Annotated in this window: 41 protein-coding genes, 1 tRNA gene and 8 pseudogenes (1 of these 50 running past the window's edge); 13 read left to right on the top strand and 37 right to left on the bottom strand. The window is 49.8% G+C overall.

Features of this window, described 5'->3' with window-relative positions; translation table 11 throughout:
• The 5 genes from ftsE to DW085_RS16250 all read right to left on the bottom strand — a co-directional run.
• A protein-coding gene (gene ftsE, locus DW085_RS16270; RefSeq protein WP_022359885.1) for a cell division ATP-binding protein FtsE crosses the window boundary here: on the bottom strand, positions 1-257 show its 5' portion. The gene continues 427 nt to the left of window position 1, outside the view; 257 of the gene's 684 nt are visible here — the first part of the coding sequence; it begins with the start codon at positions 255-257; its stop codon lies off the left edge, out of view.
• A gap of 79 nt (positions 258-336) precedes the next feature.
• Positions 337-1,425 carry a helix-turn-helix domain-containing protein gene (locus tag DW085_RS16265; protein ID WP_107001479.1) on the bottom strand — a complete coding sequence of 363 codons (1,089 nt, stop codon included), beginning with the start codon at positions 1,423-1,425 and terminating at the stop codon, positions 337-339.
• A gap of 293 nt (positions 1,426-1,718) precedes the next feature.
• Entirely contained in the window at positions 1,719-2,093 is a 375-nt protein-coding gene (locus tag DW085_RS16260; RefSeq protein WP_022359883.1) for a RidA family protein, read from the bottom strand.
• Positions 2,094-2,114: 21 nt separating this feature from the next.
• On the bottom strand, positions 2,115-2,948 hold the full coding sequence (locus DW085_RS16255; protein WP_022359882.1) for a S1-like domain-containing RNA-binding protein: 834 nt from the start codon (positions 2,946-2,948) through the stop codon (positions 2,115-2,117).
• Between the two features lie 135 nt (positions 2,949-3,083).
• Entirely contained in the window at positions 3,084-3,800 is a 717-nt protein-coding gene (locus tag DW085_RS16250; RefSeq protein ID WP_118493705.1) for an acyl-ACP thioesterase domain-containing protein, read from the bottom strand.
• Positions 3,801-4,083: 283 nt separating this feature from the next.
• Between DW085_RS16250 and DW085_RS16245 the strand changes: the two genes are divergently transcribed.
• Positions 4,084-4,156 (top strand) — tRNA-Gln (locus tag DW085_RS16245).
• 183 nt (positions 4,157-4,339) lie between these two features.
• On the opposite strand, the gene DW085_RS16240 is transcribed toward DW085_RS16245, so the two are convergent.
• Both DW085_RS16240 and DW085_RS16235 read right to left on the bottom strand, forming a co-directional pair.
• On the bottom strand, positions 4,340-4,840 hold the full coding sequence (locus tag DW085_RS16240) for a DUF1700 domain-containing protein (protein ID WP_118493694.1): 501 nt from the start codon (positions 4,838-4,840) through the stop codon (positions 4,340-4,342).
• A gap of 90 nt (positions 4,841-4,930) precedes the next feature.
• A complete protein-coding gene (locus DW085_RS16235; RefSeq protein WP_118493691.1) occupies positions 4,931-6,868 on the bottom strand; it encodes a fructose-1,6-bisphosphatase in 1,938 nt (645 codons plus the stop codon).
• A 232-nt stretch (positions 6,869-7,100) separates the two neighbouring features.
• On the opposite strand from DW085_RS16235, the gene DW085_RS16230 reads away from it, so the two are divergent.
• A complete protein-coding gene (locus DW085_RS16230) occupies positions 7,101-7,913 on the top strand; it encodes an MBL fold metallo-hydrolase (protein ID WP_118493688.1) in 813 nt (270 codons plus the stop codon).
• 15 nt (positions 7,914-7,928) lie between these two features.
• On the opposite strand, the gene DW085_RS16225 is transcribed toward DW085_RS16230, so the two are convergent.
• Positions 7,929-8,378: a PaaI family thioesterase gene (locus DW085_RS16225; protein WP_182427970.1), complete on the bottom strand. Its 450-nt coding sequence runs from the start codon at positions 8,376-8,378 to the stop codon at positions 7,929-7,931.
• 306 nt (positions 8,379-8,684) lie between these two features.
• Between DW085_RS16225 and DW085_RS20010 the strand changes: the two genes are divergently transcribed.
• Positions 8,685-9,959, top strand: a complete 1,275-nt coding sequence (locus tag DW085_RS20010) for a M23 family metallopeptidase (protein WP_347475128.1) — start codon at positions 8,685-8,687, stop codon at positions 9,957-9,959.
• A gap of 199 nt (positions 9,960-10,158) precedes the next feature.
• Here DW085_RS20010 and DW085_RS16210 read toward each other — a convergent pair whose 3' ends face one another.
• From DW085_RS16210 to scfA, 10 genes and pseudogenes are all read right to left on the bottom strand, one after another.
• Positions 10,159-11,322, bottom strand: a complete 1,164-nt coding sequence (locus DW085_RS16210) for a phosphoglycerate dehydrogenase (protein ID WP_022359875.1) — start codon at positions 11,320-11,322, stop codon at positions 10,159-10,161.
• Positions 11,323-11,462: 140 nt separating this feature from the next.
• Positions 11,463-12,547: pseudogene (gene serC / locus DW085_RS16205) on the bottom strand (3-phosphoserine/phosphohydroxythreonine transaminase).
• A 54-nt stretch (positions 12,548-12,601) separates the two neighbouring features.
• The gene (gene ilvB, locus DW085_RS16200) at positions 12,602-14,284 is read right to left on the bottom strand and encodes a biosynthetic-type acetolactate synthase large subunit (protein ID WP_118469416.1); all 1,683 of its coding nucleotides are present in this window, start codon (positions 14,282-14,284) and stop codon (positions 12,602-12,604) included.
• A 92-nt stretch (positions 14,285-14,376) separates the two neighbouring features.
• Positions 14,377-16,053: a dihydroxy-acid dehydratase gene (ilvD, locus tag DW085_RS16195; RefSeq protein WP_107001470.1), complete on the bottom strand. Its 1,677-nt coding sequence runs from the start codon at positions 16,051-16,053 to the stop codon at positions 14,377-14,379.
• 145 nt (positions 16,054-16,198) lie between these two features.
• Positions 16,199-17,284, bottom strand: a complete 1,086-nt coding sequence (gene leuB / locus DW085_RS16190; RefSeq protein WP_118493685.1) for a 3-isopropylmalate dehydrogenase — start codon at positions 17,282-17,284, stop codon at positions 16,199-16,201.
• A gap of 342 nt (positions 17,285-17,626) precedes the next feature.
• The gene (yajC, locus tag DW085_RS16185; RefSeq protein WP_022359870.1) at positions 17,627-17,902 is read right to left on the bottom strand and encodes a preprotein translocase subunit YajC; all 276 of its coding nucleotides are present in this window, start codon (positions 17,900-17,902) and stop codon (positions 17,627-17,629) included.
• A gap of 17 nt (positions 17,903-17,919) precedes the next feature.
• Positions 17,920-19,055: pseudogene (gene tgt / locus DW085_RS16180) on the bottom strand (tRNA guanosine(34) transglycosylase Tgt).
• Positions 19,056-19,072: 17 nt separating this feature from the next.
• Positions 19,073-21,233, bottom strand: a pseudogene (gene secD, locus DW085_RS16175) (protein translocase subunit SecD).
• A gap of 19 nt (positions 21,234-21,252) precedes the next feature.
• A pseudogene (gene scfB / locus DW085_RS16170) lies at positions 21,253-22,655 on the bottom strand (thioether cross-link-forming SCIFF peptide maturase).
• Positions 22,656-22,840: 185 nt separating this feature from the next.
• A complete protein-coding gene (scfA, locus tag DW085_RS16165; RefSeq protein ID WP_022359867.1) occupies positions 22,841-22,987 on the bottom strand; it encodes a six-cysteine ranthipeptide SCIFF in 147 nt (48 codons plus the stop codon).
• 148 nt (positions 22,988-23,135) lie between these two features.
• Here scfA and DW085_RS16160 point away from each other — a divergent pair, with 148 nt between their 5' ends.
• The gene (locus DW085_RS16160; protein ID WP_118493682.1) at positions 23,136-23,495 is read left to right on the top strand and encodes a TIGR04086 family membrane protein; all 360 of its coding nucleotides are present in this window, start codon (positions 23,136-23,138) and stop codon (positions 23,493-23,495) included.
• Here the strand turns inward: DW085_RS16160 and DW085_RS16155 are convergent.
• Entirely contained in the window at positions 23,430-24,758 is a 1,329-nt protein-coding gene (locus DW085_RS16155; protein WP_118472942.1) for a hemolysin family protein, read from the bottom strand. The genes DW085_RS16160 and DW085_RS16155 overlap by 66 nt on opposite strands.
• Positions 24,759-25,362: 604 nt before the next feature.
• Here DW085_RS16155 and DW085_RS16145 point away from each other — a divergent pair.
• Positions 25,363-26,205, top strand: coding sequence for a BadF/BadG/BcrA/BcrD ATPase family protein (locus tag DW085_RS16145; protein WP_118493679.1), 843 nt, complete (start codon positions 25,363-25,365; stop codon positions 26,203-26,205).
• On the opposite strand, the gene DW085_RS16140 is transcribed toward DW085_RS16145, so the two are convergent.
• Positions 26,135-26,674 (bottom strand): signal peptidase II, encoded by a 540-nt coding sequence (locus DW085_RS16140; RefSeq protein WP_107001463.1) that lies wholly within the window; start codon positions 26,672-26,674, stop codon positions 26,135-26,137. The two genes, DW085_RS16145 and DW085_RS16140, sit on opposite strands and share 71 nt — an antisense overlap.
• A 137-nt stretch (positions 26,675-26,811) precedes the next feature.
• Between DW085_RS16140 and DW085_RS16135 the strand changes: the two genes are divergently transcribed.
• Complete coding sequence (locus DW085_RS16135) at positions 26,812-28,401, top strand: S8 family peptidase (protein WP_243034070.1); 1,590 nt, start codon at positions 26,812-26,814, stop codon at positions 28,399-28,401.
• A gap of 211 nt (positions 28,402-28,612) precedes the next feature.
• Here DW085_RS16135 and clpX read toward each other — a convergent pair whose 3' ends face one another.
• The gene (gene clpX / locus DW085_RS16130) at positions 28,613-30,100 is read right to left on the bottom strand and encodes an ATP-dependent Clp protease ATP-binding subunit ClpX (RefSeq protein WP_118493676.1); all 1,488 of its coding nucleotides are present in this window, start codon (positions 30,098-30,100) and stop codon (positions 28,613-28,615) included.
• A gap of 290 nt (positions 30,101-30,390) precedes the next feature.
• Positions 30,391-31,920, bottom strand: a complete 1,530-nt coding sequence (locus DW085_RS16125; RefSeq protein WP_118493673.1) for a trypsin-like peptidase domain-containing protein — start codon at positions 31,918-31,920, stop codon at positions 30,391-30,393.
• Between the two features lie 289 nt (positions 31,921-32,209).
• On the opposite strand from DW085_RS16125, the gene DW085_RS16120 reads away from it, so the two are divergent.
• A complete protein-coding gene (locus DW085_RS16120; RefSeq protein ID WP_118469426.1) occupies positions 32,210-33,418 on the top strand; it encodes a class I SAM-dependent rRNA methyltransferase in 1,209 nt (402 codons plus the stop codon).
• Between the two features lie 537 nt (positions 33,419-33,955).
• Here the strand turns inward: DW085_RS16120 and DW085_RS16115 are convergent.
• The 12 genes and pseudogenes from DW085_RS16115 to DW085_RS16065 all read right to left on the bottom strand — a co-directional run bounded on the left by DW085_RS16115 (position 33,956) and on the right by DW085_RS16065 (position 47,366).
• Entirely contained in the window at positions 33,956-34,870 is a 915-nt protein-coding gene (locus DW085_RS16115) for an AEC family transporter (RefSeq protein ID WP_182429162.1), read from the bottom strand.
• A gap of 28 nt (positions 34,871-34,898) precedes the next feature.
• Entirely contained in the window at positions 34,899-35,720 is an 822-nt protein-coding gene (locus DW085_RS16110; RefSeq protein WP_284525763.1) for a hypothetical protein, read from the bottom strand.
• A 35-nt stretch (positions 35,721-35,755) separates the two neighbouring features.
• Entirely contained in the window at positions 35,756-36,598 is an 843-nt protein-coding gene (locus DW085_RS20255) for an LCP family protein (protein WP_284525762.1), read from the bottom strand.
• Positions 36,599-36,611: 13 nt separating this feature from the next.
• Positions 36,612-38,032, bottom strand: a pseudogene (locus DW085_RS16105) (undecaprenyl-phosphate glucose phosphotransferase).
• Between the two features lie 21 nt (positions 38,033-38,053).
• Positions 38,054-38,419, bottom strand: coding sequence for a hypothetical protein (locus DW085_RS16100; RefSeq protein WP_118493670.1), 366 nt, complete (start codon positions 38,417-38,419; stop codon positions 38,054-38,056).
• A gap of 185 nt (positions 38,420-38,604) precedes the next feature.
• Positions 38,605-39,615, bottom strand: a complete 1,011-nt coding sequence (locus tag DW085_RS16095; protein WP_243034069.1) for an LCP family protein — start codon at positions 39,613-39,615, stop codon at positions 38,605-38,607.
• 20 nt (positions 39,616-39,635) lie between these two features.
• Positions 39,636-39,917 (bottom strand): hypothetical protein, encoded by a 282-nt coding sequence (locus DW085_RS16090; RefSeq protein WP_118493665.1) that lies wholly within the window; start codon positions 39,915-39,917, stop codon positions 39,636-39,638.
• 159 nt (positions 39,918-40,076) lie between these two features.
• Positions 40,077-41,075, bottom strand: coding sequence for a glycosyltransferase family 2 protein (locus DW085_RS16085; protein WP_118493662.1), 999 nt, complete (start codon positions 41,073-41,075; stop codon positions 40,077-40,079).
• A gap of 6 nt (positions 41,076-41,081) precedes the next feature.
• A complete protein-coding gene (locus tag DW085_RS16080) occupies positions 41,082-43,268 on the bottom strand; it encodes a glycosyltransferase family 2 protein (RefSeq protein ID WP_107001456.1) in 2,187 nt (728 codons plus the stop codon).
• Positions 43,258-44,231, bottom strand: a pseudogene (locus tag DW085_RS16075) (glycosyltransferase family 2 protein). Before DW085_RS16075 ends, DW085_RS16080 begins: the two are co-directional and overlap by 11 nt.
• Positions 44,232-44,482: 251 nt before the next feature.
• Positions 44,483-45,418 (bottom strand): NAD(P)-dependent oxidoreductase, encoded by a 936-nt coding sequence (locus DW085_RS16070; protein WP_118493659.1) that lies wholly within the window; start codon positions 45,416-45,418, stop codon positions 44,483-44,485.
• A 16-nt stretch (positions 45,419-45,434) separates the two neighbouring features.
• Positions 45,435-47,366, bottom strand: coding sequence for a thiamine pyrophosphate-binding protein (locus DW085_RS16065; RefSeq protein WP_118493656.1), 1,932 nt, complete (start codon positions 47,364-47,366; stop codon positions 45,435-45,437).
• Between the two features lie 531 nt (positions 47,367-47,897).
• On the opposite strand from DW085_RS16065, the gene DW085_RS16060 reads away from it, so the two are divergent.
• The 5 genes from DW085_RS16060 (at position 47,898) to DW085_RS16035 (ending at position 53,106) form a co-directional block, all read left to right on the top strand.
• On the top strand, positions 47,898-48,704 hold the full coding sequence (locus DW085_RS16060) for a 3-deoxy-manno-octulosonate cytidylyltransferase (protein ID WP_118493653.1): 807 nt from the start codon (positions 47,898-47,900) through the stop codon (positions 48,702-48,704).
• Complete coding sequence (locus tag DW085_RS16055) at positions 48,701-49,366, top strand: HAD hydrolase-like protein (RefSeq protein WP_022359155.1); 666 nt, start codon at positions 48,701-48,703, stop codon at positions 49,364-49,366. The genes DW085_RS16060 and DW085_RS16055 overlap by 4 nt, the downstream gene beginning before the upstream one ends.
• A gap of 30 nt (positions 49,367-49,396) precedes the next feature.
• Positions 49,397-51,007 (top strand): aldolase catalytic domain-containing protein, encoded by a 1,611-nt coding sequence (locus DW085_RS16050; RefSeq protein WP_118493650.1) that lies wholly within the window; start codon positions 49,397-49,399, stop codon positions 51,005-51,007.
• 171 nt (positions 51,008-51,178) lie between these two features.
• Entirely contained in the window at positions 51,179-52,558 is a 1,380-nt protein-coding gene (locus DW085_RS16045) for a cell wall-binding protein (protein WP_107001450.1), read from the top strand.
• 224 nt (positions 52,559-52,782) lie between these two features.
• Entirely contained in the window at positions 52,783-53,106 is a 324-nt protein-coding gene (locus DW085_RS16035; RefSeq protein ID WP_118493647.1) for a hypothetical protein, read from the top strand.
• Between the two features lie 786 nt (positions 53,107-53,892).
• Here DW085_RS16035 and DW085_RS20005 read toward each other — a convergent pair.
• Positions 53,893-54,825 (bottom strand): O-antigen ligase family protein, encoded by a 933-nt coding sequence (locus DW085_RS20005; RefSeq protein ID WP_243034068.1) that lies wholly within the window; start codon positions 54,823-54,825, stop codon positions 53,893-53,895.
• A gap of 11 nt (positions 54,826-54,836) precedes the next feature.
• The gene (locus DW085_RS20000) at positions 54,837-55,547 is read right to left on the bottom strand and encodes a hypothetical protein (RefSeq protein WP_243034067.1); all 711 of its coding nucleotides are present in this window, start codon (positions 55,545-55,547) and stop codon (positions 54,837-54,839) included.
• A 465-nt stretch (positions 55,548-56,012) separates the two neighbouring features.
• On the opposite strand from DW085_RS20000, the pseudogene DW085_RS16020 reads away from it, so the two are divergent.
• Positions 56,013-56,978: pseudogene (locus DW085_RS16020) on the top strand (IS110 family transposase); the annotation flags it as partial.
• Positions 56,979-57,044: 66 nt separating this feature from the next.
• Here DW085_RS16020 and DW085_RS16015 read toward each other — a convergent pair.
• Positions 57,045-57,586 (bottom strand): annotated as a pseudogene (locus tag DW085_RS16015) (glucan-binding protein); the annotation flags it as partial.
• Positions 57,587-57,671 lie beyond the last annotated feature (85 nt).

Here is a 57,671-nt window from a genome sequence, read left to right as displayed (position 1 = left end):
TGAAACACCATTCCCAGCCGTCTGCGGTACTTCGGAATGTAGCGTCTCGGCATCTTTTCCAGATCCATATCGTTGACGATAATCTGGCCGGAAGTCGGCTCCAGCTCCTTCAAAAGAAGCTTTAAAAGCGTCGATTTGCCGGAACCGCTTCGTCCCATGATGAAAACAAACTCGCCGTCCTGAATCTGAATATTGATTCCCTTTAAGGCTTTATTCCCCGTCTTGTACGTCTTGGTGAGATTTTTAACCTCTATCATGCGTAAATCCTCTTTTTCAATTCTCCAAATGAAATTGCTGCGGCAAAGGCAATCTTCCTCCCCGCCACAGCAATTTGGCTTAATAATCCAGGTTTTCCATGTATTTCATATATTTTACAACCATCAGGGCAATCTTAAATGTGATCGCATCCTCAAATACCCGCAGATCCAATCCCGTGCTCTTCTGTAGCTTATCCAGACGGTATACCAGTGTGTTGCGGTGGATGTAAAGCTGTCGGGAAGTCTCTGATACGTTCAGGCTGTTCTCGAAGAACTTGTTGATTGTCGTAAGAGTCTCCTCATCAAACTCATCCGGCGATTTGCCATCAAAAATTTCCTTGATAAACATCCGGCACAGCGGAAGCGGCAGCTGATAGATCAGACGTCCGATTCCCAGCTTGCTGTATGCGACCACATTTTTGCTGCTGTAGAAAATCTTTCCTACATCCAGCGCCATCTTCGCCTCTTTATAAGAACGCGATACGTCCTTGATCTCGTTGACGATCGTACCGAATGCCACGCTGACACGTGTCAGGGACTCGGTATTGAGCATATCTACGATCGATGTGGCTGTCTTTTCCAGATCGTCGTAAGTCTCGCCCGGCTTCACTTCCTTGACTAGAATAATGTTCTTCTCATCCACTGCCGTGATAAAATCCTTCGTCTTGGTCGAGAACAGGCTGCGGACGGTCTCAAGTGCATTCACATCCTTCTCATGCTGCGTCTCGATGATAAATACGATCCGCTTGACGTTCGTCTCGATGTGCAGCTTCTTCGCACGGTTATAAATGTCAACCAGAAGCAGGTTATCAAGCAGCAGGTTCTTGATAAAATTGTCCTTGTCAAAGCGCTCCTTATAAGCTACCAGCAGGTTCTGAACCTGAAATGCCGCCATCTTGCCGACCATGTATACGTCGTCGCTTCCGCCCTTGGCAAGAAGTATATATTCTAACTGGTGATCGTCAAACACCTTAAAAAACTGATATCCCTGTATCACCTGGCTGTCCGCTGGAGAGTCTACGAAAGCCAGAATTGCACTCTCATATTCCTCAGCGCCAGTAAATGTGGATGCCAGCACCTTGCCTTCCGTATCACAGATACAGAGATCGACACGCGTAATTCCTTTTAACCCCTCAATGTTTGTCTGGAGTATCTGGTTCGAAATCATATTCCTCTCTCCTTTTCTTTTATCCTCCGTCCAGCTGTGTTTCCGGGTCTTTCAACCTGTCATTCCCCAAACCCGTTTGTTACCCCTCCGGCAATCTGTGCCTGTGGACCATAACCATTCCCCATCTGAATCTTGGACGGATCTTTCCCTTTATTTTAAAGCAAAGTGACGAAAAAAAAAAGAGGGCGGACGAAAAAAAGTGAATTTTTTCGTCATTTTGCCCTCACACGCCGGGATTTTCACAGACTGGAACTTGTTTTTCCGGCGAAATTTTCCAAATATGCGATTCATTCTTATTTTGCTGCGATTGCTTCCATCTCCATCAGGACGCCCTTCGGAAGTTTAGATACCTCGACGCAGGAACGTGCCGGGCATGCGCCCTCGAAATATTTCGCATAGATTTCATTTACTTTTCCAAAATCATCCATGTTCTGGATAAATACGGTGGTCTTTACAACCTGCTCCATGGAAGCACCTGCTGCCGCCAGAAGATTCTTTACATTGTTTAAAACCTGCTCTGCCTGAGCCTCGATTCCCTCCGGGATCTCGCCGGTTGCCGGATTGACCGGAATCTGACCGGATGCAAATACCATTCCATTTACCTCGATTGCCTGGGAATACGGACCGATCGCTGCCGGTGCATTGGTTGTGCTGATTACTTTCTTCATGTCAAATCTCTCCTTTGTCTTTTATTTTAAACGGATAGAATCTTCGTTTACTTCTACTTTTCCTTCTTTTAAAAGGTGTCCAACCGCACGCTTGAACGCGTTTTTGCTTAGATTAAATTCGCGGCGGATAATCTCCGGCTCCACGCGGTCATTGAACGGCAGAACGCCGTTTTTTTCTTTCAGACGTGCCAGCACCGCCTCGGCATCCGCATTCATCTGACGGTACGCCACCTCGCGCAGGCTCAAATCCATTTTTCCATCCTCGCGCACCTTCGTCACGCGTACCTTTAAAACCTCGCCCAGACGGCATTTTCCATACAGCTCACGGTTCGGAATCAGACCGAAATAGCGGTCTGCCACTGCTACGAACACGCCCAGATTTTCATTAATCTCATAGACGCGTCCCTCGGTCCACTCGTCCTTCTTGTACGGCGCATCGCTGCAAAGATACGAATATACCTTCATCGTCGCCGCCAGACGACCGCTCTTATCGATATACAGCGCTACCAGGCACTCTTCCCCGGCGCGAACCGGATATACCTGCTCTTTAAACGGGAGCAGCAGATCTTTTTCCAGCCCCATATCGAGAAAGGCGCCGATCTTCGATACATCCTTGACCTTCAAAACCGCCGTCCCGCCCAGTTCCAGCTTCGGCATCGAGGTCGTCGCAATCAGGCGATCCTCGGAATCTTTATAAATAAATACCTTGAGCTTATCGCCCACCTTTGTGCCCTCCGGCACCTGTTTCTTCGGAAGCAGGACCGCCGCCGCGTCATCTTTCTTCTGTCCCAGATACACGCCGAAGTTTTTCTCCCGCACTACCATCAGTTCCTGTACTCTTCCCAGTTCAATCATGTCATTCGTCCTCTCTTTTCTGCCGATCTCTTTTTTTATTTAACGGTTGCATTTTTCATTCACTGGCAGACAATCCACGCCGAATCTTTCTTCTGCTGCAATGATTCAGTTTCTTCACTGCTACATACAAACTCTTTACAAACCAGTCTTTGCCAGCCACAAATTCGCATACACCTGACCTTCCGCATCCTGCAGCGATACCACGTATCCTTCCGGCACCTGCGCCAGTTTCGGGTACATCACATTCTCAAGCACTGCCGCCTTCCGGTACTCCACCCGCAGTTCTCCGAGTGCAAAGTCCACAGGCAGCAATTCACGCGCAATCGCCACATACTGTGCATTGTTCACGTGCCGGTTCGTATCGAGATGATGGCGTTCCACCGTGACCGGCGCCGCCGTCTCATACGTCTCAGGCAGGCGAATTTTCTTCGGCGCTGGCGGCATTGCAAGCGGTTTATCTTCAATCTGGTAGCCCTCCAACTGGCTTTCCGGCACCCGCACCGGGCATCCTTTTTCCAGATCGTAGTAAAACCAGGTTGAATCCGCCCGCACCAGCGGGTTTCCCATCTCATCCTCGATCGTGAAATTCCGGTAGCCATAGATTCCCTTAAACCCATACGGCCAGGTCGAAATACGGATCCGCTCGCCAAAATGCGGCTGTCTGAGAATCTCTATCTGCCATCCGCTCAGCCACCACGCCCGTTTTTCCTCATTCAGATAGGAAATCCCGAGTTTCAGATCCTCCGACTGGAACGTCGAACAATCCTGAAGATAATTCATGATTCCCACTACAGAAAGATTTCCCTCTTCATCCGTCTCACTGTACCGGACCCGGCTGTCAAATGTATACATATCGCTCTCTTTTCCTTTCCGGCTTCCGGCTCCCCGCACCATCTTAGCGCATCCGCCATCTGCCGTTTCGTCCTATATTGCCTTAACATTCTGTCATGAAACTCATTATATCCGATTCGAACCACGTTGTCTACTTACAGACCCAGAATATTGCAGAATTTGCCGGACGCATGGCGCGGTTTCTGCCACAGCAGCCGCCCAAACAAAAAAAATTATCAAAAAAGCGAAAAAAGTAGTTGACGAATCTGTTTCCTTACAGTATAATATAAATCGTTCAATTCATTGGGCTATCGCCAAATGGTAAGGCAACGGACTCTGACTCCGTCATTTTCAAGGTTCGAATCCTTGTAGCCCAGCTAAAAAGCATTTGTTTGCCAAAGACGGCATGACAAGTGCTTTTTTTGTATTATGGAAACTCCCTCTGAAATGTTCCATAATACAACATTTTTCAACTCAATAAACCTCCATATGTTTGCGAGAAAACAAGAAAAGAACCCCCGCTCCGGTCATCCCTCACAGCCGGCGACAGGGGTTCTTTTCTATTTCCAAATATTCTTAATAAATGTATAGATCAGCCAAATCAGAAGAATCGGTCCCGCCAGATGAATCAGGATGGTGAAAATACCTCCGACCAGTGCAAACAGCACAAATAAGATCGCGATAACCACCACGCTGACAATTACCTTCCAGTACCATTTGTTCAAATCGATGTAATGGAAGTTCGGCGGCAGACCGCTGTCGTCCCGCTCCGAAAAACCGCCGTTGTAGGAGGACGCTGTGCGCCCGCTCCCGGCAGCGTCTCCCGAAGTGTACGAACCGCCCTGGCCGGTCTCCCCGGCGCCCTCGCTGCTGTCGATAATGGTTTTCGCAATCAGGCGTGGACTGCCGATCTCCTCGATCACTTCTTCCTCCCTGCGCCCTTTCGCCGCCTCCTGGCTGATATACTGATCGTAATAGCTTATGTTGCTCTGGATGACTGAAGCCGAAACCTCGCCGTCCAGCGCCTCCCGAAGCTCCTGTAAAAACTCTGTCTTTCTCATCTTGTCTCCTTATTCCTCAAACCGTCCCGTTTCTTCCGTTTCACCCAGCCGAAAGAAACAAGCTTCCAGTTCCCGTCCCTTTCAACTGCCTCAGCGCACGCGCTCTTTCAAAAGTCCGCTCCGGTACGCTTTCAAGAGCTCTTTCAGATCCTCGATGCGGCCCGCCAGCTCCTTGCCCTCGTCGGTATCCGCCACTGTGATGCGCTTCTGCATTTTCTCCACAATATATACCTTCGGCGTCCGCTCGCGCTCCGGGTCAAATGGCTTGTGTTCCGCAAGCGCGAGATGGTGCGAATTGAAAATCAACGTATATCCGGCGATTCCCGTCCGCTCCTGGTAGGCTTTCGACAGCCCGCCGTCAATGATGAAGAGCTTGCCGCCAGCCCGGATCGGTGTCTCTCCACTCTTAATCTTCACCGGCATATGCCCGTTGATGATATGCGAGCCCTTCGTCGGAAGTCCAAATTCCTTCAAAATCATATCGCAGGTCTCTTCTTCCTCACTGAGCTGGTAATACGGATTCATCGTCTCTCTCATCACTTCCGGATCCTCGATGAAATAATGCTCAAAGCTGCGGTTTTTGTCCTTTCCAAATACCGGCGATTTCGCACCATTCCACAGATACCACATAAAATCGCGGCACGCCTCCTTCTCCGGCGCGTCCTCTGGAAGAAAATAGGCATTTTTAACCTGTGTGTCAATAAAATCCATCAATTCCTTGCCGCGGTACATCTTGCCGCCCACCATCAGACCGTCAAATTCCCGATTCTCCGTCATCGGGATACAGCCGTGATAGAGCAGGTTGGAATTGCAGCATTTATACATGCTTCCGTTGGAATATAGGAAACGGACATGCTCATGCAGCCGCGCATTGTGGCGGAACGACAGCTCCAGCGTGTGAAGCAGCTCTTCCTCTTCGTCCGTCAGCCGCAGCGGATCCGCCGGATCCACCGTCGGGAAATTCATGTCGCGCATCGGATACTCTTTTCCATCGATCGTGACCGTGCCGCGGTCATAACGAATCGCTGACAGAAGTATCCGCTCTTCCATCCCGTACTCCGGATGGCGCTTGATGATCTGCCCCTCTTCCTTATACTGTAACACCGCGATCGCCTTGTGCATCTTCGCCGCCAGCTTCGGATCCACTGCGTCGTAAATATTTTTGTCAAGAATCTGCGGCAGAAAACAGGTACACGGATCGTCCCGGTACACGCGCTCCGCAAACATCGACAGCGGGCGCAGGTTAATTCCGTAGCCGTCCTCCAATACATCAAATCCATTGTAACCGAGCGCCATACGCAAAACATTGCAGATACACGCCCGGTTGCCCGTCGCCGCGCCCATCCACGAAATATCATGATTGCCCCATTGGATATCCACATCATGGAAATGCATCAGTTCCTCCAGAATGATATCTGGTCTCGGACCACGGTCAAATATATCGCCCAATATATGAAGATTATCGATCGTCAGACTCCGGATCAGGCTGCAGATCACGACAATAAAGCTGTCCGCCACCCGGACGCCAATCAGGGTATTGATGAGTTCGCTGTAATACTCCGTCTTATTGTCATCGGTATTATCGACATATAAAAGCTCATCGATCACACCCGAAAATTCCTTCGGCATCTTTTTTCTCACCTTGGAACGGGTGTATTTCGACGAAACCTCCCGGCAGATCTGCACCAGACGGTACACCGCCGTCTTCTGCCAGTCCTCCGTGTATTCGTTCGCCTGTTTGATCTGATTGATCATTTTTTCCGGATAATAGATAAGGTTCGCCAGCCGCACCTCGTCCTCCTCCGAAATAATATGTCCAAATGTCTCGCGGATCTTCTCCCGGATGATACCCGACGAACTGCGGAGCAGATAAATAAACGCCTCATGCTCACCGTGCAGGTCACTGAAAAAATATTCCGTGCCCTTCGGAAGTCCACAGATTGCCTGTAAATTAATAATATCACTCGCCGCCGCCCGGATATTCGGATACTCCCGCGAAAGCAGCTTCAAATATGCTAAATCCCTCATGTTATCAGCTCCCAAACTGCGCTGTCTGCCCGGATATTGTCGTGACTCGTTATCGTCGCGCTCGCTTTGGGTAAACGGCACATTATCTACATTGCATTTGCCTTTTTGATAGATTTATAGTAGCATAGATTCAGATCAGGGTCAAAATATATTTTCGGCACTTTCAGTTCCTAAAGTGCCTACCCGTGAACAGAAACATTTTTTTCCATACATAAATACAGGAGGAACATTCATGACAGAACCACACACTCTCTACGTGTTTGGCACCGGCAACGCCACGATGACACGTTATTATAATACCTGCTTCGCCATCCGCTCCGGCGAGGAATATTTCATGACAGACGCCGGCGGCGGCAATGGCATCCTGCGGATTCTGGAAGAAATGCAGGTTCCATTAAACCGCATCCATCATCTCTTCGTGACACACGAACACACCGACCACATTCTCGGCGTGATCTGGATGATCCGGATGATTGGCACTGCCATCAAAAAGGGAAATTATGAGGGAATTTTTCATATTTACTGCCACGACGGCCTGATCGACACGATTCAGACCTTCTGCCGCCTGACACTCCAGAAGAAATTCTGCGACCTGATCGGCGATCCGATCCAGCTCATCCCGATTTCTGACCGCGAAACCCGGCAGATTCTCGATATGGAGGTCACCTTCTTTGACATTCATTCGACCAAGGCGCGCCAGTTCGGCTTCCGCGCTGTGCTGCCGGGCGGCAAGATCGTCTGCTGCCCGGGCGACGAACCGCTGAACCCGCTCTGCGAAGAATTTGCCAAAGGCGCCGACTGGCTTTTCCACGAAGCCTTCTGCCTCTACCGCGACCGGAAAATCTTCTCCCCTTATGAAAAACACCACAGCACCGTCAAAGATGCCTGCGAACTCGCCGAACGCCTCGGTGCGCGGCATTTGATTCTGTGGCACACTGAAGACAAGACTTATCCAGAACGCACTGCTTTGTACCGCGCTGAAGGGGAAGCCTATTATCATGGGGATTTGCTGATACCGGAGGATGGGAGTGTGATAGAGCTGTGATTGTATCTTGCAGCTCTACCTCTTCCTCAAATGATAATACGTCATCGTCGCCGATGCCAGCAGCGTCTCCTTATCATCATAAATCTTGCATTCGCACACCGAAAATGCATAACCATTCTGTATTTCCTGCGCCCGGGCGATGATTTTGGATGTGTTTTTTCCAGCTTTCAGATAATGGATCGTGCCATCCACAGTCGGGACTGCGTAGTCGCGCCCGGTCATCGCTGCGGTGCCACCCACGGTATCCGCCAGTGAATACAGGACGCCGCCGTGCACGATACCTAAGATATTCATATGCCACGGTTTCAATACAATCTCTCCAACTGCATAGCCCGGGCGTGCCTCGGTAATCTCCATCTCGATTTTCTTCCGGAAATCATTGGCTGCATCCGTCTCCTGTCCGCGCTTGTCCCAGACTTCTGAGAATGAGCCGGACGGCTTTTTCTTTTCTTCCTTCTTTTCCATTTCATGTACCTCCTTGTATATATGATTTACTCTCTTTTTTATCTCTCTGCAGGTCATCTATTGTTTTCTTCTATTTTTTCTATCACTTTTCTCTCTAATATAATCTGTTTGCCTGAATCAGCCCATCCTTTTTCCTCGCCTCAAACGCTTTTTCTCATATTTTTCCAAAGATGGACTCATACTTTCTCCCATCCTCTCATACAATCTTATCAGATTGCAAAAATGTTATTGTTCACGCATACGTGCCCAGTAACGGAATTTGCCGTGGCTTCGCATTTAAATACTATCGCACAGGAGGGATCTGTCTTGAAACGAAGTTCTGTTATCATTGCACTGGAAATCTGCGCCATTGCGGCGCTCTTTGTCAGCTGGTCCTTCCAGCGTCCGAACAGCCATCAGGTCACGGTCGGGAATGCGTCGGAACATTTTATCCGCTGGGTGGATTTCGATGTAACCGCCGACGCCATGACACAGGCGTTCCGCTATGATGTTGATACCTGCCAGCAGGATCTCCATCTGAACTGGGTCGATCTGCTCGCCTACCTGGGGGCGCGCTACGGGGGCGATTTTTCGCATTATCAGGCGTCCGATATGACGGAAGCTGCCGAACAGCTCCAAAATGGCGTTACAGTGGAAGAATTGACGAAAAATATGTCCTCTTTTGCCTATTATCGTGAGGCTTACGGCGCGGTTCTGGATGGAATGGTCGGACTGTATGAAATTGAGATTCCGAAATCGGAAGCACCGGCTTTTGCACTGGCGGACGCGCAGATACAGGAGGGGGATCCGGCTGCCAATACTTCCTACGCAACGACACCACCAACAACAGCAACCACAACAGCAACCACAACTGGTACAGACACAATCAACTCAGCCAGTCAAGCTTCACCAGAAACTTCAGCCTCATCCAACACACAAACTTCTCTCGAAACCCCAGCCCCCACTCTCTCCGATCCCGACGCTGTCCCCCTGACTCCCTCCGGTGAGGAAAAAGTCTGGGTTACCAAATATGGTCTGAAAGCGTTTCTCCCACTGGCGAAAAACTTTCCCTACAGCCACTATGACGATTTCGGTGTCTCCCGCAGCTACGGTTACCGGAGACGGCATCTCGGGCATGATATGATGGGGCAGACGGGAACGCCTGTGATTGCTGTGGAATCCGGGCGCGTCGAGGCGCTCGGCTGGAACCAGTACGGCGGCTGGCGCATCGGCATCCGCAGCTTTGACGGGAAACGATACTACTATTATGCACATTTACGCAAAGACTACCCCTACCAGTCAAACCTGAAAGAGGGCAGTCTCGTCACCGCCGGGGACGTGATCGGTTATCTCGGTCACACCGGCTACAGCAGCACTGAAAACACCAACAACATCGCTGAACCGCACCTGCATTTCGGATTGCAGCTCATTTTTGACGAATCCCAGAAAGAAGGAAACAACGAAATCTGGATTGACTGCTATGAACTGATCCGTTTTCTGGCGATAAACCGCTCCGAAACTGTCAAAAAAGATGGCACTAAGGAGTGGACGCGTGTTTATGAAATGAAAGATCCTAGTATCGATCAATTTTCCACCCCATGACAAAGTTTTCTTACCAAGTCAATCCTGTCGCTTAATATAACCCGCCACTGACAGTTTCTCACCAATATATACATATAATTATCACGTTAAAAAGCCATGCAGAGATTCTTCAATAAAAACATTCTGCAATCCATAAAAATACAGCCGGAAAAGGTGCACCCAAAACCGCACTTTCTCCGGCTGTTTTCAATAAAACTTATTATTTGATCACGCGCACGCGCATCATACCCTGAATAGCTTTCAGCTTCTCAATCGTCGCCGCGTCTGCCTTGGTCTCCAGATCAACTAGCGTATAAGCGTATTTATCACGGCTCTTGTTCGTCATGTTTGCGATGTTCATGTCAGTCGATGCCAGGATCGAGGAAATCTGTCCGATCATGTTCGGCACGTTCTTATGAAGAAGTGCAAGACGACCTACGGTTGTGCACACGCCCATATCGCAATTCGGAAAGTTGACGGAATTCTTGATATTACCATTGTCCAGGTAATCCATCAGCTCTTTGACTGCCATCACGGCACAGTTATCCTCGGATTCTTCTGTGGATGCGCCCAGATGTGGGGTTGCGATGACGTTCGGCATCTGCATTACTTTTGCATTCGGGAAATCGGTGATATAGCGTTTTACACGACCGGAAGCCAGCGCCTCTGCCATATCGTCGTCATTTACCAGAAGGTCACGCGCAAAGTTTAAGATAACCACGCCGTCCTTCATCTGTCCCAGGCTGTCTTTGTTGATCATCTGGCGGGTGCTGTCAAGCAGCGGTACATGAACGGTGATGTAATCGCATTCCTGATAGATCGTATCAACAGATGTGATGTGCTTTACGTCTCTGGAAAGCATCCACGCTGCTTTGACAGAAATGAACGGGTCATAGCCGTATACTTCCATGCCAAGCGCTGCAGCTGCGTTTGCAACCTCTGCGCCGATGGCGCCCAGTCCGATAACGCCAAGCTTTTTGCCGCGGATCTCATGACCGGCAAATTTCTTTTTCGCCTTCTCCATATCTTTGGAAATATTTTCATTGTCCTTCTGCTCCTTGCACCAGTCGATGCCGCCGACTACGTCTCTGGCTCCCAGCAGCATGCCAGCCAGCACCAGCTCTTTGACGCCGTTTGCATTAGCGCCCGGTGTATTGAATACGACAACACCAGCCTCCGCACACTTGTCAAGCGGAATGTTGTTGACGCCCGCTCCGGCACGTGCAACGGCACGCAGTCCCTTCGGAAGTTCTAGATCATGCATAGCAGCACTGCGGACCAGAATGCCCTCTGCCTCCGCCAGGTTGTCAGTCATCTCATAATTTTCGGTCAGTAAACCGGTTCCCAGCTTGGAAATCGGGTTCAGGCAATGGATTTTTCTCATTTTTTAACTCTCTTTTCTTTCAAAATTTCAAATCTTCCCATACGCGGGCTGTTTTTGTTTTAAAAAGTCCACTGCTGCAGCAGAAAGGAACGGATTCCCCCTCCCTTTCGCCGCAGCAATGGCATAAATTTAAAAATTGACTAATTTGTATGTTTTTTCTCAAATTCGCGCATGAAAGCAACTAATTTCTCAACGCCCTCGATCGGCATTGCATTATAGATGCTAGCACGCATACCGCCGACGGTACGGTGACCTTTTAAGTTCACAAAGCCTGCCTCTTTGGCTTCCTTGACAAACAGGGCATCCAGATCTGCATCGCCGGTGACGAACGGTACGTTCATCAGGGAACGGTCCTTTTTCTCAACGGTACCCTTGAAGAGCTTGCTCTCATCGAGGAAATCGTAAAGGATCTTCGCCTTCTTCTCGTTGCGCTCCTTCATGGCACTTAAACCACCCATTTTCTTGAGCCATTTAAATACCTTGCCGCACATATAGATGGTGTATGTAGGCGGTGTGTTGTACAGAGAGTCATTGTCTGCGTATGTTTTGTAGCGCAGCATGGTTGGTGTTCCCGGAAGAACATCCTCAGTGATCAGATCCTCGCGGATGATGACGATCGCCATACCAGCCGGACCTACGTTCTTCTGGACACCGCCCCAGAGAATACCAAACTTACTCACATCCAGCGGCTCTGACAGGAAACAGGAGGAGATGTCTGCTACCAGTGTCTTGCCCTTGGTGTTCGGAAGCTCGTGGTATACGGTTCCGTAAATAGTGTTATTTAAGCAGATATACACGTAATCTGCGTCCTCATCCACTGGAAGGTCCGAACAATCCGGGATGTAGGAAAAGGTCTTGTCAGCGCTGGATGCAATCGCGTTGGCGGTACCAAACATCTTTGCCTCCTGATATGCTTTCTTTGCCCACTGTCCGGTGATGATGTAATCCCCCACCTTATTTTTGAACAGGTTCATCGGAACCATGGCGAACTGCATATTGCCGCCGCCCTGTACGAATAATACTTTGTAATTGTCCGGAATCTGCATCAATTCGCGCAGATCCTTCTCTGCATCATCAATGATGGCCTGGAAATCCTTGGAGCGGTGGCTCATCTCCATGACAGACATGCCGCTGCCTGGTAGTCCAGCATCTCTGCCGCTGCCTCTCTCAGTACCTCCTCCGGAAGTACTGCCGGACCTGCCGAAAAGTTATAGACTCTGCTCATAATAAATCTCCTCCTGTCTTACACAAAAATGTGATAATTGCCCCCATTTTACAACTATTCGATGCGTAAGTCAATCTCATCAAACGCTTCCTCGATCGGTTTTCCAGCCGGAACCATCGGGAATACCTTGTCATCGCTGCCGATCTGGCACTCGATCATAACCGGGATATTTAAGCTGATCGCCTCGCGCAGCACCGGCTCCACATCCTCTTTCTTCGTGATACGGTATGCTTTCGCGCCCATGCCCTCTGCCACCTTGACGAAATCCATCTGATCGTAAAGCTCCGTCTGGGAATAGCGTTTTCCATAGAACAGGGTCTGCCACTGGCGCACCATACCCAGAACATGGTTGTTAAATACAACCTCGATAACCGGAATGTTGTAGCGGGTTGCCGTCGCAATCTCGTTCATGTTCATACGGAAACAGCCGTCTCCGGCAATATTGATAACCGTCTTATCCTTACAGCCCATCTTCGCACCAATCGCTGCACCCAGACCGTAGCCCATCGTGCCCAGACCGCCGGAGGTCAGAAGCTGTCTCGGACGTTTGTATTTATAATACTGTGCCGCCCACATCTGATGCTGTCCGACATCGGTACAGATGATCGCATCGCCGCCGGTTACCTTGTAGATCTCTTCCATGATATACGGACCGGTCAGAACTTCCTTATTGTAGCGGAGCGGGTACATATCTTTCAGACGCTCAATGTGACTCAGCCACTCGTCATGGTTCATCGGATCCAGACGCGCGTTTAACTTACGCAGAATAATCTTGACATCGCCAATAATGCTCGCATCGGTCTGGATATTTTTGTTGATCTCCGCCGGATCGATATCTATGTGTAAAATCTTTGCATTGGTTGCAAAATGGTTCGGATCGCCCACAACACGGTCACTGAAACGCGCGCCTACAACGATCAGCAGATCGCACTCTGCCACACCGAGGTTGGATGTCTTGGTTCCGTGCATACCGATCATACCGGTATAAAGGACATCGGTTCCGTCAAATGCACCTTTACCCATCAGGCTGTCACCCACCGGTGCCTGAATTTTATGTGCAAATGCACTTAATTCATTGGCAGCATCTGACGCCACTGCACCGCCGCCGACAAAAATAAACGGTTTTCTCGCCGCCTTGATCATCTCGATCGCCTTTTCCATGTCTTCCTCACGGATCAGCTCTGTCTCGCGCTCGATCGGCTGCGGTTCCTTCGGCTCGTACTCGCAGGCCGCTGCCGTCACATCCTTGGTGATATCCACCAGAACCGGACCCGGACGGCCACTCTTAGCAATCACGAACGCACGACGGATCACATCTGCCAGCTTCGTGACATCCTTTACGATAAAATTATATTTCGTGATCGGCATGGTAACACCCAGAATGTCGATCTCCTGGAAGCTGTCTTTTCCAAGAAGGCCTGTCGTTACATTACAGGTGATGGCTACCATCGGAATGGAATCCAGGTTAGCTGTTGCAATACCCGTAACCAGGTTCGTAGCTCCCGGACCGGATGTCGCCATACACACACCGACCTTGCCGGTTGCTCTCGCGTAGCCGTCTGCCGCGTGGGACGCTCCCTGTTCATGAGAGGTCAAAATATGGGTGATTTTATCCTTGTGTTTATAAAGTGCATCATAAATGTTGAGGATCGCGCCGCCCGGATAACCGAACACCGTGTCTACCCCCTGCTCTTTCAAGCATTCAATGACAATCTCTGCTCCTGTCAATGTCTTCATCTGTCTAACCTGCTTTCCTTCCTTAAACCATTTTAAATGCATATCAAGCAGTACTTTCCGTCTCAAAAGCACCTGTCTGAAGCCCGCAATGATTACTTCTGTGTCTTCGGAACCTCCAGGATTGCGCCCCGGTTTCCGCTTGTTACAAGCGCTGCGTAACGTGCCAGGTATCCGGTCGTAACCTTCGGTTCTCTCGGCTGCCATTTCTTTCTTCTCTCTGCCAGCTCCTCGTCGGATACGAGTACGTTCAGGGAGTTATTGTTGATATCGATGGAAATAATATCGCCTTCCTCAACCAGCGCGATCGGTCCGCCGACTGCCGCCTCCGGAGAAACGTGTCCGATGGATGCACCTCTGGATGCGCCGGAGAAACGTCCGTCTGTGATCAAAGCTACGCTGGAACCAAGTCCCATACCTGCGATGGCAGAAGTCGGGTTCAGCATCTCACGCATGCCCGGACCGCCCTTCGGTCCCTCGTAACGGATGACAACAACATCGCCAGCCACGATCTTGCCGCCCTTGATCGCTGCAATCGCGTCTTCCTCACAGTCAAATACACGCGCTGGTCCCTGATGTACCAGCATCTCCGGTGCAACGGCAGAACGTTTTACAACGCCTGTATCCGGTGCCAGGTTTCCTTTCAGGATCGCAATACCGCCAGTCTGGCTGTACGGATTGTCGATCGGTCGGATAACCTCCGGATTCTTGTTGACACAGCCCTTGATATTCTCGCCAACGGTCTTGCCGGTTACGGTCATGCAGTCCAGATTCAGAAGGTTCTTCTTGGACAGCTCATTCATAACCGCATACACGCCGCCTGCCTCGTTCAGATCCTCCATATAGGTCGGACCTGCCGGTGCCAGATGGCACAGGTTCGGGGTGCGCTTGCTCATCTCATTGACCAGCTCCATGTTCAGGTCTACGCCTGCCTCATGTGCAATCGCCGGAAGATGCAGCATACTGTTGGTAGAACATCCGAGTGCCATATCCACGGTCAGTGCATTTAAAAATGCCTTTTCTGTCATAATATCTCTCGGACGGATGTTTTTCTCATACATCTCCATAACCTTCATACCAGCGTGTTTTGCCAGTTTGATTCGCTCGGAGTAAACTGCCGGGATCGTACCGTTGCCCTGAAGGCCCATGCCGAGTACCTCTGTTAAGCAGTTCATGCTGTTGGCGGTGTACATACCGGAACAGGAACCGCAGGTCGGGCAGACCTTACATTCGAATTCTTTCACATCTTCTTCCGTCATGGTGCCTGCTGCGTAGGAACCAACTGCCTCGAACATGCTGGAAAGACTTCTCTTCTGTCCCTTTACATGACCGGCTAACATCGGACCGCCGCTGACAAATACAGTCGGTACATTGACGCGGGCTGCTGCCATCAGAAGTCCCGGTACGTTTTTATCACAGTTTGGAACCATAACCAGCGCATCGAACTGATGTGCCAGCGCCATACATTCGGTGGAATCTGCGATCAGATCACGGGTAACCAGAGAATATTTCATGCCGACATGTCCCATGGCGATACCATCACAGACTGCGATCGCCGGAAATACAACCGGTGTGCCGCCAGCCATGGCTACGCCCAGCTTCACGGCATTTACAATCTTATCCAGGTTCATGTGTCCCGGAACAATCTCATTATAAGAACTTACGATACCGACGAGAGGTTTGTTCATCTCCTCTTCCGTCATACCGAGTGCATTAAACAAAGAACGGTGAGGTGCCTGCTGCATCCCTTTTCTTACTGCATCACTTTTCATCTTTTCGTCTCCTTCTATCTCTTTCGACGACCTCCGCCCCTGGTGGCAGGGGCGGTTTTTACGTTTATCTTTGATTTTATCGCATTTATGGAATTTTTGCAATCATAACTGTTCAGTGGCTTCGCAGCCATATACAATAATTCTTCTATTTAATTCTCTCGCAAATCAGTTTACCCATCTCTGTCGTTCCAACCTGCTTGCAGCCATCCGCCATAATATCCACGGTACGGTAGCCCTCGGTCAGTACCTGCTGTACGGCGTCCTCGACGGATTTTGCTTCCTTATCCAGATCGAAGGAATAGCGGAGCATCATCGCTGCGGAAAGAATAGTTGCAATCGGGTTTGCGATGTCCTTGCCCGCGATGTCCGGTGCGGAACCGTGGCTCGGCTCGTAGAGACCAAATTTGCCCTCGTTTAAGCTGGCTGAAGACAGCATACCGATGGAGCCGGTAATCATGCTTGCCTCGTCAGAAAGGATATCGCCAAACATGTTCTCAGTCAGGATCACGTCGAACTGTCCCGGATTCATGACAAGCTGCATCGCGCAGTTATCAACCAGCATATGGGTCAGGGTAACTTCCGGATAATCTTTAGCAACCTCCTCGACTACCTTTCTCCACAGGCGGGAGGAATCCAGTACGTTTGCCTTATCGACGCTAATAACGCTCTTGCGGCGCTTCATCGCGATATCTAATGCCTTGATTGCGATCCGGCGGATCTCATTTTCATTGTAGGTCAGGGTATCTACCGCGGTCGTCACGCCATCAATCTCCTTCGTGTAACGGTCGCCGAAGTACAGACCGCCGGTCAGCTCACGCATGATAACCATATCGAAGCCGTCGCCGATGATCTCTTTCTTTAACGGGCAGGCATCTGCCAGCTCTTTGTAGAGGTATGCCGGGCGGATATTCGCGAACAGTCCCAGACCTTTACGGATGGCAAGAAGACCGGCCTCCGGACGCAGGTTCGGAGCCACATCGTACCAGCGGGAATTTCCCACGTTGCCACCGACTGCACCGAGCAGGACGGAATCACTCTTTTTCGCGGTCTCCAGTGCCTCATCGGTCAGCGGTACGCCGTACTCGTCGATGGAACAGCCGCCCATCAGGATTTTTGTATAATTAAATGTATGACCGTAGACGGCGCCTACCTTGTCCAGCACGCCGCATGCCTCTCTCACAATCTCCGGTCCGATTCCGTCGCCCGGAATCACAGTAATATTGCAATTCATAATAAAATACCTCCCTTGTTTCAAACGGTTACTTTTTATCATATCGGATTCCGTCCTATTTTGCAATCTTCTGATGAAGGAAAACCGGTATTCCCCATATAGTAATTTGGAATTTATTCTATAACCTGGGGTTATCTGTAAAATAAAAAAGAATGTGCCTTGGCACATTCTCGCGCCGAGCGCGGTCGCTTGCGACATGTTTCTGCTTCGCGCGAGTGCGCATCATTGGCACGTTAGTGCCTTTTTGTGTAATAGGGAATTCCAAGGAATTTCCTGTTACACAAAAAAAGGACCGCCGCCCCCATCGGGAGCTGCGATCCTCTCACTTTCTTACCGTTCTTCTTAGACTTCCGGTTTCTCAACCTGAACGATTGCATCCTTACGCATCGGGATGCGGCAGTTCTTGTTGCTTCCGAACTCTACGATTACAGTATCATCGGTCATATCGATAATCACGCCGTAGAAGCCGCTGGATGTCAGAACGCTGTCGCCTACTGCTACGGTTGCCATCAGTTCTGCCTGTTTTTTCTTTTCCTTGGACTGTGGACGGATTGCCATAAAATAGAAGATGGCAATGATAAATACAAGGTAAACGATCATTCCGCTTGTGCTGCTCATGTGGTATATTTCCTCCTTTAGTTCGATTCACCCATCATGCCTGCAAGTTTCTTTGCTTTATACTCAGCATAACAGTGATGTTCGATCGCGTCGCGAATCTCTTCCATCATTTTATTATAAAAATACAAATTATGCAAGACGCATAATCTCATCCCCAGCATTTCCTTCGCCTTAAACAGGTGGCGGATATATGCGCGGGAGTAAGAACGGCATGCCGGGCAGCCGCAGCCTTCCTCGATTGGGCGCGGATCCAGCTCATATTTGCTGTTCAGGAGATTTAATTTGCCATGGTTCGTGTATACATGGCTGTGGCGTCCATTCCGGGACGGGTACACACAGTCAAAGAAATCGACGCCCCGGTCTACCGCTTCCAGGATGTTTGCCGGTGTTCCAACGCCCATAAGATAAGTCGGCTTGTCCTCCGGCAGGTGCGGAACGACTGCATCCAGAATCCGATACATTTCCTCATGCTCTCGCCAACTGCCAGACCTCCGACCGCATAGCCATCGAGGTTCATTTTGCTGATTTCCTTCGCGTGTTCGATACGGATATCCTCGTAAATCGCACCCTGATTGATACCAAACAGGAGCTGTTCCCGGTTGACCGTATCCGGCAGTGCATTAAGGCGTGCCATCTCATCCTTGCAGCGCGCCAGCCAGCGCGTCGTGCGCTCCACTGATTTCTGTACATAGTCCCGATCGGCAAGACTCGGCGGGCACTCATCAAATGCCATCGCGATCGTCGAACCTAAGTTGGACTGAATCTGCATACTTTCCTCCGGTCCCATGAAAATCTTGTGACCATCGATGTGGGAGTTAAAATAAACGCCCTCTTCTTTAATCTTCCGCAGTCCCGCCAGGGAAAACACCTGAAATCCGCCGGAATCCGTGAGGATCGGGCGATCCCAGTTCATAAATTTGTGCAGACCGCCAAACTGTCGGATCAGCTTGTCGCCGGTACGGACATGGAGGTGGTAGGTATTGGAAAGTTCCACCTGCGTGCCGATCGTGCGGAGATCATCGGTCGAAACCGCGCCCTTGATCGCCGCCACCGTGCCGACATTCATGAAAACAGGCGTCTGGATGGTTCCGTGGACCGTTTTCATTTCCGCGCGTTTTGCGCGGCCATCTTTGTATAAAATCTTGTATTCCATCTTTTTTCCTATACTTTTTACTTCTCTGCCTTTGCCTTCTTGCCAGCCGGTTTGGCATTCTTCTCCATGCGCTTTTTATTCAGCACATACCAGACAGAGCCGGACAGGCATACGGACGAATACGTACCGCAGATCAGACCTACCATCAGCGGAAGAGCAAACTCACGGATGGAAGATACACCCAGGATGTAAAGAATCAGGACCATGACGAAGGTCGTCAGCGTCGTGTTGATGCTTCGCGTCAGGGTCTGGCTGATACTGGTGTTGACGATCGTCTCAGCGGACTCTTTATTGCCCAGAAGCTTCATATTCTCACGGATACGGTCGAAGATAACGATCGTCGCGTTGATTGAGTAACCGACAATCGTCAGCATGCAGGCGATGAACGTCGAACCAACCGACCAGCGCAGCATCGCATAGCAGGTCAGGACAACCAGTACATCGTGCATCAGGGCAAGAACCGCGCCCGCCGCGAACGTGATATTGCTGAAACGGAACCAGATGTAGATCAACATGCAGATCGTCGCAATCGTAACCGCCACAATCGCATCGCGCTTCATCTCCTGGCTGACTGCACCGGAGATACTATCGGCTGTGATCTTCTCTTTATCCACACCAAACTGATCCGCCAGCGCCTGGTTTAACTCTTCGCGCTCGTCCATGTTCAGGGTACGTGTCTTGATGATAACCTCGTTGCTTCCGGCTACCTTCTGGGTCTGTGTGCCAGCTTCGCCGGTAATCTTTTCTACCACCGGAACCACCTGGGAGGAAATATCTTCCAGAGACATATCCTCGTTAAAGGTAACGTTTGTAGAAGTACCGCCTCTGAACTCCATGCTGTAGTTGAGCGGCACACCCATCGAAGACTGATTGTGAACCATGCTACCGACGCCTGCCAGAATGATCACGAGCGACAGAGCAAAGTAAAGCTTGCGGAATTTCAGGAACGGACGCGTCTTCATATCCTTGCGGCATCCGTAGAATTTCGCATCCTCAAAGCCCATCTCATAGAAGCAGTTCAGGCAAATTTGGTTACAAACAGCGCCGTGAACATAGAAAGCACGATACCGATTGCCAGCGTCGCCGCAAAGCCCTTGACGGTACCGGAACCTCTCCAGAACAGAACCGCTGCCGCAATCAGGGTGGTTACGTTTCCGTCGATGATCGCGGAAAGTGCCTTGGCGAAACCTGCCTTGATCGCATTCTTGACGGATGTTCCCAGACCGATCTCCTCTTTGATACGGGTGAAAATGATAACGTTCGCATCCACCGCCATACCAATCGACAGGATGATACCAGCCACGCCCGGAAGCGTCAGAGTCACCTCAAATGCAACTAACAGGATCAGGATCAGACCGACATACAGGCACAGAGCCAGAGATGCAGCCAGACCCGGAAGCAGATATACGGCAATCATAAATACAATGACAATGGCAAATCCGATCAGACCTGCCTTTAAGCTGGTGGAGATCGCCTCCTGGCCCAGCTTCGCGCCAACTACGTTGGAACGCAGCTCTTCCAGCTCCAGGGACAGGGAACCGATACGGATCGTGGACGCAAGATTATTTGCCTCTTCATAATCCGCCATGCCGTCGATCTGGCACTGTCCGCCTGTGATCGCCTCACGGACGGTCGGAGCAGAATAATCTGGTTATCATAAATGATATAAATTGGTTTTCCGACGCCATTCGTGGTCGCCTCAGCAAATGCCTGTTTACCTTCCTCGGTAAAGGTCAGAGAAACGACATACGCCTTGGAACCGGTCGCCTTATCCTCGGTCATGCCGGCTTTCGCGCTGGCAACCTGTTTACCATCGAGGATCTGATTTCCTTCAGAGTCCACGAAAATCAGGGAACCCGGTTTTCCTAACTCTTCCAGAATCGCGTTGGCATCCGATACACCCGGAATATCTACGTTGATACGGTTATTACCCTCCTGGTAAACCTCCGCCTCGGTACTGTAATTCTGTACACGCTGCTGGAGCTTGTAGATCGTATCCGCCATATCCTCGGAAGACGGATTTTCTTCTTTCGCCTGATAGGTAATGCTGACACCGCCAGCCAGGTCAAGACCCAGCTTGATCTGATTCATCGTCGAATAGCCGAAATAGCCGAATACGCCGATGGCAATCAGAAGGAGCAGCATCCCCAGGAAGCTTTTTCCTTTTTTGTTCTTCATTCCTCTCTCTCCTTGTTCTCTACTCGTCAGAGCCGTCTGCAAGAGCAGCTTTTATCATGATCGCGCATTCGATACGTTTTTTCTGCATCTCACACCCGATATCATACGCATCCGTGATGGAACCGTGGAAGTTGTAGGAATTGGCCGCACAGCCGCCGCTGCAGTAAAATCTGGCAAAGCAATCCCGACATTTGTCTTTCGCATAGACATTGCAGAGCTTGAACTCGTCGCGGACTGCCGTGTTGGTCACGCCCGTATCCACGTTGCCGAGCAGGAAATCTTCGTTTCCTACAAACTGATGGCACGGATAGAGGTCGCCCCACGGGGTAACTGCCAGATACTCAGTTCCTGAACCGCATCCGGACAGACGTTTTGCCACGCACGGTCCCTGTGTCAGATCGAGCATAAAGTGGAAGAACGTGAAGCCGCGTCCCTCTTTGTGTCTCTTGACATACTCTGCTGCCAGACGGTCATATTCCTCGAGAATCTGCGGAAGATCCGCCTCTTTGATCGCGTAGGGCTCTTCATCCGGTGCTACGACCGGCTCAACCGACATTTTCTTGAATCCAAGATCGGCAAAATGCAGAACATCTTTGCCAAAATCCAGGTTGTTGTGTGTGAAGGTACCACGCACGAAATAATCGCGGTCTCCGCGCTTCTCTGCAAATTTCTGGAACTTCGGCACGATCAGGTCGTAGCTTCCGGTTCCGTTGCGGAATGGGCGCATCTTGTCGTTGACCTCTTTTCGTCCATCCAGACTGAGCACGACGTTTGACATCTCGCGGTTGCAGAATTCCATAATTTCATCGTTTAACAGAACGCCGTTGGTGGTCAGTGTGAAACGGAATTTCTTGTTGTGCGCCTCTTCCTGGGAACGTCCGTACTCGACTAACTGTTTAACCACCTGCCAGTTCATCAGCGGCTCGCCGCCGAAGAAATCGACTTCCAGGTTCCGGCGGTTTCCAGAATTGGCAATCAGGAAATCCAGCGCTTTCTTGCCGACCTCAAAGGTCATCAGCGCTCTGCGTCCATGATACTCGCCCTCTTCTGCAAAGCAGTACTGACAGGCAAGGTTGCAGTCATGCGCGATATGCAGGCAGAGTGCCTTGACAACCGTCTGGCGCTTCTTGAAATCCATAACGAAGTTTTGTAAATGTCAGCGGTAAAGAGTTCTTCCTGATCGATGAGCTCCTGAATGTCCTCAAACGCCTCTCTGATCTCTTCCTGGCTGTATTTCTCTTTTAATGCTGCCGCCGTCTCGTCTTTCAGGGACTGGGCAATCTGAAACGGCTTCTCGCTGTCCGGAATCCGCTCCGATAAAAAGGAAATCACATCGTACAGAAGCGGATCGACCGAATGGACGGAGCCACTGTTGACATCCAGTACGATATAATATCCATTATTTATATACTGATGAATCACTGTCTTTCTCCTTCTATAAGACATAGGCAGGCAGACAACCCGGAACATATGCAGTCCTCTCCTCGGACCGCGCTCCGTCTTGTCTGCCTCCCTGTGTCAACTCTGCGTTTTCTCAGACTCCAGCTCTCCCACTCATGAAAAGCTCTGATTTATCAGAAAACGCCTCATTTGTTTTGTACTGCCTATTAGCGGTTCTGGTTCTCGCAGCTCTGGTTACCTACAGTACAGGATGTCTTACATGCAGACTGGCAGGATGTCTGGCACTCGCCGCAGCCGCCTTTCTTCATGCTGTTCTTCAGTGTGCTTGCGCTCAGTGTCTTTACGTGTTTCATCTCTATGTCCTCCTTCATTTTTTAGTATATAAAATCCTACAGATTATATCATATGTTGCCCGCTTGTGCAAGTATTTCAATTTGTGGCGGCATATTTGTCCTCCTTGGTTCATATGGATAGAACAAGAATGCACACAGGTATTTTATCATGGAAAAATCAGCTATCCAGATTCTGCTCCGTTCTGCCCTCTTCTCCTACGCGGCAACTGCTATCTTTCTGCTTCTGCTCGCGTTTGGGATGTACCGTTTTCAGTGGGGTGAAAAGGAAATCACGCTAGGAGTGCGCGGCATCTACATTCTCGCCTGTTTTCTGGCAGGACTCGTCGCCGGGAAGAAAGCGAAAAGGCGCCGGTTCCTCTGGGGATTCTGCGCCGGCGCCCTTTATTTTCTTATTTTTCTAGCCCTGTCTTTTACGTTCCGACAGTCCATCGAGGAGACTGCCTCATCCCTGCTGCTTTCCTTCGCCCTCTGCGCCGGAAGCGGCACCATCGGCGGTATGTTTAGCTAACGCCGCCTCCGACGGGCTTAACAGGTACAGATGAATCTTATCGATCCGGTTCTTATCCACACATTCGACGACAAGGCGGACGTTTTCCACCACAACCTCTTCTTTTTCCTGTGGAAGATGGTTCAAAAGTCCGATCACCAGTCCGCCGATGGAATCATACTCGTCTGACTGGAGTTCCAGATTCAGGCGTTCATCCAGATCGTCAAGTTTAACCGAACCGTCTACCATGTATTCCCGCGGGGCGATGCGCTGTATGGACTTTTCCTCATCTCCATCATACTCGTCCCGGATATCTCCGACAATCTCTTCCAGCATATCTTCCAGCGTGATAAGACCGACCGTCGAACCATACTCGTCGAGCACGATCACGATGCTGATCGCTGCTTTCCGCATCTCGCGCATCAGCTCAGCAACCTTCTTAAACTCATATGTATAGAGAGGTTTCCGCAGATATTTCCGGACAGAAAAGCCCTCTTCCCCGCCTTTTAAGAAAATATCCTTGATGTTCAGAACACCGATGACATTGTCCGTCGTCTCCTCATAGACCGGGTAACGCGTGTATTTCTCACTACGGAATACCTCCATCAGCTCGTCATACGTCGCATCCACGTCCACAAACGTCATGTTGACCTTCGGAAGCATGACATCGCGCGCCACGGCGTCCCCGAAATCAAACACATTGTTGATCATCTTCTTCTCTTCGGACTCGATGACGCCCTCTTCGTGGCTGACCTCCACGATCGTCCGCAGCTCATCCTCCGTGATGGACTCACCCTTTGCCTTCACATCCACGCGAAGCAGCTTCAACACTAAAAACGAGAGCTGGTTGACCACAAAAATGACCGGTGTCAGCACCGTCATGATATAATAAATGATTTTGGCGAACCGAAATGCAATCCGCTCAGCCTGTATCGTCGCCACCGTCTTCGGCGTGATCTCGCCGAAGATCAAGATCAAAAGCGTCAGAATGCCCGTCGCAATCCCTACGATCTTGTTGCCCCAGATGTGGGTGGCAAGAACCGTCGCAAGAGAAGACGCATACAGGTTTACCACATTGTTGCCGATCAGAATCGCACTCAGCATTTTGCTCGGATCCTCTATGATCTTTAATACATACTCTGCCTGCTTATCGCCATTCTCCGCCAGCGTCCGCACCCGGATCTTGTTGACCGTCGTCAGCGCCGTCTCCGTAGAAGAAAAGAAAGCCGACATCAAAAGCAGCAGTACCAAAATCAATAGCTGTATCCCATCACCAGAACTCAAAAAACTCAACTCCTATCTCCCATGTAGGGGATTACTCTTTTTTAAGGTTGATTCTACCGTATTTCATAGGTTCTGTCAATAAAGACAGACCTGCATTTCCATACTTCTGCCATCTCCGGGAGTTTGACCGTTGAATAATAGAAAAATACCTTGCAGGCCGCATAGAACCTGCTTTTTTTTGTGTCAAAAAAATTCGGAGTCTTTTTATATTGCAAAAAGCTATATTAATAACGAGGGAAAAAGTACATCTGTTAATGTGCGTAAACTGGGAACACTTAAAGAACTCCTTATTAAACATGGACCTCATACTCTCTGCTCCACCATGCCTGATATCCCGTATTTTCGGTCACTATTTCCTTATCATTAAAGCATATTTCAGTCTCTGCCGGAATCTCAACAAAGCTTGGGCGTGACATATAAATCTTTATGTTATCCATTTGAAATATCATTTTAAGAACATTCGGACCACATTCTTCCATTGCACTTTATTTTACTTTACCCTATAATGTTTATAAAAACAATCCAATTCTTACAGTCATAAAAGATACGGAACGACTGCCCTGGCAGCCATATCCTATTTTTATATCATAAAGGAGATAAGCAAATGAATTTATCCCTCGGAATCGACATCGGCAGTTTCAGCACCAAGGCGGCGGCGCTGGATGAGCATGGCACTCTGCTTGGTACGCTTCAGGTTCACGCGGATGACCCGCGCACCTCGGCTTACGGTGTTCTCGGGCGTTTCCTGGATCAGCAGGGCGCTTCGTTTGACGATGTTGAAAAAATCGTCCTGACCGGGCTCGGTTCGACGTATTTCCATGAAAATATCTTCGGCATCCCGACCATCCATGCCCTGGAGCTGGATGCCATCGGACACGGCGGCCTATACCTGTCCGGGCTTGACGAAGCGCTGGTGGTCAGCCTTGGAACCGGCTCTGCCTTTATCCGCGCTTCCAGGACAAACGGCTTCCGTCATCTGGGCGGAAGCGGCGTCGGCGGTGGGACACTTGCCGGCATGGCGGAGCGTTTTCTCGGCGTCACCGACATTTTTGCCCTCTCAGAGATGGCGCTGCGCGGCAATAAGGCCATGGCAGATCTCCGCATCGCCGACGTGCAGGAGGAAGATGTCCCGGGACTTGCCGCCGACTTAACCGCTGCCAATTTTGGGCGAATCAAAAGCGGCGCCTCGGATGCTGACCTGGCTGCCGCTCTTTTCAATATGATTTATGAAAATGTGGGTGTGATGGCGTCCCTGGCTCTCAGCCAGGACACCACCCGGAATGTCGTCCTGACCGGTTCTCTCGCCAGCCTTGCACCTGCTGCAAAGACCTTTGACATTTTCAATCAGATGCACGATGTCTTTGGAATCGACTATATCATTCCGCCTCATCCGTCTTTCGCCACGGCAGTCGGAGCGCTTTTATGTGAGCCTCTGCCGGAGAACTAAGATCACGGACGGCTCCCAGCAGATCGGAGGCTGCGATCAGGGCGCTTCCTGCGAAGATAAAAAAGTCTCCCAGATTAAAGACGACCTTTTCCAGGTATTTACACCGGATGCTGAAATAATCTACCACATAACCGCGTTTGAGGCGGTCATACAGGTTACTTAAACCACCCGCCGTGATGAGGGCAAAACCGATCCGATCGGCTTTTCTGCCTTCGTCCCGGCACAATAACCATGTCAGAATGCCCGCTGCCGCCGAGGTAAAGACAACCGGCACCATGCGGACCAGTTCTTTCTTTTCTTTTTTTACTCCAAAACAGAAACCGTCGTTGTGATTGCGGTACAGGCGGATCTTTCCATGGCTTTTTTCCATGTCGCGCGGAAAATCTTCCGGTTTCTGGGCTTCTATGTTTTCCTTGCAGAAATAATCGATGCCGAACAGGGCAGCTATCATATACAGGTATTTTTTCATAAGGGCACCTCCTCATATAAATGTCATTATCTAACTTATATTTATTATAACAAGTTTTTCCGACAGAGTATAGGGAAGCTTTCGTATTTTACCGCATATCTTATCTTAAATTCTAAAAAATCTCTATGGAAAACGCTATGAATTGCTCTTCTCTTCCAGACAACCAAACCGCCGATTTTATCGAACGTTTTTTTCCTTTTACCTATAACCAGATTTTGGAAAATGATTCCGGCTGCTATGATTTTGTCAATCATGAGTATGTGATCTGGCACCGGTCTCTGGCGGAGGCGCTGCCGCTCTCAGTCCAGCAGTATGGCTATGACTCGATCCCGAATCTTTATACCATATTAGATACATCCAGCCTGGACAGCGCAGGAATTTCCCGAACGGCAGAACAGCCCTTCCTGGGAAACAAGGGGCGCGGGACGCTGATTGGGATTGTGGATACGGGGATCGATTATACAAATCCCTTGTTACGCGATCCGGATGGAAGCACGCGCATCGCCGCCATCTGGGATCAGACGGTTCCGGGCACGGGGCTTAGCACGCCGGATCCGATCGATGCGCTGCACTACGGAAGTGTCTACCAGCGTTCCCACATCAACGAGGCGCTGCGCTCGGAAGATCCGCATTCCATCGTCCCCACCTCGGATCCTCTCCGCCACGGCACGCAGATGGCGCTGGTCGCCGCCGGTTCCGAAGATGCCGATGCTTTTTTCTCCGGGGCGGCGCCGGAATCGGAACTGGTCGTTGTACGCTTGAAACCAGCCAGAACCTATCTTCGCGATTTTTTTCTGATCCGCGAGGATGCCATCGCCTTTCAGGAGGACGACATCATGCTCGGAATCAAGTTTCTTCTTTATATTGCCAGGCAGGAGAAAAAGCCCCTTGTGATCCTGCTGGGTCTTGGCACCAATACCGGAAGCCACAGCGGCACTTCGCCGCTTGGTCTATATCTGAACAGCCTGTCGCGCGCCAGCGGGCAGATTCTGGTCGCCGCCGGAGGCAATGAAACCGGGCGCGGGCACCATTTTCGCAGTGTATTTCCTGCTTCCACCTCCTATGAGGATGTGGAACTGCGGGTCGGTCCCGGCGAACGGGGATTTACGCTGGAACTGTGGGCGCGTGAATCGGAGCTTTACAGTGTCGGATTTTTATCCCCCTCCGGCGACGAAACGGGACGCATCCGGCTCTCCGGCGACGAAGAACGCCGGATTCCCTTTCTTCTGGAAGGAACGACCATTCACCTCAACTATACCAGCTCCGAGCTGGCGACCGGAAGCGAACTGATCCTGATGCGCTTTGATGCCCCCGCCGCCGGAATCTGGAAAATCCGCGTCTACCACACGCTCTCGATTCAGGGTGAATATCATATGTGGCTGCCGGTGCACGGCTTTATCTCGGATGAAACCTTCTTTCTGCGCCCGGATCCGGACACAACCATCACCGATCCGGGCAATACAGCAGCCATCATCACCACCGCCGCCTACAGCCACCAGACGGGCGGGATCTATCTGCATTCCAGCCGCGGATTTACCCGCACCGGAGCTATCAAGCCCGACCTTGCCGCCCCCGGCGTCCGGCTCCCGCTTCCCGATTATCAGGAGGTAACCGGAACCTCATTTGCCGCCGCCATGACCGCCGGAGCCGCCGCGATCCTGCTCTCCTGGTCTGCCTATACGCCATCAGCCCCGCGGATCAACACCTCGATTGCCAAGCGTTTCTGATCCGCGGGGCTGACCGCCGAAATTCCATCGAATATCCCAGCCGGGAGTGGGGGTATGGGACGTTAAACCTATATAACTCTTTTTTATCCATGAGAAGTTAATTAACTTCTGCTGTTTTCTCTTCACACACAAATTGCTTTTCCAGATCCTTACATCGATAACTTTCACCACATCCATGACACCGTTCACCGATCATGCTCCTGAAAAGCTATTACCCCCGCATCTCTATCCGCGGACCGCCCTTCTTCTCCAGATACGGGCGCGTGATCACAACGGATCCGATATTCGGATCTTTCGGGATCTCATACATGATATCCATCATAAAATCCTCTAAAATTGCACGCAGCGCACGGGCACCCGTATCTTTTTCCAGCGCCCGCTCGGCGATCCACTCCAGTGCATCGTCCTCAAACACCAGTTTGACCTCATCCAGCGCCAGCAGGCGCTCATACTGCTTGAGGATCGCATTTTTCGGTTCTTTCAGAATCCGCATCAGCAATTCCTTTGTCAGCCCCTGCAGGCTCACAAGCACCGGCAGACGTCCGAGAAACTCCGGAATCATGCCAAAATTCCGCAGATCTTCCGTTGTCACCTGGCTCAAAATATCCGGATCATTGTCAAATTCATCCTTCAAATGGGAGTTGAAGCCCATCGTGGAACGCTTTTTCAGGCGCTCCTTGATGATATCATCCAATCCCGGAAACGCGCCGCCACAGATAAACAGGATGTTGTTCGTATCCACAGTCGCCATCGGCGTGAGCGCATTCTTCTGGTTTGAGCCGACCGGCACCTCTACCTGGCTGCCTTCCAGAAGTTTTAAAAGCTCCTGCTGTACCGACTCACCGCTGACATCGCGGCTCATCGTATTTTTCTTTTTCGCAATTTTATCGATCTCATCGATGAAAATGATGCCTTGCTCAGCTTTCTCCACATCATTTCCAGCCGCTGCCAGAAGCTTGGAGACTACGCTTTCTATATCATCTCCGATATATCCAGCTTCCGTGAGCGCCGTCGCATCCGCGATCGCCAGCGGCACATCCAAAAGCTTCGCCAGCGTCTTGACCAGGTACGTTTTTCCGCTTCCGGTCGGTCCCAGCATCAGGATGTTGGATTTCTCAATCTCCGGCTCGCCGCCCTGCATCTGCATTCCCTGTGCCGCCGCGTTTTCCGCCTTTTCTTCCGTATTTTCATTTGCCCGAAGCTCGTCCTGCTGCCGGAGAATCACGCGCTTATAATGGTTGTAGACTGCCACTGAAACTGCCCGTTTCGCCCGCTCCTGCCCGATCACATACGCATCCAGCTTCGCCTTGATCTGGTGCGGTGCCGGAACATCCTTCATCGTCAGAAATTTCTCCGCGTCTTTTGCCTTGCTCTTTTTCTTGAGCTTATTTTTCTCTGGAATCTCTGTATTCGGCACCTGCATGCCCGCAAAATCATTGAGATTCATGTTCATAAACGGCATATTTTGAAGCTTGGAAAAGTCCATGCCCGACTTGGAAATCGAGTCAAATGCTTTCTGCATACACTCATGGCAGAAATTCATCCCGCCCGGCATCGTGATCATCTCTCCCGCCTTGCTCTCCGGGCGGCGGCAGACGTAGCAGATTTTCTCGTAATCATCCGAATGATCTGTACTGGTTTTATTTGTATCTGTTTCGTTTATATTGGTTGTCGTATCTATATTCTGGTTATCACTCATATTTTTATATTTCCTCCAATCTAAAAGCACCTTTTCATTTTATCATAGCTTGTGAAAAACGTAAATCATAACAGCAGCCGTCATTTCGTTTTTAAAATAAAAAATTTCCTATGAAACAAAAAGACAGATGAATCACCGCCCTCTCTGATTACAAGAGGATCTACCGGCGGTTCACCTGCCTTCTTTTCTATATCTTCCTGATTTTATTCATTTCCGCTTCGCAACAGTTCCGTATCTTCACCGTTACGGGCAAATATCCATTCCAGCCCACTTCGCTGATGGGATATTTTCTATCTTCCCAGTTTTCTCTGCGGACTTGCCTGTGATTCACTCCGACTCTCGTTCTGGCTATCCTGGCTCTGCGGCATATCGCTCTTGGAGCCCAGTGTAATCTGTACGTTTCTCTCGACATATTTGCCATTTTCCAGACTCTGTACCGTCATGGTAACGGTGGAACCTGCCTTATAGTAAGTCAGCAGTTTCTTGAGATCATCACCATTCTTTACCTTTTCACCGTCAAACTTGGTGATAATATCACGCTCCCGCAGATCCGACTTGGATGCCGCGCCGCCCGCAACAATCTTGTATACATAGATACCTTCCGGCATGCCATACGCCTGCGCCATCTGGCTGTCGATATTCTGAAGCTGGATTCCCAGATATCCCTGCTCATTCTCATCGACAGCTACCTTCGTCGTCTTCGTCATCAGGTCGCTGATAATATCCTTTGCCTGTGAAATCGGGATCGCATAGCCGATGCCCTCAACACTGGTGTCCGAATACTTCGCCGCATTGATGCCGATAACTTCACCGTTCATATTTAAAAGTGCGCCGCCGCTGTTGCCTGGGTTGATCGCCGCATCGACCTGCAGAAGTGTCCGCTCTACGTCGTTGATGGTTAGCTTTTTATTTAAAGCGCTGACATAACCGACGGTAACCGACTGCCCCTGTCCCAGTGCGTTACCGATTGCCACAACACCCTGTCCCAGCTTCAGGGAATCAGAATCGCCCAGATCGGCTGCCTTAATCTGTTTTCTCGTTTCTTCCGGTATATCCGAAAGCTGTACGGCAATGACTGCCAGATCCGAATCGGAATCAGTACCTTTGACCGCTGCCTTAACGCTCTGGTTATCAATAAAGGTAACCGAAAGTTCCTCGGAATCTTCAACGACATGGTTATTGGTAATAATCAGAAGTTCCGTGTCATTCTGTCCGGCAATGATTCCTGAACCGCTGCTCGGCACCTCGTACTGCTGCTGACCAAACAGCCAGTTGTCCTGTGTATAAATCATCTTGTTGTTGATCGCTACAACGGACGGCATCGCTTTCTCTACAATCGAAGAAACATCGTTGCCAATGGAGGCCTGCGTTTTAGTGCCCGCATCTGCCTGTGTCTCCTGGGAAACCTGACCGATCGTTTCCTGTGTAGCCTCACCCGGAAGAAGCCGGTTTGAAAGTGCATTCACGCCAACCATGGTTCCGCCTGCCACACAGCCAAACAGAATGCCCGACATCACAAGTGCCGCAATTTTCTTACCAGTATTCTTAGAGCCATGTCCCCGGCCACTCCGTTCTTCCGGAATATAGCTGCGTTCCGGCTGCTTCTCTGCATTCTCTTTCGGATCTGCTCCGGCTGCTGCCTCCGGTTCTCCATCGAGACTGCCCCGGTAACGGGAATCATGATAACCGCCATAATCGGAAGTTTCTTCTTTTTTAGCAGTATCGTTATTCTTTTCCTCATAAGCGCTGTCCGAATAAGCGCCCTCCGTATAATCTACATCCTGATCGTGTCTCTCATTTCTTTCATTCTCGTCATACATATATTCATACCTCCTGTTCTCAGGAATCACAGCTGCGTACTGTCCATTTTGCGAACCTTCCCGCAGCGGATTGTTCATACTCTTATATTCTGTCTCAGGCTTTCTGCCCTCTCTCTGTTTACATGAGATAGTCTATCAGTTATTTGTGATGTAATTGTGAAAATAAAATCATAAATCTGTGAAGTCAAAAACATCTCTCGGTTTTCACTTGTCAGTCCTTCTCTCCTCTTGTATACTTAATGAAAGAAACGAATTTTACATTTTATATGAAAGGACTGTTACATCCATGATGAATACACAGGCAGTTGTCCATATCCGCAAAGGCGAGGCTCGTTCCCTGAAAGCCGGCGGTATGTGGATCTATGATAATGAAATTGAACGAATTGAGGGCGAATTTGAAAATGGCGATATCCTTCGTGTCGAAGATTTTGACGGTTATCCGCTCGGATGTGGTTTTATCAACACCCGCTCCAAGCTTACCGTGCGGATGCTTTCCCGCAAAAAGGATACTGTCATCGACGATGCTTTTATCGAAATGCGCGTCCGCAATGCCTGGGAATACCGCCGTCAGACAGTTGATACCAGCAGCTGCCGCCTGATTTTCGGCGAAGCAGATTTCCTTCCGGGCATCGTGATCGACAAATTTTCCGATGTGCTGGTCGTTGAATCCCTGGCGCTCGGTATCGACCGTCTGAAACCGCTGATTCTGGAAAAACTCGTCAAGGTGCTTGAGGAAGACGGCATTCATATCCGCGGTATTTACGAGCGCAGCGACGCTAAGGTCCGCTTACAGGAGGGCATGGAGCGCTATAAAGGCTTTATCGGGGAACCATTTGATACAAAAGTAGAGATCGTTGAAAATGGTGTCCGCTATCTGGTAGATGTCAAGGACGGGCAGAAAACTGGCTTTTTCCTCGACCAGAAATACAACCGTCTGGCAATCCAGCGTCTCTGCCCGGGCAAACGCGTTCTGGACTGTTTTACCCACACCGGCTCCTTTGCCTTAAATGCAGCCGTCTCCGGCGCCAAAGAGGTCATCGGCGTGGATGCGTCCGAACTTGCCGTCGCACAGGCGCGTGAAAATGCAGAGTTAAACGGTGTTTCCGGCACTACCACCTTTCAGTGCGCGGATGTCTTTGACCTGCTTCCGGAATTAGAGGCAAAAGGTGAGCAATTTGACGTCGTGATCCTCGATCCGCCTGCCTTCACAAAATCCCGCAGCTCGGTCAAAAATGCCATCAAGGGCTACCGCGAGATCAATATTCGCGGTCTGCGTCTGGTAAAAGACGGCGGCTACTTCGCCACCTGCTCCTGCTCCCATTTCATGACGCCGGAACTCTTCACAAAGGCGATTCAGGAGGCAGCCCGCAGCGCCCACCGCCGCCTGCGCCAGATCGAATACCGCACCCAGGCAGCCGACCATCCGATTCTGTGGGCGGGGGATGAGACGTCCTATTATCTGAAGTTCTACATTTTCCAGGTTGTGGATGAGAAGTAAAATTACAGAATGTTTGTAAGACTATAACCAAGCAATATGAACTGCTATTATAAATCATGAATCTGCAAATTCTCTCAGAGCAATCTGAGGGGGATTTGTTTCGTTTTATCATTGTCTGTTCTGATAAATTATGATATACTTCGTACATGGAAAAACCAGAGAGCCAGGCGGCTTACCCTCTGTTATCGGAGGGTTGCTAGATTTCAGCAAAGCTTGTTTATCAAAGACTGGAACGAGGCACAAATCTAACCCTCCAGACGAAAGAAAGGAGGGCATTGCCAATGTATGTTACATACTCTGATTTGATTCAGATTGGAATATTCATTTGCGCCCTTGTTGGATTGTGTTATACAATTTTCAAGGGAAAACGAAAATAGCCGCCATTACTGCAATAATGACGGCTGTTAATAAAACAGTTATTTAATTTATTCAGGTAAGCCGCTCCTCTGGCTTTTCCTTTTTCTATCCCTAATATAACATATCCTTTCATCCAATGCAAGCGAAACCCCCTTTATAGAAATACGAACTCATAAGGGATTACCGCTGCAGCACCATACACCAAACCGGTGCCGACACCATCGAAAGCAGCGTCGTAAATACCACGCACTTCGTCGCAAAGACTTCATCCCCGCCATATTTCGCGGCAAGAATCGCCGTCGTGCTTGCTGCCGGCATCGCTGCCAGCACCACAGAAATCCCCATCACCAGCGTGTCAATATGGAACAGGAGGCAGCCGATCCACACAAGCGCCGGGATCAGGATCAGGCGCACGGCGGCATAGTAGCAGCTGAGTGGCGTGATCATCGTCTTCATATCTGCCTCCGCCAGAACGGTTCCGACAAAAATCATGGAGACTGCCGTGTTTGCCTTGTTTAAGCTATGTACCGTATCTCCCAGGAATCCCGGAATCTGCATCTGCAAAAGCATCAGCACAAAGCCGATGAATACGGAGACAATACACGGATGCGTGCATATCTTTTTAATCAGCGTCTTCCGATCCGGCGCCTTCGTAAAATACGTCATTCCCAGCGACCACATCGCAGTTCTCTGCGGAATCAGGTAAAAAGAGGCGTAGAAAAGCCCCATCGAGCCGAAGATGCCCTCCGCCACCGGATTTCCCAGAATCCCGGCATTGGACGCCATCGTCGCGTATTTGAGGACCTTCTTCTTTTCCTCTCCCACACCCGGGTACAGTACCATATTTAAGATATAACAAGCCACCTGAACCATACACGAGACGAGCAGCGCCTGTGCGCTGCTCTTTAAGATATCCATGCTCAGTTCTACTTCAAATGACTCGATGATACTGCAGGGAAGCGTCACAAAGATGACCAGATCCGCAATGACCCTTTTTCCCTCATCCGTGATAATTCCCTTCTTCTTTAAGAATGCACCCAGAATCATCAGGGAAAATAACATTCCCTGCATCCGGTACAAACCATCTAAATTCAAAGCATTTCCTCCGTTTCACACTCTCTCATCACTCAATGATGATTCCCGCATCCGTCTTACTTCCCGGTGCACTGCTTCCATTCGGAGAACCGCTGCCGGAAGGTTTTTTTCTGTCATTCTCCGTCTCGCCGGTGCCAGAATTTCCGCCCGGAAATGCCGGCGAAGAACCGCCAGACTCTGCCTCACTGCTCTCCCGCACATTTTCCTTTGATGCATGCGTACCGTCCGGACGGCTTTCCTGCTCAGAAACGTCATTCTCCTGTGTTTCCGAAGCATTACCGTTCTCTTTCTCCGACTCGTCGATGCCGCTCCCGGCTTCCTGGCTTTCGTCCGCGCCGCTCTCCTGCGTCGGATCCAGGATGGAAATTGTCGTCGCCTCGGTCGTCTTCGGCAATGCCTTCGTTTCTGCCTGTTTCGTGCCATGAACGCCTGTATCTGATACAATTTTCTGACTGATCGTCCGGACCGTCTCAGTCGGCGTGTATTCCTCATCGCCAAACAGGAAATGATGCAGCTCGATGACATTGCTCTCCAGCGTCTGCGGGATGACGCAGGCACCCTTGCGTCCCATCTTCTTTTCCCTCAACTCCGACGGGAAACCGGTCGTCTCGGTCAGATGATAACGCGTAATATTTCGTCCTATCTTCAACAGATCATTGATCTCGATGCTGGTCGCCACCTGTGGAAATACCGTCTGCACAATATTGTTGATCGTCGCCCAATCTGCTTTTTTCATCTTCTCAAACGCGAGGGAAATAACCTTTCTCTGCCGTTCGGTACGGGCATAGTCCGTATCCATCAGACGGAGACGCCCATATGCAACCGCCTGCACACCGTCCAGATGGTTCATGCCCGCTGATTTAAGCTGGGTCGAAGCGACGCCGGTCAGTTGACCGTCTCAGAAATGAACGCATTGATATAATAAAACTCTGATTTCGTGATCTCCACGTCAATGCCGCCCAGAATGTTGATCGCATCTGCAACGGCTTTCCAGTTAAAGGTCGCATAATCGTCAATATCGATATCCAGGTTCCTATTGAGCGCCTTGACAACCTGCTCCGGTCCGCCCTGCATATAAGCGGCGTTGATTTTGTTGTAGGTATTCTTGTCGCTGATATTTAAATATGAATCCCGGTACACCGAAACCAGACGTATCTCACCGGTTCCCTGATCGATGTTGCAGAGAATATTGACATCCGAGTTGTTGCCCTTTCCGACCGATGAGTTACGGCTATCCACGCCGAAAACCGCGATCGTCCAATAACCGCTCATCTGCTCCTGCTTCTCCTCCGAAATCTCGACGTTTTTGATCTCATCCGGGTTCCACGGAAGCCGCTGCATCAGATCCAGACGGCTGCTGATATACGAATATCCCGCAAAGCAGAGAATCCCGATCAGCACTGCAATCTCCAGAAGAATAAACCATATCTTCCGCTTCTTTTTCCGGCGCGCTTTCAATTTAACCGGGTCGGCGTAAATATCCGACCGGTTCATGGTCCGGGTTTTCTCCTGATTCCGGCTCTCCCGGCTGCTGCCAGGCTGCGTCTGTCCCCTCTTTGCCGCTTTCTGACCACTTCGGCTTCTATCTCCGCTCCGGTGGGATCCGTCCTCCCGGCGTTCCGTAAATGAATCCGTGATCAGTGTCAGACCATCGTCTTCCATCTCCGACGGTTTTGCCCGTCGGCTCCGGCGGTGTCCTGACCTATCTCTTTCTTCTTCATATCCCATGTGGTTTTCCTCATCAATACGCGTTTTTATTTATAAAGCCCTTAAAAACCGTCAAAACATGATTTTAAAATCAAATCCCAGCGTCCAGTTCTCGATGTAATACAGATCATGCTCAATCCGCTTCGTGATCGAGGTATCGCCCCGGTAACCATTGACCTGTGCCCATCCGGTCATTCCCGGACGCACCTGGTGTTTGATCATATAACGCGGAATCTCTTCCTTGAATTTTTCAACGAAAAACGGGCGTTCCGGGCGCGGTCCAACCAGGCTCATATCGCCCTTCAGAACATTAAACAGCTGCGGAAGCTCGTCAATGCTCGTCTTCCGGATAAATCTTCCAATCGGAGTCACACGCGGGTCTCCCGGCGTCGTCCACTGGCTTTTCTCCTTTGCCGCCGACTGTACCGCCATCGAGCGGAACTTATACATCTTAAACGGCTTATTGTGAAGTCCCACCCGCTCCTGACAGAAAATGACCGGTCCCGGCGAAGTCGTCTTTATAAGAATCGCCGTCACCAGCATCACCGGTGAAAACAGGATGAGCGCCATCATGCCGCCGACCAGATCCATCGTCCGCTTCATCGTTGCGTTGAGCAGATTCGTGAGCGGCACATGGCGGATGTGGATCACCGGAAGTCCCTGCAGATCCTCCATAAACGGACGGGTCGGGATAAAGTTATAATAATCCGGGATAAATTTCGTATGCACACCCGATTTTTCACAGCCTGCCACGATTTTTTCCAGTTTTCCATACTCCTGGATGCTCAGGGTGATCGCGATCTCATCCAGCGTATTGAGCGCCAGAATCGTATCCAGATCGTCAATTTTGCCGATCACGCGCACTCCCTTATATTCTTTGCCCCACTCCTCATGGTCATCCAGAATACCGCGAATTTTATAGCCCCACTCCGGGTTGACATTCACACGGTCAATAAATCCTTCCGCTGCCCGGCTGTAACCGACCAGAAGCAGATGCTTCTGGTTATATCCCTTCGACCGCATCGACCGAAGCGCTATCCGCAGGATATTCCGCATCAGAATCTCAGCAAAGAGATTGATGCCAAAAAACAAAAATACCATCGGACGGGAGAAGTTGTGGAAATACTCATTTTTACCGCCCAGGTAAAGCATCAGTGAGATCACCAAAAGACCGATGATGTTCGCCTTAAAAATATTGGCTAACTCCACCCGTCTTCCCTGAACCCGTTTGGGCGTGTAAAGATGAAAAAATGCGTATAAAATCAAATAAAACGGTACAATAAGAACGCCAGCCGCCAGATAGACGACTGCCATTGCGCTCTTATTATGCCCTGTTACATTAAACCACGACGTTCCATTGACGATAAACCACGCAAGTGCGTAGGCGCATGCAATGACACATGCGTCCAGCACTACGTGGAAATGGTTCAGCCGTTTCTGGTTATCTTTTATCATAGTATATCACCTGAATTCAGATTAAGCTCCCGGACCTGCCGGACCGCCGGGGCCTGCTGCATCGCTGTTTCCGGAATCCCCCGGTTCCTGAATCTCTGTGACCGGACTTTTCACACCGGAATTATCCGACGCACCCGGAGAAGTCTTTTCACTGGATGCCGATGTCTCTGCCGCCGTTGTGGTTGTAGATCCCGGTTTTGCAATGGAAGACTTCGTCTCCGATGTGCTGCCTGGTCCGGATAAAGAATCATCCGCCTCGGTTGTCTTATCCGTATGATTTTTCTTGCCGGGAGTCGTCGTTGTTCCTGGTCCCTTACTGCTGTTGCTCTTCGACTCTTCTTCCTCCCAGTCAATCCAGTCTTCATCCGGATCAAAGATCTCGTCCAATCCGATCGAGCTCTCGCTCTCGCCCTTCTTGGTCTCATCCCCGCTCTCGTCATCCGACTCGTCCGAAGCACTCGTCGATGACTTCTTAGCGGCATCCTTCGCCGCTGCCTGCGCGGCAATCCGGCTCGCCCGTTTCTTGATAAACGTCTGGGCGCTGACACCCTGATCGACCGGAACATGACCGATCAGCTTCGCATTCGTCGTAAGACTGTTACCTGCGCGATATGGTTGCTATACTCCTTGACATTGGACGGAACCTGATAATCTTCCTCATCAAACAGGAACTTATGAAGCTCTTTTACGTTGTACTCCAGTGTCTGCGGGATAACGCAGTCGCCGATCTTTCCAACATCCTGCTCGCCTCTGGCTGCCGGGAATCCGGCGGTCTCACCGATATGGAACTTCGCGATATTGCGTGCCAGCGGAATCAAATCCGTAATATCAACATTGGTTGCAAGCTGCGGCATGATCGTCTGAATCAGACAGTTGAGTGTCGCCCAGTCTGCATTTTTTGCCTTATCAAAGGCTTTCTGAAGAATAATTCTCTGACGCTCGGTACGCGCATAGTCCGTATCTGAATAACGGATACGTCCGTATGCAACTGCCTGGATACCATCCAGATGTACATTGCCCGCATGGGTCAGCTGATGAGAACCGATACCAGTCTCCTTTACGGTCTCCGTGATGAAGGCATTGATCCAGGAGAACTCTGCATCGCTCAGCTCGACATCTACACCGCCCAGAATGTTGATGGCATCCGCAACCGCTTTCCAGTTGAACGTCGCATACTGGGTAATGTTAAGACCCAGGTTCTTATTCAGCGCCTTAACTGCCTGCTCCGGACCGCCCTGTGCGTAAGCGGCGTTGATCTTATTATAAGAGTTTTTATCGTTGATATTCAGATAACTGTCCCGGAATACCGATACAAGGCGGATCTCACCCGTCTCCAGATTGATATTGGCAATCATGTTGACATCCGCGTTCGTACCTTTTCCGACATTCATCTGCCCGTGCTGACTTCGCGAATCGACACCGAAGCACGCCACGGTCATGTAGCCCTTCATATCATCGATCTGTTCCTGGGACAGGTTGACGTTCTTAACCTGGTCCTCGTTGAAATCAATCTTCTGCATAGAACCGAATGTTCTGTGATACATATACCAGAACGCACCGCCCAGAATCATCAATATAATCACGACAATCTCCGCCGCAATGATCATATGCTTTCTGTGGCGCGCCGATTTACGGTAATGGCTGCCGCGGCGTCCCGAACTCTTTTTTCCACTTCCAGCGCTCTTAGGACCGCTGTAGCCGGAACGTACTGAACTGCTGCCCGCCTCACCTTTTCTCTGGCTATTTTCGACTGTACTGCTGACTCTTCTGCGGCTGGTGCCGGAAGCAGAACTGCCGCGCGAAGAATACCCTGCCTGACTGGCACGGCTGCTTCTGCCCTCGCGGCGCGCCTCATGCGCTCCAGCTCATCATCCTCATAATTCATAAGCTACCTCATCTTTCACTTGCTTGCTGCCGCTCAGACATTGTCTGATAAGCAGCCTTTCTCCGTGTTGCATCTGCTAAACCATGACCGTTCACACATCGCGCAAACTCTAAGTTACTGTCCACTCATACGTGCCCAGTAACAACTCTAACCTTTTCCTCACGATTTATCAGATGCTGCTTTTTTCTCGATCTGTCTCACAGCAAATTCATAGACATAGAGAAATGTCCCGGCTAAAAGTTCCAGCTCTATCGCCAGATAATTTTTAAGCCGTTCCGGGCGGTACGCCACTTTTTTACACTTCTTTGCCGTCCGTATGCCTTCTTTCAGACCTTCCAGATAATCTTTTCCAAACCCGCTTTTCCTGAAAAATGAATATTTCACGAAAATCCCCGCTGCGATCGGAATCGCATTTATGATAAGCTGTAAGCACGGCATATTTTTATAATTCAGATACACATTGTTGCGTGCCGCCAGCTTAACCTTGAATGAATTGTACTTGGAACCGCTGGTTCCGCTTCCGACGTGCCATACCAGCGCCGCCGGGCAGTATATATTGTCATAACCCGCAATCCGGGCTCTATATCCCACATCAATATCTTCCAGATAGGCAAAATGCATCTCATCGAAATAGCCTATCTCCTCAAATACCTCTCTCCGGTAGATCGCTGCGCCCGCGCACGCTGAGAATACCCGGCTTGAACGGCGGTAATGCGTAAGATCCCGTCCCACGCCGCGCTGGTACGCCCAGCCAAGCAGGGAATACATATCGCCTGCATCATCCAGCCTGTCCGGATGGTACATCTGGATCATCCGGCTGCTGACGGAAAAGATGCGCTCCGACTGACCGATCGCACGCACCATCTCCGCCACGAAATACTCGTCCACCCGAACGTCATTATTTAAAAGCAGCACATACGGTGTGTCTGCCGCCTTGATTCCGACGTTGACTGCACCGGAAAATCCCGTGTTTTCCGGCAGGAAAATCGTATCGATCTGATGTTCCTTCAGCCACTCCACGCTTCCGTCCGTCGAACCGTTGTCCACCACCAGTGTCCGGAAATTCGGATACGTCTGTGCATTCAGTGAACGGATGCATTCGTCCATAAATTTCAACCCATTATAATTGGGAATAATAATTGTCGTTGTAATCTCCATCCCGGGTTATACCTCCAGATGATACGGTTCTCCGATTTTCTCTTTTTTCAGATCCCTGAGGGCGAAATTGGACTTCCGCAGCGTCAGGTTCGGATTGTAGTAAGGATCTCCATCTTTAAGGATCTCCGGCCAGCGCTCCGAGAAAATCTTGATCTCCCTGTTAAAACGTGCCACCTTCTCCGGCGTATCCTCCAGTCCTCTTGACTTCGACTCATAATGATACAGCAATGCGTACGGATTGTAAACCACTAAATGATTTGATGCCCGCACTTTCATGCAATAATCGATATCGTTAAATGCGACCGCCAGCTTCTCCGTAAAGCCGCCGACTTCATCAAAGAGCGCTTTCTTTGTCATCAGGCACGCTGCCGTCACAGCGCTGTAATCCTGTGTACTCATCGCACGGTGGAAATAGCTGTTTTCCGCCTTATGAAGCCCGATAAACGTATGCCCTGCGATGCCGCCGAAACCAATCACGACGCCCGCATGCTGGATCGTATCATCCTGATAGAGCAGTCTCGCGCCAACTGCGCCGACGTCCTCCCGCTGGCACAGTCCCAGCATCTCCTCGATGAAATTCTCCGCAATCAGCTCGGTATCATTATTTAAAAACAGCAGATATTCGCCCTTTGCGAAGGTCACGCCGAAGTTGTTGATCGCCGAATAGTTAAACTCGCGCTCCCAGGTTACCACATGGACATTGGAAAATTCCTTCTGAATCTTTTCATAGTATTCAAAGGTTTCCTTCTCCGTGCTGTTGTTCTCTACAATGATAAACTCAACATTGCGGTACGTTGCCCGCGTCTCAATCGCCCGCAGGCATAGATCCAGATCCGTATGGTGATCCTTGTTCGGAATGATGATCGATACCAGCGGTTCCCCCTGAATTTTATATACAGAGTGATAAATGCCGTAGTCCACACCTTTTTCCACGCGCTCCGCCTCGATACCGACGCGTTTATAATGATCCATGATCGCGCGCGCACCCGCATCAAATGCGTACAGCTTGCTCTCCGGGTTGCTCGCTGTCGAATCCTTGTGGCAGCGCCAGTGATACAGCACCTTCGGGATATGGCGGATCTCCTTCGCCTTCTCCGTACAACGGAAAATGAAGTCATAATCCTGCGCTCCGTCGTATTCCTGACGGAAGCCGCCCACCTGCGCTGCCAGATCGTGGCTGACTACAAACAGATGGCAGATATAGTTGACGCTGCAGAGCAGATCGATATTGAAATCCGGCTTAAAATGCGGATCAAACAAAGCGCCGCCGTCCATATCCAGCTTATCCTCATCCGAATAGAAGCAGTCACATCCCGGATGTTCCTGTAACAGTTTCGCACACTCATAGAGAGCATTCGGTGTCAGCTTATCGTCATGGTCTGCCAGCACGATATAATCGCCGGTCGCCATATCCATTGCTGCATTCGTATTGCCGGAAATGCCCTTATTTTCGCCTAAAATTACGTATTTAAAGCGGCTGTCCTTCTTCGCATACTGCTCCAGCACCCGCTCGCAGCTTTGTCCTGCCGGACTGCCGTCCGCCACGCAGACCTCCCAGTTTGCGTATGTCTGTTCCGCGATCGAATCCAGCATTTCCCGCAGGAATCGCTCCGGTGTCTTAAATGCCGGAATCACAATCGAGAATTTAACCGGCGCGTCAAACACCTTTTTCCTCTGCTCCTCCAGCTCCTCCGCCGTCGGCTTCGTCAGTGAATACCACTCGCCGTAATCGTAGTCATTGTCAATTCCCTGCAGTTTGTGCTTGGATTTTACCAGCAGGGCTTTCAGACCATTTTCCTTCCAGAAATCCAGACAGACCCGCACAGTCTCCATGTTCATCAGATCGCGGATCTTCTGCATCCGCTTGTGCGCCACACTGCTGCGCTTGCGGATCAGTTCTTCATTATATTTAATGCGGATTTTTCGTCCCTCGCCTTTTGCGATCAGATAATAATCTTTTCCGCGCTCATACGGGAACTGGATATCAAATCCAAGCTCTTTTTCTACCGTTCGCCCAAAATAAATCTGGCTGACGTCGTCGCGGCGGGTCGCCACATACTGAAACCGGATCGGCTGATGTGCCCCATCTTCAACCTGATAGGTGATCTCCGTTTCCGGCGTCTTTCCGATCGCCCAGCCATTGAGCTGAATCGAATTTTCACGAATCCGAACTACATCGACATTACATTTCATGCTGTTTGCCCCCAACTTTTTTCACCGGTGTATCAAAATTCAGCCGCTCTTCCTCCACTACCAGCGGACGCTTCATGACTCTCGAATTGATCGATAAAATATACTCTCCCACCAGACCAATGAAAAAGATTTGAACCGACCCTAAAAAGCACATTCCAATCAGAACCGGCGCCATACCAGCCGGAAAATCATACCAGTGAAGCAGTTTCATCACCAGATATACAATCGCCACGATCATACTGATCGCCGCGCAGATACTTCCAAAGATCGTCGCCAGGCGCAGACCGACCTCGTATAGGAGGTCACACTGAGCATCGCGGCATCGTAGAGCCGGTAAAAATTGTTGTGTGTCTTGCCTGCGCGGCGCTGCGGCTGGATATATGGGATCTCCTTGCGCTTATAACCAAGCTCCGCCACGATTCCGCGCAGAAACGGCGTCGGATCGTCAAGCTCCCGCAGAATCTCAATAAAATCGCGGTCATACAGACCCGAACCGGTAAAATGCTCAATCTGCTCGACATCGGAGAGTTTCTTTATCATCTTGTAATAGCAGCTCCTCAGCGCATACATGATCGGGTTTTCCTTGCTTCCCGTCTTGATGCCGATGACAATCTTGTAGCCATTTTCCCACTCATGGACATATTTCGGGATCATATCGACCGGATCCTGAAAATCTGCCACCATGCTGACCACACAGTCGCCGGTACACTGTAACATTCCATAATACGGGGAATTGAACTGTCCAAAGTTTTTGGCATTAAAAATTGCCTTGATCCGTGGATTCTCGCTGCAGATCTTGCGAAGAATCGGGCGCGTCTGGTCCGTCGAATCATTGTCGATAAAGACAAGCTCGTAGTCATATTCCGGCAGTTCGCGCTCCAGCGTCTCCACAACTGCCTCGCTGATCGGACCTACATTCTCTTCCTCGTTGTAGCAGGGAATTAATATACTGATTTTTTTCATACTTTTCTGATTCCTATTAATTTGCTTTTTGTTTGAACTCTTCTGTTTCGTTCCACCAAATTTCGAACACAAAAAAAAGAGAAAGCCGCTTCGGCTATACTGCCTTTATTTTAAACGTCTTTCTCTCTTTTGACAACCTACAATTTTCTTAACGATTTTTGGCTGCTTCGCTATTTACTTGGCATAAACTGATAAAATATGTCCAAATATTTACCATTCTCTCCCGTCACTCTGCACAGAGGGCAGAAAAATCATTTCTGAAAAGCTAGAATTCTCTTCATTCCTTCTTCAAAATATACCTGTGGCTTCCAGCCAACCACCCGCTCCATCTTGCGGATATCCGGGATCAGATTGACGATTCCCTCTGCATTCGGCGGGCGGACGCCAAATTCCATGCTGCCCTGCCTGCCGCACAGCTCATAGACCGTCTCGACAAACCCGCGCAGCGGTCCTGTCTCATCCATCGGACCGCCCAGATTGTAGACACATCCGTGATCCGTGAGATTTCCCGCATATTCTGCCAGATCCGCCAGGGCGCGCCCCGCATCGTCAATATACATGAAGTTCCAGAGCTGCGTGCAGGCGGTCATCGTCATCTTCTCCCCTGCCCGGAAGACCCGGACACAGGAGGAAAGAAGCGACCACGGGTGATCGCCCGGTCCATACGTGCTGAAAATCCGTGCATGCCCGTAATCCAGTCCCAGTTCCCGGCAGAGCACTTCCGCCCGCTGCCGGACTGCCAGTTTCGCGCGTCCATACGGGGAGGTCGGCTCGCAGACCGTCTCCTCGTCTGTCAGCTCGCTCTTGACGCCATACTCCGCCTGCGAACCTGTAAAGAGAAACCGCCGGCACCCGAGGTCTTTCGCCACGCGGACGGCATTCAGCGCGTCCTGCACGCTCTCCTCCTGGACTGCCTCATTTTTCCGTGAATCACTCCCTGCACCGCGCCAGCCCATATGGAGAAACACATCGCATCCGCCCGGAATCCGTTCCGGCAGTTTCGAGAGATTCCCCAGATCCTCCTCCAAAATCGTGAGTCCCTGCGGAAATTTTCCATTTTCCCGCAGCAGATCCGCTTTCGTCGAATGTTCCCGCAGTACGGCGTATACCTGATGTCCGCGATGTAACAGCTCGCGCACCGCCCCCAGACCTACAAAGCTGGTGGCACCAGTGACAACTATCTTCATTCTATCGTTTCCTTTACTATTTTTTAATACGCGGAATCAGCATGATACGGTCCATCTCCTCGTCCGGCAGGAATGGGGACAGATCCTCCAGCGGCGGCGATACAAGCGTTCCGTCCGGCAGTCTCTTCGCCGCGGACTTTGGCTCAAAGTTCTGATCCAGCGTTACAAATACCTCGCAGATCACCGGGCCGTCCATCGCCAGCGTTTCTTCTACCTTCTCGCCCAGCTCCTTGTTTCCATGAATCGATACATATGGGAATCCATACGCCCACGCCAGCTTTTCCATACTCGGGAATCCAAGATCGCCGCTGTCCACGCCGATACCGATGAGCGGCTCGCCGAAGAAATTCTTCTGGGTCTGGCGGATGGAATGGTAACCGCCGTTATTGATAATGAAAATCTTGATCGGCATCCGGTGGCTGACAACTGTCTCAAGCTCCTGTAAATTCATCTGAATACTGCCGTCTCCGGTGATCAGGATAATATCCTGGCTGTGATCTGCCACGCACGCGCCGATCGATGCCGGAAGTCCGTAGCCCATCGAAGCGATGCCGGAGTTCGAGATAAATCTCTGTCCCTTTTTCACAATATTTGCGTGTCCACACACAACGTTTGCAGATCCATTCCCCACAACCACGATCTGGTTCTCATTTAAACGGCGGCTCATCTCATACGCAAATGCATATACGTTTGCCTCTGTCTCCGTGCCGCCGTTCATGTGCTTCGGCAGAACCACCGGATAATCATGCTTCCAGCCCTGGCAGATACGCAGCCACTCTGCCTGCGCGTCCTTGTACTCCTGCGTCATCGAAGCCGCGCCGTCCGCTTTTCCTTCCTCCGAAAGAACCTCGTCCATCACGGTCAGAAGATCCTTCACATCCGCGTGAACCGGCATGTCCACATGCAGGGTCGGCTTTTTCAGCTCTTCGGCATCGATATCATTCACAATCACATACGCCTCGCGCGCCCAGGTAGTAAAACGGTAACCGACCTGACGGAAACTCAGACGGCTTCCGAGCGACAGCACCAGATCGCTGTTCTGGATCGCGAAGTTGCCCGGGCGATCGCCGACGTTGCCGCCTTTTCCGATGTACAGCGGGTGTTCGTCATAGATACAGTCGATGCTGTCCGCGCCGGTCACAACCGGGATTCCCAGCTTTTCAACCACGCGCATGAAAACATCGTGCGCCGCGCCGATACGGATACCATTTCCGGCATTGATCACCGGACGTTTGGAGGTGCGGACTTTCTTGATGATCGCACGCGCCGTCTCCTTCGTCACACGTGCCGGAAGTTTTGCACGAAATTCACCTTTTCCGGCGGTATCCTCCGGGATCTCGGACGCGCTCTCTGCCGCCCAGCCAGTTCCGCCCGCCTCATAATCCTCCGGATCAAAGCCGATCAGATCGTCTGTCTCGATCATTGCCGCCTGCACATTCAGCGGAATATCCAGCCAGGTAGGACCCGGACGACCGTTGTAAGCCAGATACAGGGCTTTTTCCACACAGAAGCGGATACGCATCGGATCGATCACCATCTCACAGTATTTTGTCATATTGGCAACCGATTTGGTGATATCATACTCCTGATCGCCCATCGCGCGCAGGTGAAGTCCCGTGCTGCGCGCTGTCGTGTCATAACGCACCTGTCCGGAAATGACAAACATCGGGATTGAATCCAGAAATCCGCCCGCAACGCCGTTCATCGCATTGATGCCGCCAGGTCCCGTCGTCACGCACACTGCCGCAATCTTGTTGTGGATGCGGGCATACGCCTCCGCTGCCATCGCACATGCCTGCTCATGATGATTGTAGAGGCAGTGAAGCCCTTCCTGATGCCCCAGCGCGTCATCCAGATGCATCGCGCCGCCGCCCGTGATCATAAACACATCCGTGATGCCGGATGCGAGAAGCTTTTCTGCTATATAATTAGAAAGTTTCTGTTTCATTTTGATTTCCTCCTGAAAATACCTTGTCAAGTGGTCATACTACATCATAAGAACGTATTCTCACCCGTCCACTCACGAACCCGCGCTATCGCGCTCTACCGCCCTGCTTCGCATGGCTGTTCGTTCGTTAATGGCGCAAGAAAAGAATATGTCTGCTTCGCAGCCGCATTCGTTTCTTCTGCGCTCATTATATCACACATATTTCTCTTTTCATAGCCAGCACGGCGTTTTCCCTGCTTCTGAAACGTTCTTTTGTTACTGTTCACGCATACGTGCCCAGTAACAGAATTTGCCGTGGCTTCGCATTTAAATACGGCAAATTCCTGCTGCCACCACGTTTTCTTACGGCACTTTCGGTTCCAAAAGTGCCTACCCGTGAACAGTAACTTACATTTTTCTTATGTTGTCTTGTGTTTTTCCTATTTCTTTTCTATAATAAAGGTCGGCATCCGGTTCACATCGGTATGCCTGAATCGTTACGGTTCAGTTTACTTTATGTAACTGCATTTTTATCATACAGAGGAACGTCTTATGAATCGATTAGCACAGAAAAAAAAGGTCTGCGCGCTGATTCCGGCGCGGCTTAATTCGGTTCGCTTTCCGGGAAAGGCATTGAAACAGATTGATGGGATTCCAATGGTTGTGCGGGTTCTCGCGGCGGCGCGGGACAGCGGTGTATTTGATGCCGTTTACGCTGCGACCGACAGCCCTGAGATTGCTGCTGTTTGTCAGACATATGGATTTGAGGCGGTTTTTACCTCCCATTCCCATCAGAATCCGACCTCCCGCATTCAGGAGGCGGTGACGATTCTGGAAGATTCCAAGTCTGCTTCTTCGCGGAAATTTGATTTTTATGCGATGATCGGCGGGGATGAACCGCTTCTGACACCGGAGATTCTGCAAAATTTTATGGAGCAGGCGCTTACTGTTATTACCTCAAAAGAAAATGTACAACGTCCATTTCTCATCAATGCCATGGCAGATATCCCGAACGATGCCGAGACAGCCGATCCATCCAACATAAAAGTGGTCTGCCGCCCGGACGGCACAGGGCTTTACATTTCCCGTGCGCCAATTCCATTCCGCAAGGGGACGCTTGACAAACCTTCCCGGAAATTTGTGAGTATCGGGCTTTATACGCGGGAATCGCTCGATTTCTTCTGCCAGAGCAGACCGGGCATTCTGGAACAGATCGAGGGCGTGGATTTGCTGCGTTTCCTCGAATATAGGAAAACGATCCTATTTCTTCCCATCTGCGGATATACGCTTTCCGTAGACACCCCCGCCGACCTTGAAACAGTACAGGCGATTTTACACAGGAGGACTAGCACCCTATGAATAAGAAAACATACCGCGGCGTGATCTTCGACCTCGACGGCACGCTGCTCGATACATCCGAAGGCGTCTTTGCGAGCGTACGTCACACGGTAGAAGCACTTGGAAAACCTGCCCTCGACGAGGCGACACTCCGCACCTTTATCGGACCGCCCGTCAAGCTGTCGCTCATCCGCCTCTATGGACTGGACGAGGACGCCGCGAACCACGCAACCGAGATTTTCCGCACCCAGTACAAGGATCACGACCTGCTGAAAGCCGAGCCATACGCCGGTATCAAAGACCTGATCCGCGCACTCCGCGCACAGGGCTGCAAGATCGGGGTTGCCACCCTGAAACGTGAAGATTATGCGCTGACTCTGCTGGAACATTACCATTTCACAGAACTCTGTGACTCCATCTGCGGCAGCGATTTTGCCAGCAAAATGACGAAGGCTGACGTTCTGCACAAGTGCTTAAAAGCTTTGGAGTTGTCTCCATCCGAGGCAGTTCTTATCGGTGATACCTCTTCCGACGGAAAAGGTGCCAAAGAGGCAGCTGTCGATTTTATGGCAGTTACCTACGGCTTCGGACCAGATACCGCGGAGGCATGGCAGGAATATGCGCCGGTTTATACGGCAAAGGATACGCATGATATCGGGGCGTTTCTGGGAGTCAATTTTTAAAATTACAAACATAACAAGAGGACAAACATCATGAAACAAGTCAAATTACTCGACTGCACTCTCCGCGACGGCGGCTACGTCAACGACTGGGAGTTCGGTCACGACAATATTGTTACTATTTTTGAACGTCTGATCAGCGCGGGCGTGGACATTCTGGAAATTGGTTTTCTAGATGACCGCCGCACCTTCGACCGCAACCGCACGATCATGCCGACAACCCAGTGTGCCGATCAGATTTTCGGCAAGCTGGACAAGGGAAATACGATGATCGTCGCCATGATCGACTACGGAACCTGCGATATTTCTAATTTAAGCCCGTGTTCTGAGTCCTACATCGACGGCATCCGCGTCATTTTCAAAAAACATGTGATGCATGAGGCGATCCAGTTCTGCCACGAAGTCAAAAAACTGGGCTACAAAGTGTTTGCACAGGCGGTTTCGATCACCAGCTACTCCGACCGTGAGCTTCTGGATCTGGTTGACCTTGTCAACGATCTGGAACCGTATGCGATGTCCCTTGTAGACACCTACGGTCTGCTGCATCAGGATAACCTGCTGCACTATTTCCAGCTCTTAAACTACAACTTAAAACCATCGATCGCGATCGGCTACCACTCCCACAATAACTTCCAGCTCGCATACTCGAACAGCATGGAAGTCTTACGCGAACCGGCAGACCGCACCGTTTTAGTTGATGCCACCCTGTACGGCATGGGAAAAAGCGCCGGAAATCTTCCGATCGAACTCATTTCCATGTACATGAACACCGTATTCGGACGCAATTTCAATGTCAGTCAGATGCTCGAGGCAATCGATATCAGCATCATGCCGTTCTTCCGCAAGAGCCCATGGGGATATAACCTGTTCTTTTATATTTCCGCCTCCAACAACTGCCATCCGAACTACGTCCGCTTCCTGATGGATAAGCACACCCTGTCACTTAAATCCATCAATACGATTCTGGATGCGATTGAGCCGGAGAAAAAACTGCTCTACGACAAAGATTACATTGAAACACTGTACCGCAGGTATCAGAGCACAGAATGCAATGACGAAGCCGATATTCAGGCATTGAGTGCTTCCTGGAGCGATCGCCCGCTTCTGCTACTCGGTCCAGGAAAGAATCTGGAACTGGAAAAGGAGGCAATTCTTTCCTATATTAAGGCGCACAATCCGATCACAATCTCCGTCAATTTTATCCCGGAGGGAATTCCAATCGATTATGCGTTCTTAAGCAATTCCAGGCGGTATGTCCAGCTCAACAACCGCCTGCTCGAGCACGCCGACGCCCAGGGACGCCCGGTGCGCGTCATCGCGACCTCGAACGTGACGAATGTCAAAGATACGCATTTTGATTACACCTTAAACTACAATTCCCTGATCGACCAGAATGCAGAGATCATCGATAATTCCTTTGTCATGCTGCTGAACGTCCTGACCAAAACAAGCATCCACCACGCCGCCTGCGCGGGATTCGACGGATATACGGTCGATGGAGACAACTATTATAATTCCGCGATGGACTACCGGATCGCGCGGGAAAAATCACAGAGTATTAACCAATATGTGATAGATACGCTGGAGAGGCTGGCAGGAACGCTGACGCTGGAGTTCCTGACGGATTCGAAATATGTAAAATAAAAAATTATATTTTCATATAGAAAAAGGGGTGTTCCAGCTGGTTCACCCCTTTTTCCACATCTCTCCACCCTTTCCAGCAACGCACACTATCTTTTTACGCATAATCCCCGTATAATAAGCCCCGTAATGCAGCGATGGATTTTCGCATTTTCAAAAAGGAGAGATTATACCATGCGTAAGCAAACTAAAACTTTAGCTGTTTTATCCGCTGCGGCTTTGTTCGCGGCTGCTGCACCTATAATGACAAATACGGGAACTTACAGAGTTCTGGCGGCTCAGAGCGGCTGGACAGAGGAAGATGGTCGTCTTTATTACTACGATGAGGACGGCTATAAAGAGACAAACACATGGAAAAAGCGGAATGGCGACTGGTTTTATCTCGATGAGGAAGGCGAGATTGCTACCAATCAGAGAGTCGATGACTATTTCGTCAACGATGAGGGGCACATGGCAAAGAACCAATGGGTTTCGGCTGAAAATGAGATCAGCTACGACAGCCCGGATTCTCCGGACGGCGGCTCCTGGCTCTATTTTGGCAAAGACGGCAAGATTGTAACTGCCAAATGGATGAGCATTGACGGAAAAACCTACTATTTCGACGAGGACGGACTGATGCAGACCGGGCTTCTGGAGCTGGACGGACAGATCTACTACCTCGGCGAGGAGGATGACGGCGCCAGAAAAACCGGATGGATTCTGCTGGAAACCATCACGAAAGACACCGACGATGAAGATGTCTGGTGCTATTTTGACACCGAAGGACGCATGATCGTAAACCAGATGGACCGCAAAATCGACAATGGCTACTACACTTTCATCGACGGCCAGATGCAGACAGGCTGGATCAATGTCGCGGAAGCTGGCTTTGTAAGCTCCAGCACACCTTCAAACGAAGCAACAACAGCGGACAACTCTGCCACAGACACTGTCAGCTTAAACGATTTCCGCTATTACGATCCGGAAAATGGCGGACGCCGGGCAAGCGGCTGGTACACCATTGAAGGGGCACCGGGCATCAGCGAAGAAGAAGAGCCATTTTCCTTCTTCTTTAAAAACGGAACCGCTTACTTTGCCGAGAAGGATCTTGCTATTTTCACCATCAATTCCGAGCGCTACTGCTTCAACGAGCGCGGTGAAATGCAGACCGGACTTCAGAGCCTGAAACAGGCGGATGGCAGCTTCGCCTCCTACTACTTCGGCGACGACGGCGTGATGCGTACCGGCAAGCAGACTATTTACAATGATGATTTAGAAGAAAACCAGATCTGGTATTTCCAGACCAAAGGTTCCCTCAAAGGACAGGGCTACCATGGAGAGCGCGATAACCAGGTTTATGTAAACGGTCTTTTAAAGAAGGCGGATCCGGAACTCCGCTATGAGCCGGTTTCCATCGGTGAAAAACGCTACCTGGTAAACACCAGCGGCACCATCCAGAAAGCAACCTCTTCCTCCTCTTCCGCTTCCCGTCCGGAACTCGGAAAAGGGTTCAAGGATATCAAAGACAGCAATGATACTGCCTGGACAGTTGACACATCTGGAATCATCCAGTAAAATATAATATTGCATCCGTTCAAATACCGCAGGACACTTTTGTGACACCGCGGTATTTTTTCTGAAAGATGTCTTTTTTTATCGTTTTAAAAATTTTTTTGGAAATTTTTAAATTTTTTTCTAAAAACCAGTTATAATGTTCCCGATTAAAACGTATTATAATAAAGGGGATGTTTTCATTTTTCTCCCAATGACTCAACTCTTACTTCTACGGAGGCAACTCTATGCGTGGTTTAAATGTTTATTGCTGTCCAAACTGTGGACATTATGGATTCTTTCAGCTCGTTGCCAATGCGGTGTGTCCGCATTGCTCAATCGCCATGACTCCTCTTCCCATTCCGTATCAGGATTTCATGGACTTAGACTATCCACAACGGCAGATCCTGATTTCCAGACACATGATTAATGCGGCAAGCCCTTTGGATTCTAAAGCCAAACAGGCGAACAAGGCTAAGGCACCAGGCAGACAAAGCCATCCGGCCGGAGCAAATCACCGGATGATGCAAAATCGTCGGATCAAAATGCAGCACCTGATAACACCAAATTGATGACAGATCATTCTGCAGCACCGGGTAAAACAAAATCATCTTCCACTTCCTCGAATCTCCATCCGGATATCTCAAAAGATTCCGACAAGGAAACTCTCTATCAGGAAGTATTGGCGCTAAGAGAGAAAAACGAGCAGCTGGAGCAGACGATCTCCTGGATGCATGATTTAATCTGGAAATTGACGCGCCAACTGCATATTACATAGAGTACATAAAAAATGCCGCATGATTCATTCTGGTTTAATAACATACCTTCTGAATCATGCGGCTTTGATATTCGATTTAGTATTTAATTTTTGATTTGATTGTTCACTTGCTCCATCTGGTATAAATGAGCCTCTTCTCTCCCATCTTATCCAGTTTCTCCGCTTATCCCGCCTTCTCCGTCTTACAGAGTATGTAGTGGTCAATCATCCGGTTTAAGCTTTGATTCATCTGATCCAGAGTTTTAAATAACTCCTTAGCTCACGCTTTAATTCTTCATTTTCCTGTTCCAAAACGACCAATTTTTTAGCTTCATCCATAAACTCTCCTCCTTTTGACTGCCTGTTCTTCCATTCAGATGACCACACTGCATAACGCAGCTCTGCCAGGCGATCCTATCGTTTTTTCGTTTCATATTATTTATAAACCGATTTTAAGAAAAATAAAAGAGTCTATCGATCGCAAATTTCGACACGGAGCATCGCTCAGTTACTGTTCACACATTACTTTAAATTCTCAATCGACAAAGTTCGTCATTTCGGCTTTTCCGACGAATCTGCCCGGATTTGCTGTCTATTTGAGCTATTCTGCCTGTTCTGCTTCCTCTCTTGTGAGTGCAAGCCCAATCGCCAGCATCGCCCACATAATCGGCGTCGCGATCGGGAGGTTGATATTAACAACTGCCTGTGCTCCATAGCAGAGCACCGCCAGAACAGGCGCCAGGATCCAGGCGCACTCTTTCCATTTTCTGCACATCCGCACGCAGGCGCCGCCCAGAAACGCAAGATAGGATGCAAGCGCAAGCGGTCCCATTGTAACAAGGTACTGCAAATATTCGTTGTGGGCGCTCTCATAGAAAACTCCATACCGATCCAGCGCATCCTGCCTGAAATCCCAAGTCAGAATTCCATATGTGTCTGGTCCAAAACCAAACAACTGATGCAGGAACGGCAGCTCGCGATAGGACTGCCAGCCAATTCTCCAGCAATATCCTCGGTTCGTCCCCCAGTCATCATCAAAAACAAGATACTGGGACAACGCGCTGTACCATTCCGCATGTCCTCCCAGATTTGCATCATAGAGGACAAATGCCACTGCCAGGCATCCAAGAATCAAAACGGCACACCAGCCACGCCAAATCCATCGTCCCGGTTTGCTCTCTGGATTCGTCTGTTCCATCTTCCGTTTCCAAACACAGAGAATCCCCGCCAGAATCCAGAATAAAACGACGACTCCCTCCAGATAACGATAGCGCACCAACACGCCAAACACACCGCCCAGACCGATGACCTGATCGGCATATACTTTATTGACCGTATCTACTACCTTGATCACGGTCATAAACGTAGCCGCCAGAATACCATAATCTGCGATGCCCCGCCATGTCGTAAATAAAAACAGCGGCATCACCGCAAACAGCATTCCAAGTGATAAATATGCATTATCACTCTGTCCGGTAATCAATGCAAAAAAGGCCAGCGCCGAAACCAGATAATACCAGATACGGCGTCCCACTTTTCTCTCACTTACAAAACAGCCGCAGCAACCGCCATCGTAAGCGCCACAAACGCCGTATATGTGTTAATATTTCCCAATGTAGATACAAACAGGTTTCCCTGTTCATTGCTCACGCCCTTTTTCCATCCCAATAAATCCATCTGGAAATAATCTGTGATTCCAAACAGACAGACCAAAACGGACGATGCCAAAAACACATCCAGGTACCATTTTCTCATCCGACCATACTTGCTGATCACAATCGTTCCCAGCACATACAGCGTAATCAAGAATAATCCGCTGAATCGTCCCTCATTTCCCCAGAACGACTCATACACATAGTCCGACAGCACCGTCGATATCAGTGCCAGCGCCCAGAAAACTGCCAGCGCCTTATAGGCAAATGGCTGCTTTTTTAATTCAGTCAGTCGAAACGCGCCCAAAAAGCGCCGCACATGCGCCCCGCCAAACCGCTTTAAGTCCATGCACGCAAATACTATCGCTGCGATCAGGCATGACGCCAGCATCGCAACCGTGCTGAGCCAGTAAAACTGATATTTCGATACCAGAATATCATAATAATAATTATGGAAATATAGCGGAAATGCCCCAAACACCACACACAGATACACCGACACAATCCATGAAAAAACCTTTCGGACTTTTCCCTCCCATGCCTGCTCTGCCAAAATGGATGCAGTCGGAGCTCCCTGCTCTCTTGCAATCTCTGTCTGTTCCATCACATTCTTCTCCTTTTCTTATTCGTAAAACCAGAGAAACGGCTTGTATCAGTATAGCATTTCGTTTTGTGGATAGCAAGGAAGGAAATCTTAAATTTCCCCTATTATCTCGTTACTGTTCACGCATACGTGCCCAGTAACGGAATTTGCCGTGGCTTCGCATTTAAATACGGCAAATTCCTGCTGCCACCACGTTTTCTTACGGCACTTTCGGTTCCAAAAGTGCCTACCTGTGAACAGTAACATTATCTCTCCCTTTTTTTGCAACTTGCGATACTTTTCCATATCCGAAGTATAATGACCTGGTAATGCAGTTAGGATTTCGAGAAAATTATTTCAAAAAGTAAAAGGAGCTTCCTGTATAATAAAAAGCGTAGACGTTGAAAATTGAAAATACCTCAGAGTACAATAAGACTACTGACTGGCAGGTTAGTAAAAATCTTATTATACAGAGAGGTATCTACAATGAAGTCTAACACACAGAACGCAAAAATTGAAGCTATTACAGAAAAAACTTTGGTACTCGGAATTGATGTCGGAAGTGAAATGCACTATGCCAGAGCTTTTGATTACAGAGGAATCGAGTATTCGAAGAAGCCATTTAAGTTTAGCAATACAGAGGCTGGATTTGTGACATTTAAGGAATGGATCCTGAACCTCAAAGAAAGACATGAGAAGGATAAGGTGGTTCCAGGTATGGAACCGACAGGGCATTACTGGTTCAATCTTGGAAAGTTTCTACAGGATAATGAAATGAAACCGGTGCTTGTAAATCCTCACCATGTGAAAAAATCAAAAGAACTCGACGACAATAATCCGACTAAAAACGACCGTAAGGATCCGAAAGTTATAGCAGGATTAGTTAGGGAGGGACGTTACATGATCCCATATCTGCCGGATGGTGTTTATGCTGATCTTAGAACAGCATCAAACATAAGATTCCAGTTACAGGCGGAACTTACAAGAATTCAAAACAGAATCAGTCGTTGGTTCAATATATATTTTCCTGAATATAAGACGGTATACGGAAAGCCGGATGCCAAGAGCGGAATGCTAATCCTTAAAGCAGCACCACTCCCTGAAGATATCCTGACGTTAGGTATCGATGGAGTGAACCAAATCTGGCGTGATGAGAAGTTAAGAGCAGTTGGAAAGGCGAGGGCGAAGACCCTGATAGAAGCTGCTGAGCACAGCGTTGGAAGCAAAGAAGGTGCGGTGTCTGCAAGAATGGAAATTCGAATGCTTCTGGAGGACTATGAATCCAGAAATACGCGTCTACAGGAAGTTATGGTTCTAATTGAAGAACTGATAAGAAAGATTCCGATGGCTGAAAAGCTGTTAGAGATCAAAGGTGTGGGAATCAGGACAGTGTCAGGATTCCTTGCAGAAGTAGGTGATATCAGCCGCTTCAACAATCCGAAGGAACTGCAGAAACTTGCAGGATTTCCGTTGATTTTCTTCTTAGCGGCGTCTTTGTACATCTTACCGGAAGCATTGAACCAGTACCAACCTTCGTCATCACAGATGTCATTTTCACTGCAACCAGGAACTGTTTTCTGTACATCCTCATCAGTATCTAACATACCGGATTTCTCAAGCCACAGCCACTTATTCTCTGTTCTTGCGCCATCCATCTCTTCACCGAAGTAGTAAATAGCTCCTTGCCAATCCTGCCAACCATACAGCATCTCACCATCTTCGTTGAAAAGGTATGTCTTACCATTGATCTTCTTATCCTGATCAGCAACTTTTTTACCCTTGTTGTTGAAATAGTACCAATGCTTACCATCGGAATCCGGATCATCCTGATCATCATCAGACATAGTATACTTCCAAGCGTTTGTCAGCATAGCGCCATCTTCGCCTACATAGTAGTCATCGTCTACCCATGTGTTGGTCTCCATATCTCCCTCATCATCGAGGTGGAACCATTTACCGCCATCTTTTTTCCACTCGCCTGTTACCATCTCATCATCGCTATCATAGTAGTGCCAAACACCAGCGTCATCTTTCTGCCAACCAGCTGCGAAAGAAGTCATGGAAGCACCCATAGCGAGTAAAGCTGCTGCAGAAAGTACTGCAACTAATTTAGTCTGCTTTCTCATAATTAATGCACTCTCCTTT

The sequence above is a fragment of the Clostridium sp. AF50-3 genome (genome assembly GCF_003477445.1).
GTDB classification, from domain to species: domain Bacteria; phylum Bacillota; class Clostridia; order Lachnospirales; family Lachnospiraceae; genus Otoolea; species Otoolea fessa.
This window is presented reverse-complemented; position numbering and strand designations above follow the sequence as displayed.

What these genes read in the sequence shown, in the direction of transcription:
- DW085_RS16265 (WP_107001479.1), bottom strand. Translation starts at nt 1,425, where the DNA reads ATGATTTCGAACCAGATACTCCAGACAAACATTGAGGGGTTAAAAGGA.
- DW085_RS16260 (WP_022359883.1), bottom strand. Translation starts at nt 2,093, where the DNA reads ATGAAGAAAGTAATCAGCACAACCAATGCACCGGCAGCGATCGGTCCG.
- DW085_RS16255 (WP_022359882.1), bottom strand. Translation starts at nt 2,948, where the DNA reads ATGATTGAACTGGGAAGAGTACAGGAACTGATGGTAGTGCGGGAGAAA.
- DW085_RS16250 (WP_118493705.1), bottom strand. Translation starts at nt 3,800, where the DNA reads ATGTATACATTTGACAGCCGGGTCCGGTACAGTGAGACGGATGAAGAG.
- DW085_RS16240 (WP_118493694.1), bottom strand. Translation starts at nt 4,840, where the DNA reads ATGAGAAAGACAGAGTTTTTACAGGAGCTTCGGGAGGCGCTGGACGGC.
- DW085_RS16235 (WP_118493691.1), bottom strand. Translation starts at nt 6,868, where the DNA reads ATGAGGGATTTAGCATATTTGAAGCTGCTTTCGCGGGAGTATCCGAAT.
- DW085_RS16230 (WP_118493688.1), top strand. Translation starts at nt 7,101, where the DNA reads ATGACAGAACCACACACTCTCTACGTGTTTGGCACCGGCAACGCCACG.
- DW085_RS16225 (WP_182427970.1), bottom strand. Translation starts at nt 8,378, where the DNA reads ATGGAAAAGAAGGAAGAAAAGAAAAAGCCGTCCGGCTCATTCTCAGAA.
- DW085_RS16210 (WP_022359875.1), bottom strand. Translation starts at nt 11,322, where the DNA reads ATGAGAAAAATCCATTGCCTGAACCCGATTTCCAAGCTGGGAACCGGT.
- ilvB (WP_118469416.1), bottom strand. Translation starts at nt 14,284, where the DNA reads ATGAAGACATTGACAGGAGCAGAGATTGTCATTGAATGCTTGAAAGAG.
- ilvD (WP_107001470.1), bottom strand. Translation starts at nt 16,053, where the DNA reads ATGAAAAGTGATGCAGTAAGAAAAGGGATGCAGCAGGCACCTCACCGT.
- leuB (WP_118493685.1), bottom strand. Translation starts at nt 17,284, where the DNA reads ATGAATTGCAATATTACTGTGATTCCGGGCGACGGAATCGGACCGGAG.
- yajC (WP_022359870.1), bottom strand. Translation starts at nt 17,902, where the DNA reads ATGAGCAGCACAAGCGGAATGATCGTTTACCTTGTATTTATCATTGCC.
- scfA (WP_022359867.1), bottom strand. Translation starts at nt 22,987, where the DNA reads ATGAAACACGTAAAGACACTGAGCGCAAGCACACTGAAGAACAGCATG.
- DW085_RS16160 (WP_118493682.1), top strand. Translation starts at nt 23,136, where the DNA reads ATGGAAAAATCAGCTATCCAGATTCTGCTCCGTTCTGCCCTCTTCTCC.
- DW085_RS16145 (WP_118493679.1), top strand. Translation starts at nt 25,363, where the DNA reads ATGAATTTATCCCTCGGAATCGACATCGGCAGTTTCAGCACCAAGGCG.
- DW085_RS16140 (WP_107001463.1), bottom strand. Translation starts at nt 26,674, where the DNA reads ATGAAAAAATACCTGTATATGATAGCTGCCCTGTTCGGCATCGATTAT.
- DW085_RS16135 (WP_243034070.1), top strand. Translation starts at nt 26,812, where the DNA reads ATGAATTGCTCTTCTCTTCCAGACAACCAAACCGCCGATTTTATCGAA.
- clpX (WP_118493676.1), bottom strand. Translation starts at nt 30,100, where the DNA reads ATGAGTGATAACCAGAATATAGATACGACAACCAATATAAACGAAACA.
- DW085_RS16125 (WP_118493673.1), bottom strand. Translation starts at nt 31,920, where the DNA reads ATGTATGACGAGAATGAAAGAAATGAGAGACACGATCAGGATGTAGAT.
- DW085_RS16120 (WP_118469426.1), top strand. Translation starts at nt 32,210, where the DNA reads ATGAATACACAGGCAGTTGTCCATATCCGCAAAGGCGAGGCTCGTTCC.
- DW085_RS16110 (WP_284525763.1), bottom strand. Translation starts at nt 35,720, where the DNA reads ATGAACCATCTGGACGGTGTGCAGGCGGTTGCATATGGGCGTCTCCGT.
- DW085_RS20255 (WP_284525762.1), bottom strand. Translation starts at nt 36,598, where the DNA reads ATGGGATATGAAGAAGAAAGAGATAGGTCAGGACACCGCCGGAGCCGA.
- DW085_RS16090 (WP_118493665.1), bottom strand. Translation starts at nt 39,917, where the DNA reads ATGAATTATGAGGATGATGAGCTGGAGCGCATGAGGCGCGCCGCGAGG.
- DW085_RS16085 (WP_118493662.1), bottom strand. Translation starts at nt 41,075, where the DNA reads ATGGAGATTACAACGACAATTATTATTCCCAATTATAATGGGTTGAAA.
- DW085_RS16080 (WP_107001456.1), bottom strand. Translation starts at nt 43,268, where the DNA reads ATGAAATGTAATGTCGATGTAGTTCGGATTCGTGAAAATTCGATTCAG.
- DW085_RS16070 (WP_118493659.1), bottom strand. Translation starts at nt 45,418, where the DNA reads ATGAAGATAGTTGTCACTGGTGCCACCAGCTTTGTAGGTCTGGGGGCG.
- DW085_RS16065 (WP_118493656.1), bottom strand. Translation starts at nt 47,366, where the DNA reads ATGAAACAGAAACTTTCTAATTATATAGCAGAAAAGCTTCTCGCATCC.
- DW085_RS16060 (WP_118493653.1), top strand. Translation starts at nt 47,898, where the DNA reads ATGAATCGATTAGCACAGAAAAAAAAGGTCTGCGCGCTGATTCCGGCG.
- DW085_RS16055 (WP_022359155.1), top strand. Translation starts at nt 48,701, where the DNA reads ATGAATAAGAAAACATACCGCGGCGTGATCTTCGACCTCGACGGCACG.
- DW085_RS16050 (WP_118493650.1), top strand. Translation starts at nt 49,397, where the DNA reads ATGAAACAAGTCAAATTACTCGACTGCACTCTCCGCGACGGCGGCTAC.
- DW085_RS16045 (WP_107001450.1), top strand. Translation starts at nt 51,179, where the DNA reads ATGCGTAAGCAAACTAAAACTTTAGCTGTTTTATCCGCTGCGGCTTTG.
- DW085_RS16035 (WP_118493647.1), top strand. Translation starts at nt 52,783, where the DNA reads ATGCGTGGTTTAAATGTTTATTGCTGTCCAAACTGTGGACATTATGGA.
- DW085_RS20000 (WP_243034067.1), bottom strand. Translation starts at nt 55,547, where the DNA reads ATGGAACAGACAGAGATTGCAAGAGAGCAGGGAGCTCCGACTGCATCC.